49 protein-coding genes and 5 pseudogenes (2 of these 54 running past the window's edge) are annotated in these 57,671 nt (G+C 40.4%); 40 read left to right on the top strand and 14 right to left on the bottom strand.

Annotated features, from left to right (window positions below):
* Positions 1 to 131 (top strand): annotated as a pseudogene (locus tag DYD17_RS03150) (hypothetical protein); its annotated part reaches 433 nt to the left of the window's first position; the annotation flags it as partial.
* Between the two features lie 121 nt (positions 132 to 252).
* Here the strand turns inward: DYD17_RS03150 and DYD17_RS03155 are convergent.
* The 3 genes from DYD17_RS03155 to shp2 all read right to left on the bottom strand — a co-directional run bounded on the left by DYD17_RS03155 (position 253) and on the right by shp2 (position 2,306).
* Positions 253 to 531, bottom strand: a complete 279-nt coding sequence (locus DYD17_RS03155; protein WP_115252703.1) for a StcA family protein — start codon at positions 529 to 531, stop codon at positions 253 to 255.
* 37 nt (positions 532 to 568) lie between these two features.
* Positions 569 to 2,170, bottom strand: a complete 1,602-nt coding sequence (locus DYD17_RS03160) for a transglutaminase domain-containing protein (RefSeq protein ID WP_115276338.1) — start codon at positions 2,168 to 2,170, stop codon at positions 569 to 571.
* A gap of 67 nt (positions 2,171 to 2,237) precedes the next feature.
* The gene (shp2, locus tag DYD17_RS10855) at positions 2,238 to 2,306 is read right to left on the bottom strand and encodes a peptide pheromone SHP2 (RefSeq protein ID WP_134771781.1); all 69 of its coding nucleotides are present in this window, start codon (positions 2,304 to 2,306) and stop codon (positions 2,238 to 2,240) included.
* 88 nt (positions 2,307 to 2,394) lie between these two features.
* Here shp2 and rgg2 point away from each other — a divergent pair, with 88 nt between their 5' ends.
* The 12 genes and pseudogenes from rgg2 (at position 2,395) to DYD17_RS11100 (ending at position 14,476) form a co-directional block, all read left to right on the top strand.
* Positions 2,395 to 3,249, top strand: a complete 855-nt coding sequence (rgg2, locus tag DYD17_RS03165; protein WP_115253248.1) for a quorum-sensing system transcriptional regulator Rgg2 — start codon at positions 2,395 to 2,397, stop codon at positions 3,247 to 3,249.
* Positions 3,250 to 3,430: 181 nt separating this feature from the next.
* Entirely contained in the window at positions 3,431 to 4,258 is an 828-nt protein-coding gene (gene mutM, locus DYD17_RS03170) for a DNA-formamidopyrimidine glycosylase (protein WP_115252704.1), read from the top strand.
* Positions 4,237 to 4,848, top strand: coding sequence for a dephospho-CoA kinase (gene coaE / locus DYD17_RS03175; RefSeq protein ID WP_003049907.1), 612 nt, complete (start codon positions 4,237 to 4,239; stop codon positions 4,846 to 4,848). Before mutM ends, coaE begins: the two co-directional genes overlap by 22 nt.
* Before the next feature lie 458 nt (positions 4,849 to 5,306).
* The gene (locus DYD17_RS03180) at positions 5,307 to 6,008 is read left to right on the top strand and encodes an ABC transporter ATP-binding protein (protein WP_003049910.1); all 702 of its coding nucleotides are present in this window, start codon (positions 5,307 to 5,309) and stop codon (positions 6,006 to 6,008) included.
* 1,102 nt (positions 6,009 to 7,110) lie between these two features.
* Positions 7,111 to 7,635, top strand: a pseudogene (locus tag DYD17_RS11410) (hypothetical protein); the annotation flags it as partial.
* A 110-nt stretch (positions 7,636 to 7,745) separates the two neighbouring features.
* Entirely contained in the window at positions 7,746 to 9,248 is a 1,503-nt protein-coding gene (locus DYD17_RS03190; protein WP_115252705.1) for a helicase HerA-like domain-containing protein, read from the top strand.
* Between the two features lie 259 nt (positions 9,249 to 9,507).
* Positions 9,508 to 10,628 (top strand): annotated as a pseudogene (locus DYD17_RS03195) (multidrug efflux MFS transporter).
* Positions 10,625 to 10,771: a 50S ribosomal protein L33 gene (rpmG, locus tag DYD17_RS03200; RefSeq protein WP_003047126.1), complete on the top strand. Its 147-nt coding sequence runs from the start codon at positions 10,625 to 10,627 to the stop codon at positions 10,769 to 10,771. Before DYD17_RS03195 ends, rpmG begins: the two are co-directional and overlap by 4 nt.
* Before the next feature lie 45 nt (positions 10,772 to 10,816).
* Complete coding sequence (gene secG / locus DYD17_RS03205) at positions 10,817 to 11,053, top strand: preprotein translocase subunit SecG (protein WP_003047129.1); 237 nt, start codon at positions 10,817 to 10,819, stop codon at positions 11,051 to 11,053.
* A 96-nt stretch (positions 11,054 to 11,149) separates the two neighbouring features.
* Positions 11,150 to 13,480 carry a ribonuclease R gene (gene rnr, locus DYD17_RS03210; protein WP_164549210.1) on the top strand — a complete coding sequence of 777 codons (2,331 nt, stop codon included), beginning with the start codon at positions 11,150 to 11,152 and terminating at the stop codon, positions 13,478 to 13,480.
* A gap of 2 nt (positions 13,481 to 13,482) precedes the next feature.
* A complete protein-coding gene (smpB, locus tag DYD17_RS03215) occupies positions 13,483 to 13,950 on the top strand; it encodes an SsrA-binding protein SmpB (RefSeq protein WP_003049918.1) in 468 nt (155 codons plus the stop codon).
* Positions 13,951 to 14,308: 358 nt separating this feature from the next.
* Entirely contained in the window at positions 14,309 to 14,476 is a 168-nt protein-coding gene (locus tag DYD17_RS11100; RefSeq protein ID WP_236593289.1) for a hypothetical protein, read from the top strand.
* On the opposite strand, the gene DYD17_RS03225 is transcribed toward DYD17_RS11100, so the two are convergent.
* The 5 genes from DYD17_RS03225 to DYD17_RS03245 all read right to left on the bottom strand — a co-directional run bounded on the left by DYD17_RS03225 (position 14,460) and on the right by DYD17_RS03245 (position 19,231).
* Positions 14,460 to 15,386, bottom strand: a complete 927-nt coding sequence (locus DYD17_RS03225; protein WP_003049922.1) for a glycosyltransferase family 2 protein — start codon at positions 15,384 to 15,386, stop codon at positions 14,460 to 14,462. The genes DYD17_RS11100 and DYD17_RS03225 overlap by 17 nt on opposite strands.
* A gap of 136 nt (positions 15,387 to 15,522) precedes the next feature.
* On the bottom strand, positions 15,523 to 16,707 hold the full coding sequence (locus DYD17_RS03230; RefSeq protein ID WP_115252708.1) for a DNA/RNA non-specific endonuclease: 1,185 nt from the start codon (positions 16,705 to 16,707) through the stop codon (positions 15,523 to 15,525).
* 342 nt (positions 16,708 to 17,049) lie between these two features.
* Complete coding sequence (gloA, locus tag DYD17_RS03235) at positions 17,050 to 17,427, bottom strand: lactoylglutathione lyase (RefSeq protein WP_003049924.1); 378 nt, start codon at positions 17,425 to 17,427, stop codon at positions 17,050 to 17,052.
* A 9-nt stretch (positions 17,428 to 17,436) separates the two neighbouring features.
* Positions 17,437 to 18,102, bottom strand: coding sequence for an NAD(P)H-dependent oxidoreductase (locus DYD17_RS03240; RefSeq protein WP_003049925.1), 666 nt, complete (start codon positions 18,100 to 18,102; stop codon positions 17,437 to 17,439).
* Between the two features lie 43 nt (positions 18,103 to 18,145).
* Entirely contained in the window at positions 18,146 to 19,231 is a 1,086-nt protein-coding gene (locus DYD17_RS03245; protein WP_115253249.1) for a M24 family metallopeptidase, read from the bottom strand.
* Positions 19,232 to 19,404: 173 nt separating this feature from the next.
* Between DYD17_RS03245 and ccpA the strand changes: the two genes are divergently transcribed.
* The 9 genes and pseudogenes from ccpA (at position 19,405) to DYD17_RS03290 (ending at position 30,812) form a co-directional block, all read left to right on the top strand.
* Positions 19,405 to 20,406, top strand: a complete 1,002-nt coding sequence (ccpA, locus tag DYD17_RS03250; protein ID WP_003049927.1) for a catabolite control protein A — start codon at positions 19,405 to 19,407, stop codon at positions 20,404 to 20,406.
* 153 nt (positions 20,407 to 20,559) lie between these two features.
* Positions 20,560 to 22,023 (top strand): alpha-amylase, encoded by a 1,464-nt coding sequence (locus DYD17_RS03255; RefSeq protein WP_003049928.1) that lies wholly within the window; start codon positions 20,560 to 20,562, stop codon positions 22,021 to 22,023.
* 76 nt (positions 22,024 to 22,099) lie between these two features.
* Positions 22,100 to 23,098: a glycosyltransferase gene (locus tag DYD17_RS03260; RefSeq protein WP_115252709.1), complete on the top strand. Its 999-nt coding sequence runs from the start codon at positions 22,100 to 22,102 to the stop codon at positions 23,096 to 23,098.
* Position 23,099: 1 nt separating this feature from the next.
* Entirely contained in the window at positions 23,100 to 24,434 is a 1,335-nt protein-coding gene (locus tag DYD17_RS03265) for a glycosyltransferase family 4 protein (RefSeq protein ID WP_003049930.1), read from the top strand.
* Between the two features lie 423 nt (positions 24,435 to 24,857).
* On the top strand, positions 24,858 to 26,801 hold the full coding sequence (thrS, locus tag DYD17_RS03270; protein ID WP_003049931.1) for a threonine--tRNA ligase: 1,944 nt from the start codon (positions 24,858 to 24,860) through the stop codon (positions 26,799 to 26,801).
* A gap of 76 nt (positions 26,802 to 26,877) precedes the next feature.
* Positions 26,878 to 28,071: pseudogene (locus DYD17_RS03275) on the top strand (IS3 family transposase).
* A gap of 141 nt (positions 28,072 to 28,212) precedes the next feature.
* Complete coding sequence (locus tag DYD17_RS03280; RefSeq protein WP_115246557.1) at positions 28,213 to 29,205, top strand: ABC transporter ATP-binding protein; 993 nt, start codon at positions 28,213 to 28,215, stop codon at positions 29,203 to 29,205.
* Between the two features lies 1 nt (position 29,206).
* Complete coding sequence (locus DYD17_RS03285) at positions 29,207 to 30,025, top strand: ABC transporter permease (protein WP_003049934.1); 819 nt, start codon at positions 29,207 to 29,209, stop codon at positions 30,023 to 30,025.
* Between the two features lies 1 nt (position 30,026).
* Positions 30,027 to 30,812, top strand: coding sequence for an ABC transporter permease (locus tag DYD17_RS03290; protein ID WP_115246555.1), 786 nt, complete (start codon positions 30,027 to 30,029; stop codon positions 30,810 to 30,812).
* Between the two features lie 103 nt (positions 30,813 to 30,915).
* On the opposite strand, the gene dhaQ is transcribed toward DYD17_RS03290, so the two are convergent.
* Both dhaQ and dhaS read right to left on the bottom strand, forming a co-directional pair.
* Entirely contained in the window at positions 30,916 to 31,905 is a 990-nt protein-coding gene (gene dhaQ, locus DYD17_RS03295; protein ID WP_003049936.1) for a DhaKLM operon coactivator DhaQ, read from the bottom strand.
* Between the two features lie 14 nt (positions 31,906 to 31,919).
* Complete coding sequence (gene dhaS, locus DYD17_RS03300; protein ID WP_003049937.1) at positions 31,920 to 32,456, bottom strand: dihydroxyacetone kinase transcriptional activator DhaS; 537 nt, start codon at positions 32,454 to 32,456, stop codon at positions 31,920 to 31,922.
* A gap of 151 nt (positions 32,457 to 32,607) precedes the next feature.
* Here dhaS and dhaK point away from each other — a divergent pair, with 151 nt between their 5' ends.
* The 9 genes from dhaK (at position 32,608) to DYD17_RS03345 (ending at position 39,936) form a co-directional block, all read left to right on the top strand.
* Complete coding sequence (dhaK, locus tag DYD17_RS03305) at positions 32,608 to 33,597, top strand: dihydroxyacetone kinase subunit DhaK (protein ID WP_003049938.1); 990 nt, start codon at positions 32,608 to 32,610, stop codon at positions 33,595 to 33,597.
* Between the two features lie 10 nt (positions 33,598 to 33,607).
* Positions 33,608 to 34,183, top strand: a complete 576-nt coding sequence (dhaL, locus tag DYD17_RS03310) for a dihydroxyacetone kinase subunit DhaL (protein ID WP_003057236.1) — start codon at positions 33,608 to 33,610, stop codon at positions 34,181 to 34,183.
* Complete coding sequence (gene dhaM, locus DYD17_RS03315; protein WP_003049940.1) at positions 34,183 to 34,557, top strand: dihydroxyacetone kinase phosphoryl donor subunit DhaM; 375 nt, start codon at positions 34,183 to 34,185, stop codon at positions 34,555 to 34,557. Before dhaL ends, dhaM begins: the two co-directional genes overlap by 1 nt.
* A 14-nt stretch (positions 34,558 to 34,571) precedes the next feature.
* On the top strand, positions 34,572 to 35,285 hold the full coding sequence (locus DYD17_RS03320) for an MIP/aquaporin family protein (RefSeq protein ID WP_304364340.1): 714 nt from the start codon (positions 34,572 to 34,574) through the stop codon (positions 35,283 to 35,285).
* Between the two features lie 133 nt (positions 35,286 to 35,418).
* Positions 35,419 to 35,988, top strand: a complete 570-nt coding sequence (locus tag DYD17_RS03325) for a hotdog family protein (RefSeq protein ID WP_115252713.1) — start codon at positions 35,419 to 35,421, stop codon at positions 35,986 to 35,988.
* Entirely contained in the window at positions 35,957 to 37,072 is a 1,116-nt protein-coding gene (locus tag DYD17_RS03330) for an acetyl-CoA C-acyltransferase (protein WP_115246550.1), read from the top strand. Before DYD17_RS03325 ends, DYD17_RS03330 begins: the two co-directional genes overlap by 32 nt.
* Positions 37,062 to 38,306 carry an AMP-binding protein gene (locus DYD17_RS03335; RefSeq protein WP_115276339.1) on the top strand — a complete coding sequence of 415 codons (1,245 nt, stop codon included), beginning with the start codon at positions 37,062 to 37,064 and terminating at the stop codon, positions 38,304 to 38,306. Before DYD17_RS03330 ends, DYD17_RS03335 begins: the two co-directional genes overlap by 11 nt.
* A gap of 94 nt (positions 38,307 to 38,400) precedes the next feature.
* A complete protein-coding gene (locus DYD17_RS03340; protein ID WP_115252715.1) occupies positions 38,401 to 39,396 on the top strand; it encodes a DUF3114 domain-containing protein in 996 nt (331 codons plus the stop codon).
* 174 nt (positions 39,397 to 39,570) lie between these two features.
* Complete coding sequence (locus tag DYD17_RS03345; protein ID WP_003052735.1) at positions 39,571 to 39,936, top strand: IS3 family transposase; 366 nt, start codon at positions 39,571 to 39,573, stop codon at positions 39,934 to 39,936.
* A 233-nt stretch (positions 39,937 to 40,169) separates the two neighbouring features.
* Here the strand turns inward: DYD17_RS03345 and DYD17_RS03350 are convergent, their stop codons facing one another.
* The 4 genes from DYD17_RS03350 to DYD17_RS03365 are packed head-to-tail and all read right to left on the bottom strand — an operon-like array spanning position 40,170 to position 43,141.
* Positions 40,170 to 40,817, bottom strand: coding sequence for an amino acid ABC transporter permease (locus DYD17_RS03350; RefSeq protein ID WP_003049948.1), 648 nt, complete (start codon positions 40,815 to 40,817; stop codon positions 40,170 to 40,172).
* Between the two features lie 14 nt (positions 40,818 to 40,831).
* Positions 40,832 to 41,533, bottom strand: coding sequence for an amino acid ABC transporter permease (locus DYD17_RS03355; RefSeq protein WP_003049949.1), 702 nt, complete (start codon positions 41,531 to 41,533; stop codon positions 40,832 to 40,834).
* Between the two features lie 13 nt (positions 41,534 to 41,546).
* Positions 41,547 to 42,347: a transporter substrate-binding domain-containing protein gene (locus DYD17_RS03360; protein WP_003049950.1), complete on the bottom strand. Its 801-nt coding sequence runs from the start codon at positions 42,345 to 42,347 to the stop codon at positions 41,547 to 41,549.
* Positions 42,347 to 43,141, bottom strand: coding sequence for an amino acid ABC transporter ATP-binding protein (locus DYD17_RS03365; RefSeq protein ID WP_003049951.1), 795 nt, complete (start codon positions 43,139 to 43,141; stop codon positions 42,347 to 42,349). The genes DYD17_RS03360 and DYD17_RS03365 overlap by 1 nt, the downstream gene beginning before the upstream one ends.
* A 257-nt stretch (positions 43,142 to 43,398) precedes the next feature.
* Between DYD17_RS03365 and yycF the strand changes: the two genes are divergently transcribed.
* The 9 genes and pseudogenes from yycF to ftsY all read left to right on the top strand — a co-directional run.
* Positions 43,399 to 44,109, top strand: coding sequence for a response regulator YycF (gene yycF, locus DYD17_RS03370; RefSeq protein ID WP_003049952.1), 711 nt, complete (start codon positions 43,399 to 43,401; stop codon positions 44,107 to 44,109).
* Entirely contained in the window at positions 44,102 to 45,454 is a 1,353-nt protein-coding gene (gene vicK / locus DYD17_RS03375) for a cell wall metabolism sensor histidine kinase VicK (RefSeq protein WP_003049953.1), read from the top strand. The genes yycF and vicK overlap by 8 nt, the downstream gene beginning before the upstream one ends.
* Before the next feature lie 3 nt (positions 45,455 to 45,457).
* Positions 45,458 to 46,267, top strand: coding sequence for an MBL fold metallo-hydrolase (locus tag DYD17_RS03380; RefSeq protein WP_115252716.1), 810 nt, complete (start codon positions 45,458 to 45,460; stop codon positions 46,265 to 46,267).
* Positions 46,268 to 46,365: 98 nt separating this feature from the next.
* Positions 46,366 to 47,058, top strand: a complete 693-nt coding sequence (gene rnc / locus DYD17_RS03385; RefSeq protein WP_003049954.1) for a ribonuclease III — start codon at positions 46,366 to 46,368, stop codon at positions 47,056 to 47,058.
* Positions 47,059 to 50,604, top strand: a complete 3,546-nt coding sequence (gene smc, locus DYD17_RS03390; protein ID WP_115252717.1) for a chromosome segregation protein SMC — start codon at positions 47,059 to 47,061, stop codon at positions 50,602 to 50,604. It begins immediately after the preceding gene.
* 341 nt (positions 50,605 to 50,945) lie between these two features.
* Positions 50,946 to 55,617, top strand: a pseudogene (locus tag DYD17_RS11385) (S8 family serine peptidase).
* 239 nt (positions 55,618 to 55,856) lie between these two features.
* Positions 55,857 to 56,654 (top strand): Cof-type HAD-IIB family hydrolase, encoded by a 798-nt coding sequence (locus DYD17_RS03400; protein WP_115252718.1) that lies wholly within the window; start codon positions 55,857 to 55,859, stop codon positions 56,652 to 56,654.
* Between the two features lie 3 nt (positions 56,655 to 56,657).
* Entirely contained in the window at positions 56,658 to 57,482 is an 825-nt protein-coding gene (locus DYD17_RS03405) for a Cof-type HAD-IIB family hydrolase (RefSeq protein WP_003049959.1), read from the top strand.
* Positions 57,482 to 57,671: the start of a signal recognition particle-docking protein FtsY gene (ftsY, locus tag DYD17_RS03410; RefSeq protein ID WP_115252719.1), read on the top strand. Its footprint extends 1,361 nt past the window's final position; 190 of the gene's 1,551 nt are visible here — the first part of the coding sequence; the start codon lies at positions 57,482 to 57,484; its stop codon lies off the right edge, out of view. The genes DYD17_RS03405 and ftsY overlap by 1 nt, the downstream gene beginning before the upstream one ends.

The raw sequence follows: 57,671 nt of genomic DNA on the forward strand, positions 1-57,671 counted from the left end.
AACGATTGGAAAAAGATAATGCCGAGGAAGGTCTAACAACCTCTCCCAAAATTGTTCATGATGTTAGAGATTCTGAACAAGAAGAAGGGGATCATGACGATGAAGAGCAAACGGGAGAACCCATTTTTTGAGGAGAAAAGAATTAAGCAGGACACTCTTTAAGAATCTCGGTAAATGAAAAAACCATTTTGGTTACATAAAAAGGAACACTGTCATTTTTTTGACAGTGTCCCTTTTTATTTTAGGAGAGAGCTAAGGTTGGTCATCTAATGGGATTTCTACCTGTTCAACTGTCATAGTAATGACAGGTTTGACAACGCCATCCTTATTTGGGAGAGAAGGAGCCTTGTTTAGGGGTTTGTTTTGATCAAGGGCTACTTTTTTTAAGGGATGTTGTTTTTTATGAGTTGTAGTCATCGCAGTAGATGTCCTTTCCATCGTGTGTTTAGGGGTTGGTGGCTTAGGGGTAACAGCAAGAATAAAACACAGTACACTAATCGTTAAGATGAGATAAAATTGTTTCTTAGACACTTACTGTTAGCCTTTCTATAAACACACTCTGATAAGGTTATGCTCTGTAATAGTTAGTAGATGGAATAGAGTGTGTCAAGTGTTCGTACTGACTATCCAAGAAATGATCAGCATCCATCACTTCTTTACCAACAAGGAAGTAGTTGTTGGTTTTAGTTGTGTTATCCCAAGTTGAGTCAACATAGTAATTGACACCGTTAACTTTAACGATATTCCAAGCGTGATTACCGCCACCAGCTTGACCCGTTACGTACCAAGCAGACAAACCAGCAGCTGCTGTCATATCTTTAAACATTACTGCAAAAGCTTGACAAACACCGCGTTTATCTTTGTACAAGGCTTCAGGGGCATGGATACTGATTCCGCTAGCAGTCTCACGAGTAGTTTCTAATTCTTGAGTTGCATATGTGTAGCTGTTAACAAGGTGATTATGGATGACTTTTACTTTTTCGTAATCACTTGTGATATTTTTGTTAGTGATGTTTTCTCTAACAAAATTGTCCACAAATTGTTTGTATTCTTGGTGTAAAGCCACCATGTCATCTTTGAGGGTATAAGTGATAGTAACATCTGTGTTAACAACGATACGTTGGATTTCTCCGCCAAGCGTGTAAGTGCTAATACGGCTTTGTGAAGCAAAGGAAGTTGCAGTCCCAAGTTCATCTCCGATTGCTCGGATGATTCCGCCAAGTTGTTGTTGGTATTCATTAACTTGGTCTTGGGTTTTGAATTCCATTTGCACACTGATGTGAGGGACGTGGTTACTGATATTGCTGCGTAATACCTCTTTTAAGTTATCATAATCAGCAATATTAGTAGACTCTGCTTGAGGGGCAACTGGAACAGGAGTTGCAGAATGCTCTTCGCGCTCAGCAGCTTCCTGGTCAGTTTCTGTAGCTAATGGTTGTGTATGGGTATCTTCCACATGGTCTGTGCTGACACGGACTGGAGAGTTACCATTTACAGTAATAGCGGCAAGTTTAGCTGTTTCTGCTTCGATAGCATCGGTAGAAATAGCATCAACTTCTTGTTGGAGATTAGCAACCTCCGCTTTGTAACCATTCACAGCAGCTACATAAGGTTTCACCTGATTGTTAAGAGAAGTGAACAATTGCTCAGCTTCTGGCATAGAGCGAACGGCGTTATAGTTAACTGCCTCTAAAATAGCACGAATATTAGCAACTGCTTGGTTGCGTTGTCCGACTAATTGAGCGTATTGGTTTTGGCTAGTCTGAAGTTTACTATTTTCTTGGTCAACCAGACGTTGAACAGTTTGGCTAATAGCATTTCGCTGTTGGACAATAGCGTTATAGTCGCTATTGCTAATGCGACCTACTTTAAGTTGAGCGAGTAGCTGATCATCTGTTTGCTTAAATGATGCTATAGCACTATTTAAACGATCAACTGCTGACTTGGCATTTAGCTGATCGAAGGCATTTACATTTTCAACAACATATTGATTAATGAGACGATGTTGTTCATTAATATAATTAATAATTTGTCCATAACGATCTTGTTGAGTAACGTAATAATGATATCCATCAGTAGTATCATCAGCTTTAACCTCATAATTAAGGGCTGATAGTGAGCTTACAAGTAAGGCTGCAGCAAGGCTGCTAACAATTTTCTTAATCTTCATTAGTTCTCCTGTTATAAACTAAGTAAAATAGCGGTTTCTATCATAAACAGTGTTATGATAGAAAAGGTTATCCACCAACGATAATCAGGATGTCCATGATTAATGTCAACAATAATGCTTTATTAATTTTTTTCATGACAGCTTCCTTTCTGATTTTCTATTTTGTACTTGTATTATATAATGGATTTGACGGATTTGAATTTTTTGTTGTGAAAGTGGGAAAAATGGAAAAAGAACTCGGTAAAACCTTAAGGCGACTACGCCAAGGAAAACAAGTTAGTATTTCATCTTTAGCAGATGAACACTTATCTAAGTCACAAATTTCACGTTTTGAACGTGGAGAGTCAGAAATCAGCTGTAGTCGTTTACTTAATCTTCTTGATAAACTCAATATTACCATTGATGAATTTGTTTCAACACATTCGAAGACTCATACCCATTTTTTTACATTGCTAAGTCGGGTAAGGAAATATTATGCTGAGAAAAATGTAGCCAAATTACTCAAGTTGCTTGAAGACTACGCGCACAAAGATTATGAGAGTACCATGATCAAAGCTATATTATCCTCAATTGAGCCGACCGTAGAGCCAACCGAAGAGGAAGTGACTCGCTTGACGGATTATTTGTTTAGTGTCGAACAGTGGGGGTATTACGAAATTATTTTGTTAGGCAATTGCTCACGCTTTATTAATTACAACACCTTATTTTTATTAACAAAAGAAATGGTAACATCGTTTGCTTATTCAGAGCAAAATAAGACCAACAAAACATTAGTAACTCAGTTATCGATTAATTGCCTGATTATCAGTATTGATTATTCTTATTTTGATCATAGTCATTATTTAATTGAAAAAATTGAGTTTTTGTTGCGAGACGAGCTTAACTTTTATGAAAAGACTGTCTTTTTATATGTGCATGGTTACTACAAGCTAAAACAGGGGCAGGCTTCAGGAAAAGATGATATGCGTCAAGCCCTGCAGATTTTCAAATATCTTGGAGAAGACGCTCTTTACTACAGCTATAAGGAACACTACCGTAAGGAAGTCCTTGGAGATGAAGAAAATGAGGAAGAAGGTTAAAGGAGAATCAGTTGATTTCCGCTATTTTTCCTCGTACAATAACAGTGAGAAAGGAAAAGGACATTGTGCTGATGAGCACAATTGATAGGCTAGGCATCAGCGATTTGGACGATTCTCTGTTAGGAGTGATGACCATTGTCAAGCTGGATGAGAAATCTAGTTGTCCTTGAAGGAAACAATTATGCCAGAATTACCAGAAGTTGAAACGGTTCGACGAGGACTCGAGTCTTTAGTGCTAGGTCAGGAAATTGTTGCTGTCAAGGTAGAAGTGCCTAAGATGGTCAAGTCGGATTTGAGGATTTTTCTTCAGACATTACCTGGCCAAACCATTCAAACCATTGGTCGGCGGGGTAAATATTTAATGTTTGATTTCGGTCAGACGGTCCTTGTGTCACATCTACGCATGGAAGGTAAGTATTTGCTTTTTCCAGATGAGGTGCCTGAACAGAAACATTTTCATGTTTTCTTTACCTTAAAAAATGGATCGATCTTAGTGTATCAAGACGTGCGTAAATTTGGGACCTTTGATCTTATTCCTAAATCCCAATTGCCTGATTTTTTTGCCCAACGAAAACTTGGTCCAGAACCAAGGAAAGAGACCTTTAAACTTAAACCATTTGAAGTTGCTCTGCAATCTTCCAAAAAACGAATCAAGCCCTATCTTTTGGATCAGACGCTTGTTGCTGGTTTAGGAAATATTTATGTTGATGAAGTACTCTGGGCAGCTAAAGTTCACCCTGAGCGTCTCTCTTTTAGTTTAAAAAAGGCGGAGATAAAACGGCTACATGATGAAACCATTCGTATCTTGCAGCTAGGGATTGAAAAAGGCGGTTCAACTGTTCGAACCTATCGAAATGCTTTAGGAGCGGATGGGACGATGCAGCATTATTTGCAGGTGTATGGCCAAGCGGGAAAACCTTGCCCACGTTGTGGTCAGGCTATTAGTAAACTAAAAGTTGGAGGAAGGGGGACACACATTTGTCCGAAATGTCAGAAAAAAAGGTCCTAATGATTGGTATCACCGGAGGAATTGCCTCAGGAAAATCAACAGTAGTGGCCATGATTAAAGAAGCTGGCTATCAGGTGATTGATGCGGATCAAGTGGTTCACCAGTTACAAGAAAAAGGCGGCCGCTTATACCAGGCTCTGAAGCTGGCTTTTGGGGATGAGATTTTAAAAGAAGATGGTGAGTTAAATAGGAAAAAGCTGTCAGAAATGGTTTTTTCAAATCCGTCTCACATGGCAACCTCATCTGCTATTCAAAATCAAATCATCAAAGAAGAGCTAGCTGCTGAGCGTGATCAGTTGGCTCAAAGCCAAACGGTCATTTTTATGGATATTCCTTTGTTAATTGAATTGGGCTACCAAGACTGGTTTGATGCGATTTGGTTGGTTTATGTAGACGCCCAAACCCAATTGCGGCGGTTAATGGCTAGAAATCATTTGAGGGAAGTTGACGCCAAAAAACGCTTATCCAGTCAGTTACCAATAGAGGAAAAAAGACCTTATGCCAGTCTAGTGATTGATAATAGTGGAGACATGGAAACGTTAAGAAAGCAAGTTCACAAAGCCTTAGAACAGTTACCTAAGCCATACTGATCAGATTGTTTGAGTTAAGGAATTAAGGAAGCAAAGCCTTCTATTAAAAGGTCTTGCTCAAACTGAAGAAAAAGTCTGCTTTCTTAAAAATTATTATTTTTATGATACTTGACTTAGGTAGCAGGGACGGTAGCAACTCCCTCCGGAATTTCATACCTAGATGTTGAGTCTAGGTCTCAAAATCTCTGAACGCCAGAAACGCCATGTTTCTGGCGTTTTTGTTACGGCGTAAAGTATTGAGTTTGAGCTCGCGTCGCTCGCCTATGACCAATACAATGCAAAAGTGAGACTATTTTTTGATGACATTGTAAACAAATTCTCTTAGAGGTACTTTGTCTACAACCTGGAGTTTCTATTAAAAGGTCTTGCTTTTTATTCTTATCTTTTTTAAGCATTCTTGTTATTTGCGTTGCTTTTGGATAAAATGAAAGAAAAGGTTTTCAGAGAAGGAGAAGGCAATGGAGTTGGTTATTAGAAATATCCGGAAAAATTTTCAGGAAAAAGAGGTATTAAAAGGAGCTTCTTATACCTTTCGTGAAGGGGAGATTACAGGTCTTCTTGGTCGAAATGGTGCAGGTAAAACCACTCTTTTTAACATTTTATATGGAGAACATCAGGCCGATCAAGGAGAGATTTTTCTGGTAGAAAATGGGGTAGAACGCCCATTAGAGTTAAAAGAGATTGGCATGGTTTTCTCGGAAAACTACCTACCTGAGTTTTTAACGGGTTATGAATTTATTAAATTTTATCTCGATCTACATCCTGGCAAGGACCAGTTAGCTATTGATGACTATCTTGATTTCATGGAGATTAATGAGGTTGATCGCCACACAATCATCAAAGGTTACTCAGATGGAATGAAAAGCAAATTATCCCTCATCTGTATCTTAATCAGCAAACCTAAAGTTATTTTGTTAGATGAACCTCTGACTGCAGTTGATCTAGTGTCCAGTATTGCTATCAAACGGTTGCTCCTGACTCTAAGAGATAAGCATATCTTAATTTTATCGACTCATATCTTAGCCTTAGCAGAAGATTTATGTGATCATGTTGCGATTTTACATAATGGCACTTTAGAAACCATGTCTTTATCAACGACAGATGAAACTTTTGAAGCTAAGCTCTTGGAAATCTTACAAGGAGAAAGCCATGACTACTAAGGATTTGTTGCATATTTTCTGGCAGATAGATGGGGTAACTCGTTACAATACCTTGATTTATTGGTTACAGAAATTGCCTCTTATTGGGAGAAGGATACCGCAAGCTTGCTATCGCCTAAAAGAAGGAAAAGTGTTTTTAACCGTGATTCATGGTCTAATATTTCCCTTTTCTATTCTAGCGCAAATGACTCTATATGTGGGTATTTGCTTTACCTTGGCTCATGTTGTGAGAGCTTGGTTTAGTGAGTATACTTGGTATGCTAGTCCAAAGCCGTTTACCTTAAGTTTGCTTTGGTTGGTTATTTTTTCTCTCTTGCTCATGACCACTTTAGATATTAAACTCGTGACACGTGATGATATGGACTTGGCCAAGGCCATTCGTCAATTTCATTTGGTTCCAAGAGATTACTTGAAAGCCAAGCAACTCATGCTGTTAGGTCGTGAACTGCTCTTTCATGTCTTAGTATTAGGGATTTATTTTACACTCAATCACTTTGCTTTTTGGCATGCCATTAGCTTTACCTTACTGGTGTCGGGCGTGAGGCTTTTCCTAAAGGTCATTTTCGTACCCCTTTACGATAGGAAAGGAGACGATAAGGAAAAATACCTTAATAGGCTCCTGTTCAGTCTTTTTGGGATAGCTTTTCTGGTGAGCGGCGGATTATTAGTTTTAGGAAATCACTTCGCACCGCAAATCTTTTTCTCCATTCCTGCGGGGTGCTTGGGCTTTGTCTTGTGGGGTTATGGGTTTTACCGTTTGATAAGTGATGCTGAGTTAGACACCCTTACCCGTAGTGTGGTAACGCATGAGACCATGAAGGAACGAGTGGCTGTGATGGAGAATGTGCATACGGTAGAAGTTACCGTCAAAGAAAAGGATATTGACTTATCTCCTCAAAAGAAGCATCGCTTGCAAGGACTAACGGGGATAGCTTATCTGAACGCTATCTTTTTACAACGGATGGGAAAACGTCTTCGAAAAGGTGTGACCATACGTTTGCTTATTGTAGGTTTAGCCATTGTTGCTGAACTGATTGGTCTCTATTATTTTAGGCATCAGTTGGGACAAGTGAAACACCAGGAATTTGTCCGAATCTTATACGTGTCGTTAGTATCGGGGTATTTGATTTATGTAGGAGAATCATATATTAAGTTTTGTTTTTACCATTTGGACCGGCCCTTATTAAAATTTAACGATTACAGACAACGCGAAGTGATTTTAGCGACCTTGAAGACCCGTTTTTGGTCTATTATTAAGCATAATATTCCTATTTTTGCAGCGGCTAATCTCTTTGTCTTGATCTTATATGTGGCTTTGTTTCCTCTCGTTTGGTCAGAAATAGTTCTTGTTGTCATGGTGCAATTCTTGTCTATGAGTTTCTTTTCACTCTACTTTTTATATTTGTATTTTCTTTTGCAACCTTTCACAGAAGGGTTGAAGTCTAAAAATGTGCTTTATAATATACTGACCTTTATTGTTTATTATTTAGGTTATCAGTTATTTCGATTTACAACCGATATGACCATGCCTATTTTCTTGATTATCCTCGTTGGAATGATCCTTATCTTGGGAGTAGGGTATTTAGCTGTTTATTACCTGGCACCTAAAACCTTTAGACTCAAATAAGGGAAAAGCTTGTGCTATAATATCATTAAGGGTGAGGAAGCTATGCTAGGCATTCAGGTTGCTCACAATCGCGTTTTCATAAGCTGTTTATCAGAAAAAAGAGGAATTTTATGACTACAATGACAATTGCAAAAGGCGACCAACCTGTAGCGTTACAATTAGGAATGTTAAACCGTCATGGTTTAATAGCTGGAGCGACGGGGACAGGAAAAACGGTTACCCTAAAAGTTTTGGCAGAGCAATTAAGTTTGGCAGGTGTACCAGTCTTTTTGGCAGATATCAAAGGTGACCTTTCCAATCTCGCTAAGGCGGGGGAAGTGACAGAAAAACTAGCTACTCGTCTAGCTAAAATGGGAATAACAGATTACCAACCTCAAGCTTTTCCAGTTAGGCTCTGGGATGTTTTTGGACAGAGTGGGCAGCCTTTACGGACAACAATTTCTGAGATGGGTCCTATGATGTTGTCGCGTTTATTAGGACTGAACGATACTCAAACGGGAGTTATGACCATTGTCTTTAAAATCGCTGACGAGAAAGGCTGGCTCTTGATTGATTTGAAAGACTTGCAGGCCATTCTAAAAGAAGTTGGTGACCATGCCTCAGACTATTCCAGTCATTACGGTAATGTGACCAAACAATCTGTCGGAGCTATCCAAAGAAGTCTCTTGACTTTGGAACAAGAAGGAGCCGAACAATTTTTTGGAGAGCCTGCTTTAGAGGTGGCTGATTTAATCCAACGAGATGTGGTTTCGGGTCAGGGAGTCATTAACATTTTGTCAGCGACTAAGCTTTTCCAATCACCCACGCTTTACACGACCTTCTTACTTTGGTTATTATCAGAGTTGTACGAATTATTACCAGAAGTTGGAGACTTGGACAAACCTAAGATGGTTTTCTTCTTTGATGAAGCTCATCTATTGTTCAAGGACGCTCCTAAGGTCTTTTTGGAAAAAGTTGAACAGATTGTGCGGCTTATTCGTTCAAAGGGAGTTGGGATTTTCTTTGTGACTCAAAACCCACTTGATTTGCCAGAAACGGTTTTGGCTCAGCTGGGAAATAGAATTCAGCATGCCTTGCGCGCTTATACACCGAAAGAACAAAAGGCGGTTCGTGTCGCTGCTGATACTTTCCGCCAAAATCCTGACTTAGATGTGGCAAGGGTGATTACAGAACTAGAAGTCGGCGAAGCTTTGATTTCTGTTTTGAATGATAAGGGACAACCATCCATCGTTGAACGTGCCTATATCATGCCGCCTAAGAGTAGCTTTGCTCTTTTGTCAGAGACAGAGATTCAGCAGCTTGTCCAGTCTTCTTCGTTTGCCACTAAATATAGCCAAGCCATAGATCGTGACTCCGCCTATGAAAAATTAGCTGCTAAGGTTTTAGAAGATCAACGACTGGCTGAAGAAGCACTTGCGGCTGCACAACGGGAAAAAGAGGCTAAGGAAGCCATCAAGGCACAAGCCGCTGCTGAAAAGGCTAGCCGCCGTTCGGTTGGATGTCCCCGCAAAACAGTTGTGGAAAAGGCAACAGATGCCTTTATTAGTACGACAGTTCGAACCATTGGTAGGGAACTTGTTAGGGGGCTTCTTGGCAGTCTACGTAAGCGCTAATCACACAGCAAAATGACGTAAAAGCTTTCTGAGGGGTCTTGTCCTGTTGGGCCTGAGGAAAGCTTTTCTCTTTCTGCTCAGTTTAGTTAGTCTGCTTTTTGCTTGCCTGTGAGAGAATTGTGGTATAATAGTCAGAGGTATTTTGGAAAGAAGATGATGACCTATTAGCGAAGAAGCGATAACAACTGTCAATTGGAAACAAAATTTAAAAGTGGCTTGGCTTGGTAACTTCTTTACTGGGGCAAGCTTTTCACTTGTCATGCCATTCATGGCCCTGTATGTTGAAGAACTAGGAGCCCCTAAGGCATTGGTGGAGTGGTATACCGGTTTGGCAGTTGCCATTACGGCACTAGCGTCAGCTATATTTGCGCCACTTTGGGGAAAACTTGCTGATCGTTATGGTCGAAAACCGATGATGCTTCGAGCAAGTTTTGTCATGACCTTTACCATGGGAGGATTAGCGGTTATTCCTAATGTGTTTTGGCTGCTTGTTTTGAGGCTGTTAACGGGGATTTTTTCAGGCTATACCCCCAATTCAACGGCTTTGATTGCCAGCCAAGTTCCTCAAGAAAAATCCGGCTATACCCTAGGGACTTTGGCAACGGGAGTGACAGCTGGTGCCTTAATTGGTCTTCTTATTGGGGGAGTTTTAGCAGAACTATTAGGTATTCGTCAGGTCTTTTTATTGGTAGGGATAATCTTATTGCTCTGCTCCTTAATGACAGTTTTTTATGTCAAAGAAGATTTTGAGCCTATTGAGAAGTCTCAAATGGTACTACCAAAGATATTTTAAAGCAAGTAAAGAGTCGAAAAATCATGCTCGGCCTATTTGTAACCAGTATGATTATTCAGATTTCTGCTCAATCGGTTGCCCCTATTTTGTCCCTATATATTCGACATCTTGGGCAAACGCAAAACCTCATGTTTGTGTCAGGTCTGGTGGTCTCAGCCATGGGTTTTTCCAGTCTTTTGAGCAGCTCTTACCTCGGTAAATTAGGTGACCGTTTTGGTAACCATCGTTTACTTTTAGGAGCTTTACTCTACAGTTTTATCATGTATGTCATGAGTGCTCTAGCACAAACCAGTCTTCAGTTGGGCTTGTTACGCTTTGCCTATGGGTTTGGAGTAGGGGCGTTGATGCCAAGCATTAATTCTCTGCTGACTAAATTGACACCAAAAGCAGACATTTCCAGAGTTTTCTCTTATAATCAAATGTTTGGTAATATTGGACAGGTTTTGGGCCCTTTTATTGGGTCAAATGTTGCGGTTGTCTTAGGTTATCGATCCGTTTTTTATGTGACCAGTATGATTGTCTTTGTCAATTTGGTTTGGAGTTTGATTATATTTAAAAAGTACATCAAGGTTAAGGATATCGTGTGAGAATAAAAATTAATTTAGAATGCAGCCAGTGTGGCAGCAAGAATTATTTGACCAGTAAAAATAAGAGCAGTCACCCGGAAAAGATTAAGGTTCCTAAGTACTGCCCTAAGGAGAGAAAAGTGACCCTACATGTTGAATCTTGATAAGATTTGTGTTAGAATGGTCAAGACAATAGTGGAGGAAATAACATGTACAACTTACTACTTACAATATTGCTCGTGTTATCGGTTTTACTTGTGATTGCTATCTTCATGCAACCTCAAAAAAACCCAAGTAGCAATGTTTTTGATAGCAGCGGTTCAGAAGCCTTGTTTGAACGTACTAAAGCTCGTGGCTTTGAAGCATTCATGCAACGGTTTACAGCAGTTCTAGTATTTTTCTGGCTAGCAATTGCGCTTGCGCTTGCAATTTTATCAAGTAAATAAGGAGTGAGCTTGACAGAGTTAGTCTAGCTCATTTTTTTATCAGTGAGCTAGATTGATGATCTAAAACAATTAAAACAGAAATAGAAATTAGGTATTATGAAAGAAAGAATTATGACTTACCTCAAGGAGCATGGCAAGTCCAACGTGAATGACTTGGCTGCTGCCTTAGAGATGACTGGAGCCAAGCATTTTCCCAGCCTTATTAAAACCATTTCCAAAATGGAAAGTCAGGACCTTTTACGTTTCTCAAATGACGGTAGTTTAGCACTTAGAAAAGAGAGAGAAAAGAAGAAAGAGGCTACTGTTCAGGGGATTTTCCGTGCCAACAAAGCAGGTTTTGGTTTCTTGTCCGTGGATGAGAATGAAGACGATATGTTTATCGGCCGTAATGACGTTGGTTACGCCATTGATGGCGATATCGTAGAAGCAACTATTAAAAAACCAGCAGACCGTCTCAAAGGGACTGCGGCTGAAGCTAAAGTGGTAGCGATTGTAGAACGCTCATTAAAAACGGCTGTGGGAACTGTTATTTTAGACGATGAAAAACCAAAATACGCTGGTTATATCAAGTCAAAAAATCAAAAAATTCAACAAAAAATCTACATTAAGAAAGAACCTGTTGTGCTTAAAGGCACTGAAATCATCAAGGTTGATATTGATAAATATCCCACACGCGGACACGATTATTTTGTGGCCAGTGTCCGTGATATTGTAGGCCATCAAGGAGATGTTGGGATTGATGTCTTGGAAGTCCTTGAATCGATGGATATTGTTTCAGAATTTCCAGCAGAAGTTTTAGCTGAGGCCAATGCAATTCCAGAAGCACCAACTGCTAAAGATTTAATAGGCCGTGTTGATCTGCGCTCAGAAACCACCATTACTATTGATGGTGCGGACGCCAAAGACTTAGATGATGCTATCCATATTAAGCTACTAGATAACGGTAATTATGAACTTGGGGTACATATTGCGGATGTCTCTTATTATGTGACAGAAGGATCTGCCCTTGATAAGGAAGCTGTTAGGCGTGGTACCTCTGTCTATGTCACAGATCGTGTGGTTCCGATGTTACCAGAGCGTTTGTCAAATGGCATCTGCTCTTTGAATCCTAACGTTGATCGTTTGACCCAGTCAGCCTTAATGGAAATTAACCCGCAGGGGCGCGTGGTCAACTATCAAATCTGTCAATCAGTGATTAAGACAACTTACCGAATGACGTATAGTGCGGTCAATGACATGATTGCAGGAGATGAAGAAGCGCTCCGAGAGTTTGCTAGTATTGCTGATGATGTGACCCTCATGGTGGCTTTGCATCGGAGTTTGGAAACGATGCGTTCAAAACGAGGGGCCTTAAACTTTGATACGCAAGAAGCAAAAATTATTGTCAATGATAAAGGGATGCCAGTAGATGTAGTGCTTCGTCAAAGAGGAATTGCGGAGCGGATGATTGAATCCTTTATGCTAGCAGCCAATGAGTGTGTTGCGGAGCATTTTGCAACAGCTAAGTTACCATTTATCTACCGTATTCACGAAGAACCAAAGGCCGAAAAACTTCAAAAATTTATTGATTATGCTAGCATATTTGGTATCCAAATTCAAGGAACAGCCAACAAGATTTCTCAGGAAGCCTTGCAAGCCTTTATGGCAAAAGTCGAAGGTCAACCAGGAGCAGAAGTGCTTAACATGATGCTCTTACGCTCTATGCAACAGGCAAGATATTCTGAACATAATCATGGCCATTACGGTTTGGCCGCAGAATATTACACCCACTTCACCAGTCCGATCCGTCGCTACCCTGACTTATTGGTTCATCGCATGATTCGTGAGTACACTCAGCCTAGTCAAGAAAAGCGTGACCATTTTGCCCAAGTCATTCCAGAGCTGGCAACATCTTCTTCCCAGTTAGAGCGTCGTGCTATCGATGCGGAGCGCGTGGTGGAAGCCATGAAGAAAGCAGAGTACATGGCTGAATATGTCGGCGAAGAATTTGATGGTATTGTGGCAAGCGTAGTTAAATTTGGTCTCTTTGTAGAGCTACCAAATACGATTGAAGGTTTGGTTCACATCACTGGCTTACCGGAATACTATCACTTTAACGAGAGAACGCTAAGTCTTCAAGGTGAAAAATCAGGTAAAATCTTTAAAGTTGGTCAACCTATTCGTGTGAAATTGGTTAAGGCTGACAAGGAAACTGGTGACATTGACTTTGAGTATTTACCGAGCGACTTTGATGTGGTTGAAAAAATCAAGATGTCGGATAAAGCTAGTCGACGAGATCGCCGTAAATCCTCAAAATCATCTAAAGGAACAAAGAAAAAAGAATCTAAAGAAGTAGCCAAGGCAAAAACCAAAGGTAAAACTAAAAAAGGGTTTAAAAAACCATTTTACAAAGAACAAGCAAAAAAGAAGAGTCGTAAAAGGAGTTAACTATGGCAAAAGGGGAAGGACAATTACTGGCGCAAAATAAAAAGGCTAGACATGATTATCACATTGTTGAAACCGTTGAAGCAGGCATTGTCTTAACGGGAACTGAGATTAAAAGTGTTCGTGCAGCCCGTATTCAACTGAAAGATGGCTTTGCCCAAATTAAGAATGGGGAAGCGTGGTTGGTCAACGTTCATATTGCTCCTTTTGAACAAGGTAATATTTGGAACGCTGATCCTGAACGGACCCGCAAACTGTTGCTCAAAAAACGTGAGATTACACATCTGGCAAATGAACTCAAAGGAACTGGAATGACCTTAGTTCCTTTAAAGGTTTACTTGAAAGATGGTTTTGCTAAAGTTCTCATTGGTTTGGCTAAAGGGAAACACGATTATGACAAACGCGAAACCATTAAACGCCGTGAGCAGGATCGTGATATCAAACGCGTGATGAAAAGTGTGAATCATTGCTAATCATGTTAAGCCTACTGAATGATGACAAACAGGAGTTGACGATGAGAAGCCCGAGGTTTAGAAGCTGGCTCAGGTCTTATCGTTAGTGGGTTTAGCGTAGACGATTTTGATTGATTTTGAAATAGTTGCGACCACTGGTCATAAAGAGTGTCTATGAATGAGCAAAGGAAATTGATTGATGGCAAAATCTTTGGTTATCTTAAGAGAGGCAATAGCTAGACTTTTGGTAGTATTCTTAGCGCTTTTGATAACATGCTTAATCAAGGGAGAGCCGATTAGGTTACATTACATGGGACTGAGGATGATATTTATTCCCATGTTTATCTTCTCATTGTCAATGACTAGGAAGAAAAAGTGTTTGAACCTTGGACTAGCCTTTGTTGCTGTTTATGGGTTAGGGAAGGTGGTGGAGGCACTAGCAGGACAGTTTGATTGGTCTGCGGTTACCCCTTTGCCGGTTTTGGTGGGAATAGTGGTGGTTTTGTTTCTGATTTGGCTCTTTTTGACTATTAATGCTTTTCTTTGATGATATAGACAGGTCTTTTTTTGGTTTCAAGGAATATTTTTGAGATGTATTTCCCGATAATGCCCATGCAAAAGAGTTGAATACCTCCCATAAATAAAATGATTGAGACAGTGCTGGCCCAGCCGGAAACAGGGTCACCAAAGAGTAATTTTCGAATCACAATAAATAAGATAGCAAGAATGGAAATTAAGAAACTAAAGGTTCCTGCCCAAGTTGCAATGGTCAGAGGCATTTCTGAAAAATTAACAAAGCCATCTAGGGAATAGCGAAACAGGCCCCAAAAACTCCAATGGCTTTTCCCATGCTGACGCTTGCGGTTGTCGAAGCTGATGTAGGTCGTCCGGTAACCGACCCATGAAAATATACCTTTTGAAAATCGATTAACTTCACCCAGCTCAAGAATGCTATCCACAACTTGCCTGGTCATTAATCGATAATCCCGCACCCCACTGATGATTTCGGTGTCTGACAAACGATTGACAAGCTTATAAAATAAATTGGAACAGACAGAACGAGCGAGAGGTTCGCCATGTCTATTTTGACGTCTGGTACCCACCACATCATAACCTTCTTTTAGCTTCGCATACATGAGTGGGAGAAGTTCAGGTGGGTCTTGTAAATCCACATCCATTACAGTAATGTAGTTGCCTTTGGCTTCTTCTAATCCAGCTAATAGCCCTGCTTCTTTTCCGAAATGGCGCGAAAAGGACAGGTAATGAACGTTTGGAAAGCGAGTAGCTAAATCACGTAAGATGTTCAGAGTCTGGTCTTTAGAACCATCATCAATAAAAATATATTCAAAGGCGAGTTGACTAGTCATTGACAGTTCCAACTGACGCATCTCTTCAAGATAAGGAAGAATAGCTTTTTCTTCATTAAAACAGGGAATAATTACAGATAAAAGCGTCATAGGGGTGTCCCTTTCTAATCTTTTGACAAATTGTATCACAAAAGCTAAGATATTTCAAAAAACTGTCAAATGACAGAGATTTCCCAAAAATAAAAAAACTGCTGAGGTAACGTCGCCGCACCTCAAGCAGTTTTCATTAATGAGTTGGTTCTGTACTAGAATGCTTTTTGTCTCTGCTTAAAGCATCTTGTTCTGTCATTTCAACGAGCCTATCTAAGTTGACGCCAGCTGGAAGGTTTTCTTTATGGTACCAATAGACAGGAGAGCTTCCGTTACTTGCAACATACACAATCCTTTGATTGTCTAAGTCAGTAGTGGTATCCTTTGTAGCTGCATCTGGACTGATCTGATCAGTGCCTTCTTCATCTGTATTAGGTTCTTTGGTATCTTCTGTGAGAGTGTCGTCACTATCAGTCATTGTTTCTTCTTCAAACATTATATCAGATAGAAGACCTCCATTTTGGTAATCGATGGTAAAGCCATTGGCGGTGTTGAAAACACGCACCTTTTCATCGATGACACCGTCAGAAGATAAAGCTGAAACAACCACGTAACGAGGGACTAGCTCTGTTCCCACATAGACGGGTTCTGCTTTGTAGTAAACATGTACACTAGGATTTTGATTGATGTAGGTTAAGACTTTATTTTCAATGTATTGCATACCGCCTTTACGGTCATTATTGCCTACGTTTTGAGTGCGGGTTCCAGTAATCAAATTATTACGATATGGGCGTCCTCCTAAGCTGTCTGCAATGAGATGACTACGGTCAAAGAGGTAGCCGTGACGAACTTTACCATTACTTAAAATAATACTGACTTCCTGATTATTTGGGATGCGTTTTACTTGTCTTGGGCTATGCTTATAATCATTCTCAGTAGCAGCACGACCATCTGCTTTAAATTGATAAGAGAACCAGCCACTTGGGTTGTAGTCGTTTTCCCATTTTTCACGAGAGCCTGCTGACATGTCAATCATATCTTTAGTGATAATGCCATAAGCTACTCCAGAACGATTGTAACCATCTAGATCAGCATATTGAAGGTCCGAAACAGTGACACGTTTTGTGCTACGACCACTTTTTTTATAGACCTTCTCAGTCGTTGTTTTCAATTGAGGAAAGGCCTCTTTTTGAATAGCCGATTTTCCTTCAATGACATAATAGTCTGGGTACTGAGCCAACGTCCAGTCTTGCGTGACAGCTGTTTCTTGAGCATAGGTAACACTATCGTGAAGTTGAGCATTAGGAGCAAATCCTAATGATAAGGTCATTGCTAAGGCTACAAGAGAATGGGAAAGCCATTTCCTTCTGAGTTTAGACATGGGAAGTCCTCCTTTTTTATTTACTAGTTAAGTATATCATTATTAATGTTAAAAATTATGAATCTAATAAAAATAATTTTATAGCAATGTAATGTTATGAAAATGAATGAAAGATAATATAAAAAATAAAAAATGAGTGTTTCCATATGAATGAAACAAGAAAATAAGTTATTAATTTGATTTTTCAAAGGACATTGAGTTATTTTAAGATAATCTTTAGATATCCTTTTCTCTTTCATACAGAAAAGGATAGTGACAGGTGGTCTTTTATTTGATTTAAAAAATCTAAAAAAGTGATAATATCATAAAAAAACAGAGGAATTTTCCTCTGTTTTTAACCTATTAACGATTTAAGTCAATGACTTCAATTTTATAGCCATCGGGATCTTGAATAAAGTAGTAGCGGGCTGATTTGTCAGTTAACCCTTTAATATCTGTGACAGGGAATCCTGCTTGACGATGTTTTTCGTGGTCTTCTTCGAAATTGTCAGAGCCAAGGGCGATATGGCCATAACCATCTCCTAAATCATAGTCACCGTGATCATAATTATAGGTCAACTCTAGCTCATAACTTTCTCCCTCAAGCGCTAAATACACGAGAGTGAATTGGCTGTCTGGAAAATCTCTTCGACGGGTTTCCTTAAAAGGAAAGGCCTTGGTGTAAAAGTCAACTGATTTGTCGAGATCTTTGACGCGGATACAGGTGTGTAATGCTTTCATATATTCTCCTTATTTCACTACTGAAATCACTTCTTCACGAGGTTTGCGAACTTGAGGATGTTTGGGATCTCTGAGACGGTAGCCCAAGGACAACATGCTGGCAATACCTTCTTTGTCTTTATTAATAATACCATGAGTTGCTAAAATAGTGTCAACTTTTGCATAGTTGAACCCTTCAATAGGACAAGAATCTATTCCTAACAGGGCAGCTGTCATCATCATATTACCAAGAGCGATATAGGTCTGTTTTGCAGTCCAATCAAAGAGCGCTCTAGGGTTATCTGCCATGTCCATGTCCTCTTTTTGAAAGGCCTCGTAAAGTTTTAAACGACTCTCAAGTCCCTCTCCCTCTTCTATTCCTCTTCTTAGGAGACTATTTTTAATAGCAGGGCTATCGTACCTAGCATTTCTTTCAGCAATTAACAGCACAAAATGGCTAGCTGTTTCTAATTGATATTGGGCGCCCCAGGCAAAGGGTTTGATTTCTTCTTTTATTTGCTTATTATCTAGGACTACAAAGCGCCAGCCTTCTAAGCCAACAGAAGAAGGGCTTAGCCAGGCAGCATCCAAAATAAGGTTCAAGTCTTTCTCGGAAATCGTTTCATCTTTATAAACACGAACGGCTGTTCTAAAGTGTAGTGCTTGTTGTAATTGGTGATGAATGGACTGGTTCATAAGAATAACCTTCCTTTCGTTAGGAGTGATGTCTGGGTAGGGATTAACCTTCAAAGTAAAGCAATTCTTTTGGGGTATGGGTAAAGACTTCAAAGCCGTCTTTAGTGACATAACCGCAATCTTCAATGCGGACACCAACTTTACCTGGAATGTAAATGCCTGGTTCCACAGAGAAGCACATGCCTTCTTCGATCACAAGCTCGTTCCCAGCCATAATGGATGGGAATTCATGCACATCCATACCGATACCATGCCCCAGACGGTGGTTAAAGTACTCTCCATAGCCAGCTTTTTCGATGACTTGGCGGGCAGCGGCATCAACTTGAGCTGCTGTAACACCTGGTTTAATAAAGTCAATAGCTGCTTGGTGGGCTTCAAGGCAAAGGTTATACATGTCGATTTGGAATTGATCGGGCTTACCGACCGCAACTGTTCGTGTCATATCACTAGTGTAGCCTAAGGTTTCAACTCCTAAGTCAAAGAGAAGAAGAGCATTGTTTTCAATCTTGTTGGTACTCGGAATCCCATGAGGATTGGCAGCGTTGTTACCCGTTAAGACCATAGTGTCAAAGCTCATTTTGTTGATGCCTTGTTTTTTCATTTCAAATTCAATTTGAGCGATGATGTCTGTTTCGGTAACATCCAAGGAGATGTTATCAAAACCAACTTGAACGGCCTTATCAGCGAACTGACCAGCAATCATCATTTTCTCAATTTCATCAGCTGATTTGATGAGGCGCATGCCTTGAACAAATGAGGTTAGATTAGCAAATTGCCCTGAAAAGACTGTCTGCAACCCATGGAATTTACTGACGTTAAGGTGGTCAAATTCGGCATAAATGGTTTTGGCCGCTGTATTTGGTAAAACGGCTTTGATTTTTTCCCAAGGATTTTCAGAATCCACATAGCCAAAGACTGGGAAGTCAACTTCTTGGCTAGCTCTGGCCACTTCAAGGGTAGGTACAAAAAGCACAGGAGCTAAATCATGGTAGACAAACAAGAATAGTTGTCTCTCATGCGGCTCACAGAAGAATCCAGTCAAATAATTAATGGTAACAGGATCTGAAAGAATAGCTAGTTCAGATCCTTTTTGCTCAAGATGCAAACGTATTTGGTCTAATTTTGTCATAGGAAAACCTTCTTTCTGCCTACTATTTTTCCAAAAAAAGATTAAAAAATCAAGCTTGAGGTCAATCTTTGAAAACTTTTTCAAAAATTAACCTTTAATACTTGAAAGTGGTTACAAAACATGCTAAAATATTTTTTGAAAGCGTAATTTTCAAATAGAAAGGAAGACAAAAAATGAATACAGATGATACCATCACGATTTATGATGTTGCCCGTGAAGCTGGTGTTTCTATGGCAACTGTTAGTCGTGTTGTTAATGGCAACAAAAACGTTAAGGAAAACACGCGTAAGAAAGTTTTAGAAGTCATTGACCGCCTAGATTATCGTCCAAATGCTGTCGCACGTGGTCTCGCCAGCAAAAAAACAACAACCGTCGGGGTTGTGATTCCAAATATTGCAAACAGTTATTTTTCTATTTTAGCCAAAGGTATTGATGATATCGCCGCTATGTATAAATATAATATTGTACTTGCCTCTAGTGATGAGGATGATGACAAGGAGGTTAACGTTGTTAATACCCTCTTTGCTAAGCAAGTTGACGGTATTATCTTTATGGGGCACCATTTGACTGAAAAAATCCGTGCGGAATTTTCACGCTCACGCACCCCGATTGTTTTAGCAGGGACAGTTGACCTTGATCATCAATTACCAAGTGTTAATATTGACTATAAGGCAGCTGTGTCTAATGTGGTTGATATCTTGGCAGAAAACCATCAGAGCATTGCCTTTGTGTCAGGACCACTTATTGATGACATCAATGGTAAAGTACGTTTGGCGGGGTACAAAGAAGGCTTGAAGCACAACAAACTTGACTTCAAAGAAGGACTTGTTTTTGAAGCTAACTATTCTTATAAAGAAGGCTTTGAATTGGCACAACGTGTGATTAACTCAGGAGCAACAGCAGCTTATGTGGCTGAAGATGAGTTAGCAGCGGGTCTTTTAAATGGTTTGTTTGAAGCAGGCAAACGCGTTCCAGAAGATTTTGAAATCATCACAAGTAATGATTCACCAGTTGTTCAATATACCCGTCCAAACTTGAGTTCTATCAGCCAACCCGTTTACGACTTGGGAGCTGTCAGCATGCGGATGTTGACTAAAATCATGAACAAAGAAGAATTGGAAGAAAAAGAAATTCTTTTGAATCATGGTATTAAAAAACGCGGAACCACTAAATAGGTTACCGTAGGGTATTATTTGTTAAAAAACGAAATACTAAAAGATAGTACTTTATGTTGTCCCTAAAAAGAGGCTCAATTTCTTTTATTGGTATAAGTAAGACAGATAGAGGCTGGGGAAATTGATATCACAGCCTTTTTTAGGAGAGAAGTAATGACAAATCAACTAATCATGCAGGCTTTCGAGTGGTATCTTCCTGCAGATGGTAACCACTGGAAAACAGTGAAAGCAAGTATTCCACAATTACAGCATTTAGGGGTGACTGAGCTCTGGCTTCCTCCTGCTTTTAAAGGGACTGGTATTAATGATGTGGGATATGGTGTTTATGATTTATTTGACCTAGGGGAATTTAATCAAAATGGCACAGTCATTACCAAATACGGTAGTAAGCAAGAATATCTCGAACTTATTGCAGCTTTGAAAGAAGCTGCCATCAAACCAATCGCAGATATTGTTCTTAATCATAAGGCCAATGGAGATCATAAGGAACGTTTTTTTGTCATCAAAATGGATCCTGAAAATCGCCAGGAAGCTCTGACAGAAGCTTATGAGATTGAAGGCTGGACTGGTTTTGACTTTCCTGGTCGAAATGGTTGCTATAATGATTTTAAATGGCATTGGTATCATTTCACGGGGCTTGATTATGATGCCAAGAACAATGAAACTGGCATTTACATGATTACAGGTGACAATAAGGGCTGGGCTAACAATGACTTGATTGATGACGAACATGGTAATTTTGATTATCTCATGTACAATGATTTGGACTTCAAACACCCAGAAGTTATTCAAAACTTGCAGGATTGGGCTAAGTGGTTTATTGAGACAACAGGAATCGAAGGTTTTCGTCTAGATGCCGTCAAACACATTGATTCTTATTTTATCCAAACCTTTGTCAATGACATTCGCACTCAAATCAAACCAGATTTAGAAGTTTTTGGTGAGTATTGGAAGTCAGACCAAGACTCCATGGAAGACTACTTGGAAGCCACCAATGAACAGTTTGCTTTAGTAGATGTCGGTCTTCACATGTCTTTTTTTAACGCCAGTCATCAAGGAAAGGATTTTGATTTAACACATATCTTTGAAGGAAGTTTAGTGGCTAGCAGGCCTGACTTGGCTATTACTTTTGTTGAAAATCATGATACGCAACGTGGTCAAGCTTTGGAGTCCACAGTGGAAGATTGGTTTAAACCTCTGGCCTACGGCTTAATTCTCTTACGCCAAGAAGGCAAACCTTGTCTGTTCTATGGCGATTACTATGGTATTTCCGGAGACTTTGCTCAAGCTAGTTTTAAAGAAGTGCTTGACAAGTTGACGCTGTTGCGTAAAGAGGCTGTTTACGGGCAACAAGTCGATTATTTTGATCACGCTAATTGCATTGCCTGGACTTGTTTAGGCGATGAAGAACATCCCCATCCGCTGGCAGTTATCCTATCAAATGGTGATGAAGGCTGGAAGCATGTGGAAATCGGTCAAGACTTTGTCGGGCAGACCTTTGTCGATTACTTAGGTCATTGTTCTGAAAAGGTAGTGGTGGCTGAAGATGGTTGGCTTGATATTAAGGTGGAGGCAGGCTCTATTTCAGCCTGGATACCTGAAGAAAGACGTTTTTAAAATCGGAAATCAGTCTTTGGGCTGATTTTTCGTTATCCTAGTGAAAATTCCTATAAAATGAGCTATAATAGAGGTTATGAAAGTTCTATTATATTTAGAAGCAGAAAATTATTTAAAAAAATCAGGGATTGGACGTGCTATCAAGCATCAGGCAAAAGCCTTGTCTTTGGTGGGTCAGGATTTCACCACTGATCCCAATGACGATTATGACTTGGTTCACCTCAATACCTATGGTTTAAAAAGTTGGCTCTTGATGGCTAAAGCGCAAAAAGCAGGCAAAAAGGTCATCATGCATGGGCACTCTACAGAGGAAGACTTTAGAAATTCCTTTATTTTTTCAAACCTCTTGTCACCTTTGTTTAAGAAATACCTCTGTCAATTTTACAATAAGGCTGATGCTATTATTACCCCTACCTTGTATTCCAAGTCTTTAATTGAGCAGTATGGTGTGAAAACACCTATTTTTGCGGTGTCCAACGGTATTGATTTGGAACAGTACGGAGCAGATTCTGAAAAAGAAGCTGCTTTTCGTCAGTATTTTGACATTAAAGAGGGCGAAAAAGTAGTGATGGGAGCAGGATTGTTTTTCCTTAGAAAAGGGATTGATGACTTTGCCGAAGTTGCTCAAGCTATGCCAGATGTAAGGTTTATCTGGTTTGGAGAGACTAATAAATGGGTAATTCCCGCTCAAGTTCGTCGCCTCGTAAATGGTAAGCATCCTAAAAATCTCATTTTTCCAGGCTACATTAAGGGTGAGGTTTATGAGGGTGCTATGACTGGTGCCGATGCCTTTTTCTTCCCAAGTCGCGAAGAAACAGAAGGCATTGTGGTTTTAGAAGCCTTAGCGAGTCGTCAGCACCTTGTTTTACGTGATATCCCAGTTTACGATGGTTGGGTTGATCAAAATAGTGCTGAATTAGCAACTGATATCCCAGGTTTTATCCAAGCTTTGACCAAAATTTTAGCTGGTGACAGCAACAAAATTGACGCTGGTTACAAGGTTGCCCAAAGTCGGCGCCTAGAAACAGTTGGTCAAGCATTAGTAGATGTCTATAAAAAAGTAATGGAGTTATAAGATGCGTGTAGGTTTATTTACAGATACCTATTTTCCACAAGTTTCTGGAGTTGCCACGAGCATTCGTACCTTAAAAGAAGAGCTTGAAAAAGAAGGCCACGAGGTCTACATTTTCACCACCACTGATAGAGATGTCAAACGCTTTGAAGATCCAACGATTATTCGGCTGCCAAGCGTTCCTTTTGTGTCTTTTACGGATAGGCGCGTGGTTTATCGTGGCTTGATTTCTTCTTATAAAATTGCCAAGCAGTACGACCTTGATATTATCCATACCCAGACAGAATTTAGCCTTGGATTATTAGGGAAGATGGTGGGCAAAGCTTTACGAATTCCTGTTGTCCATACTTACCATACTCAGTATGAAGACTATGTTAGCTATATTGCTAACGGTAAAATTATTCGCCCAAGCATGGTTAAACCTCTTCTCAGAGGCTATTTGAAAGACTTGGACGGTGTGATTTGTCCAAGTAGAATTGTCCTCAATCTACTGGAAGGTTACGAAGTCACTATCCCTAAGCGTGTGATCCCAACAGGCATTCCTTTAGAAAAATACATTCGTGATGATATTAAAGCAGAAGATGTTGCCAGTTTAAAAGAGGAATTAGGCATTGCTGCTGATGAGATCATGTTGCTAAGCTTGTCACGGATTTCTTATGAAAAAAATATTCAGGCTATTATTAATCAGATGCCAACGGTCTTAGCCAAACATTCAAAAATTAAACTGATTGTTGTTGGAGATGGTCCTTACTTAGAAACCTTAAAAGACTTGGCGATGCAATTAAATGTCGAGCAGCATGTGACCTTTACAGGCATGGTTCCTCATGACAGAGTGGCTTTGTACTATAAAGCTTGTGATTTCTTCGTCTCAGCATCAACTAGTGAAACGCAGGGCTTGACCTATATTGAAAGTCTGGCCAGTGGTAAGCCTATTATCGCGCAGAGTAACCCGTACTTGGATGATGTGATTACAGACAAGATGTTTGGGACGCTTTACCATGCTGAAGAAGACCTAAGTGATGCCATCATTGATGCCATCGTAGAGACACCGGTTATGGATCAGCAATTACTAGAAGAAAAACGCTACGAGATTTCAGCTGAGCATTTTGGGAAATCTATTTACACTTTTTATTTAGATACTCTGATTGCAAGAAATAATAAGGAACCACAAAAATTAAGCCTTTATCTCAACCATTCTGGTAAGAATAGTTCTCTTAAACTGGTGCAAGGGGCTATTCATTTGCCTAAGCGAGCTGTTAAGGCGACAGCTCTGACTTCTGTCAAAGTGGTCAAGGCTCCTATCAAGTTGGTCAATGCGATCAAAGATTTTCTGGATTAAGGCTTGTAAATTTTTGAAAACTTGCTATAATAATCTTGAAGACAAGTTAGATTGCACAAAATCTTTTAAGCGAGTGCTGGTTGGTGGAAAGAGCACAAAGGTGGATAATCTAATACTCCTTCCTGGTTTTTATGTAAACATAAAAGGGTGGCTCCCTTATCGCCAATAGAGGTGCACGGCATGCTTTTTTGTCTTGCATAAATTAAGGTGGAACCACGCTGATTGCGTCCTTTGGGATGCAGTCAGCTTTTTTGTTTTTGACGTCTCACCATACCTTTATTGAAAGAGAAGGAAGAATGATTATCTCAATGCTCTAAAGCCGAGTGTCAATAGACTTAGGATGACTTGCCGACCTCTTGTTTCTGACTTGTTTTACTATCCATGTTTAAGTGGAAATCTTAACTGACTTAAAGGAGAAAGCAAATGATTAAGATTACTTTTCCAGATGGCGCCGTTCGTGAATTTGAATCTGGCGTAACAACGTTTGAGATTGCTGAGTCCATCAGTAAATCGTTAGCTAAAAAAGCTTTGGCTGGTAAATTCAATGGCCAACTGATTGACACAACCCGTGCCATTGAAGAAGATGGTAGTATTGAAATTGTGACACCTGATCACGAGGATGCTTATGATGTGCTTCGTCACTCTGCAGCCCACTTATTTGCCCAAGCTGCAAAACGTTTGTTCCCAAATCTTCATTTGGGTGTTGGCCCTGCCATTGCAGAAGGTTTTTACTACGATACCGATAACGCTGACGGCCAAATTTCAAACGAAGATTTGCCACGTATCGAAGCTGAAATGCAAAAAATCGTGAAAGAAAACTACCCATGTATTCGCGAAGAAGTGACCAAAGAAGAAGCTTTGGAATTGTTCAAAGACGATCCTTACAAGGTAGAGTTGATTAATGAGCATGCCGGTGCTGGTTTGACTGTTTACCGTCAAGGTGAATTTGTGGACCTTTGCCGTGGCCCTCACGTGCCATCAACAGGTCGCATCCAAGTCTTTCGCTTGCTCAACGTAGCGGGTGCTTACTGGCGTGGTAACAGTGACAACAACATGATGCAACGTGTCTATGGAACCGCGTGGTTTGATAAAAAAGACCTTAAAGCTTACTTGACTCGTCTTGAAGAAGCCAAAGAGCGAGATCACCGTAAACTTGGTAAAGAACTTGACTTGTTCATGATTAGCCAAGAAGTTGGTCAAGGTTTGCCATTCTGGTTACCAGATGGAGCAACTATTCGTCGTACTCTTGAACGCTATATCACAGACAAGGAATTAGCTTCAGGCTACCAACACGTTTATACACCACCTCTTGCTTCTGTGGAATTGTACAAGACATCAGGTCACTGGGAGCACTACCAAGAAGACATGTTCCCTGTGATGGACATGGGAGACGGGGAAGAATTTGTCCTTCGTCCAATGAACTGCCCACACCACATTCAAGTGTATAAAAACCATGTGCATTCTTACCGTGAATTGCCTATCCGTATTGCCGAACTAGGGATGATGCACCGTTATGAAAAATCAGGTGCCCTATCTGGCTTGCAACGGGTACGTGAGATGACCTTGAATGATGGCCATATCTTCGTGACACCAGAACAAATTCGTGATGAATTTAAACGTACCCTTCAATTGATTATTGACGTTTACGAAGATTTCAACTTGACCGATTACCGTTTCCGTTTGTCCTACCGTGACCCAGAAGATACTCATAAATATTATGATAATGACGAAATGTGGGAAAATGCGCAAGCCATGCTAAAAGGTGCCATGGATGACATGGGTGTAGACTACTTTGAAGCAGAAGGTGAAGCAGCCTTCTATGGTCCAAAATTAGATATTCAAGTGAAAACAGCTCTTGGTAATGAAGAAACCCTATCAACCATTCAGTTGGATTTCTTGTTGCCAGAACGCTTTGACCTCAAATACATTGGTGCTGATGGCGAGGAACATCGTCCAGTCATGATTCACCGTGGGGTTATTTCAACGATGGAACGCTTCACTGCGATTTTAATCGAGACTTACAAGGGTGCTTTCCCAACTTGGTTGGCACCTCACCAAGTAACGGTGATTCCAATTTCAAATGAAGCCCACATTGACTATGCTTGGGAAATAGCCAAAACACTTCGTGACCGTGGTGTTCGTGCAGATGTGGATGACCGCAATGAAAAAATGCAATACAAGATTCGTGCGTCACAAACCAGCAAAATCCCTTACCAATTGATTGTTGGGGATAAAGAAATGGAAGAGAAATCAGTTAACGTGCGCCGCTATGGTAGCAAGGCGACTCACACCGAATCTGTGGAAGACTTTGTGGAAAATATCTTGGCAGATATTGCTCGCAAATCACGCCCAGATGGACAAGCTTAATCAATGGTGAAAGGAAGTCCAAATGAACTGCACCCCAAAAGTTAGACAACAAATCTAACTTTTGGGGTGTTTTTCTATGAAATTAAGTTATGAAGATAAAATTGAAATCTATCGCTTACGACAACCTGGTTGGACATGGCCTAAAATCAGTCAAACATTTAATATGAGTAAGTATAACCTTCAATACATGGTCCGCCTTATTGATATACACGGATTGGAAAGTGTTTGTAAAAGGAAAAATAGGTATTATTCTCCTGAACTAAAGCAGGAAATCATAAACGAAGTTCTGATGAAAGGTAGGTCTCAGCTAGAGGTTTCTCTAGATTATGGATTACCAAACAAGGGAATGCTTCCTAATTGGATAGCGCAATACAAGAAAAACGGGTATACTATTCTTGAGAAATCAAGAGGGAGACCTGTAAAGATGGGACGCAAACCAAAGAGAAAACTTGAAGAAATGACTGAATTAGAGCGTCTTCAATATGAAAATGAGTACCTTAGAGCGGAGAATGCCGTACTAAAAAAGTTGAGAGAACTCCGATTGAGGGACGAAGCAAGGCTCAAAGAGCATGAGAACAAAGGGAGATATGGTTACCGTAGAATTCACCTCGAACTTAAAAATCGAGGCTATAAAGTTAATCATAAGAAAGTTCAACGTTTGATGACAGAACTTGGTTTGAAAGCTAGAATCCGTGCGAAACGTCGCTATAACTCTTATAAAGGTGAGGTTGGCAAGAAAGCTGATAATCTCATTAAGCGTCAATTTAAAGCTATCCAACCACTTAAGAAGTGTTATACCGATGTCACAGAGTTTTCAATTCCTGCTAGTGATCAAAAATTGTATCTATCACCAGTTCTTGATGGTTTTAACAGTGAGATTATTGCATATCATTTATCTACCTCGCCAAACTTACAACAACTTAAAACGATGCTTTCCGAGGCTTTTCCTGAACAAACTTACCAGGGCACTATTTTACATAGTGACCAAGGATGGCAATATCAACACACTTACTACCATCATTTTCTTGAGGTGCATGGAATGAGACCGTCCATGTCGCGTAAAGGAAATAGCTTAGATAACGGCATGATGGAATCTTTTTTTGGAACATTGAAGACAGAAATGTTTTATGGGTTTGAGAAGGAATTTACTTCCCTCGAAACATTAAAAACAGCTATTTCAGAATATATCAACTACTACAACACTAAACGAATCAAACTTACATTAAAAGGACTAAGTCCTGTGCAATACAGAACTCAATCCTTAACTTAAAATATAATGTCCAACTTTTGGGGGTCACTTCACAAAGGGCTTCTTTTTCTTTTTAAAACCTCGGGCAAGCGGTTGCACTTGCTTTCTCATAGTGCTATAATGAGTCAGTTACTAACTGATAAAAGAAATGAGGATTAGCAGATGGCAATGATAGAAGTATCTCATCTTCACAAACAGTTTACTAAAACCATTAAAGAGCCTGGGTTAAAAGGGGTGATGAAATCGTTTGTGAACCCGCAAAAAGAGGTATTTGAGGCTGTTAAAGACTTGTCTTTTGAAGTGCCTAAGGGGCAAATTTTAGGATTTATTGGCGCCAATGGTGCAGGAAAATCAACAACAATTAAGATGTTAACAGGAATTTTAAAGCCAACATCTGGTTATTGTCGCATTAACGGGAAGATTCCGCAAGATAATCGTCAAGGTTATGTCAAAGATATTGGCGTTGTTTTTGGGCAACGGACCCAACTGTGGTGGGATCTGGCTTTGCAGGAAACTTATGCTGTGTTAAAAGAAATTTACGATGTGCCTGAAAAAGACTTTCGCAAGCGTATGGATTTTTTAAATGAGGTCTTAGAACTTAATGAGTTTATTAAGGATCCTGTTCGAACGTTGTCCCTAGGACAACGCATGCGAGCTGACATTGCAGCCTCTTTATTGCATAATCCGAAAGTGCTTTTTTTAGACGAACCAACGATTGGCTTGGATGTTTCTGTCAAAGACAATATTCGACGTGCCATCACTCAGATTAATCAAGAAGAAGAGACAACCATTCTGTTGACAACTCATGATTTGAGTGATATTGAACAGCTGTGTGATCGGATTATAATGATTGATAAGGGCCAAGAAATCTTTGATGGCACGGTGACCCAACTCAAACAAACATTTGGGAAGATGAAAAGCTTATCTTTTGAATTGGAAGCGGGACAGGAAGAAGTTGTTTCTCAGTTTCTTGGCTTGCCTGATATAACTGTGGAACGACACGAATTAACTTTGGAGATTCAATATGACAGTTCCCGTTACCAAACAGCAGATGTTATTCAACGAACTATGGCTGATTTTGTGGTGAGAGACTTGAAAATGACAGATGCTGATATTGAAGATATCATCCGTCGTTTTTACCGAAAGGAGCTGTGACATGCAATCATTCTGGAAACGCTATAAGCCCTTTATCAGTGCAGGGATTCAAGAATTAATGACTTATCGGGTCAATTTCTTTCTCTATCGACTAGGGGATGTTATGGGAGCTTTTGTGGCTTTTTACCTTTGGAAGGCTGTGTTTGATTCTTCCAAACAGTCCTTGATTAATGGTTTTACTCTGTCAGATATGACCTTTTATATTATCATGAGTTTTGTGACGGCTTTGTTAACGAAATCGGATAGCTCCTTTATGATTGGTGAGGAAGTGAAAGATGGGTCTATTATCATGCGGTTGCTTCGGCCAGTTCACTTTGCGGCTTCTTACCTTTTTATGGAGATAGGCTTTCGGTGGATTGTTCTCATCAGTGTTGGCTTTCCGTTTTTGGTTGTGATTTTCGGGATCAAACTAATGGCGGGAATGTCGTTCTGGCAACTTCTAGCTACTGTGTTTCTCTACCTGCTTAGTCTTTTATTGGCCTTCTTGATTAATTTTTATTTCAATATCTGTTTTGGCTTTTCTGCCTTTGTTTTCAAAAACCTTTGGGGTTCTAACTTATTAAAGAATGCCTTGGTTGCTTTTATGTCAGGCAGTCTGATTCCATTGGCCTTTTTTCCTAAGATGGTTGCTACCGTCCTTGGACTTCTCCCGTTCTCCTCTCTCGTTTACACCCCTGTCATGATTGTGATTGGGAAATATCGATTTGAGCAGATAGGGGTAGCCATAGGCTTGCAATTCTTTTGGTTGATGGTCATGATCCTCTTGTCCCACGTTATTTGGAAACAGGTTCAGGATCATTTAACGATTCAAGGAGGATAAGATGGCAAAATTGAGACGTATGCACGCTATTTTTATCAAACAATACCTCAAACAAATCATGGAATACAAGGTTGACTTTGTGGTTGGGGTGTTGGGTGTTTTTCTCACACAAGGCTTGAATTTACTCTTTTTGAAGGTGCTTTTTCAGCACATTCCCTCTTTAGACGGCTGGACCTTTCAGCAAATTGCGTTTATTTATGGCTTTTCTTTGATTCCTAAAGGGATTGATCATCTCTTTTTTGATAATCTTTGGGCTTTGGGACAACGTCTTGTACGTAAGGGGGAATTTGATAAATACCTAACGCGCCCAATTAGTCCTTTGTTTCATGTTTTAGTAGAGACCTTTCAAGTGGATGCCTTGGGAGAATTATTGGTTGGGATTATCTTATTAGTCACAACGATGGGAACCTTGACATGGAGCATTCCTAAAGTCCTTCTTTTCATACTAGTGATCCCATTTGCTACCTTGATTTACACTTCTTTAAAAATTGCGACCGCTAGTATTTCTTTTTGGACCAAGCAATCAGGAGCAGTCATTTATATTTTTTACATGTTCAATGACTTTTCCAAATACCCCATGTCCATTTACCATTCACTGTTGAGGTGGGTTATTAGTTTTGTGATTCCATTTGCTTTTACGGCCTATTACCCAGCCTCTTACTTTTTGACAGGTCAGCATCTGGCTTTTAATATTGGAGGCTTGGTAATTGTATCCTTGCTGGTCTTGGCCTTATCGCTTAAGCTTTGGAATTGGGGACTAGGTGTTTATGAAAGTGCTGGTTCCTAGAGAGACTCTTAAACAAATTGAAAATCGTTTAGGTCAGAATATGAAAACCTAGTTAATGAAGAAAGGCAGCTGTTGTAAAAACGACTGCCTTTTTTGTGATGGTTTACCAAGCGTAGGCATTGGTTGGAGCTTGTAAGTAGTCTAGCCACTGTCTATCTTTAAGACGGCAAAGGGTAACAGAGATGCCAGTCATGTCAAGGCTAGTCATGAATTTTCCATTTTTGATAAAAGGAAGATGAAGCCCTTCAAGATCTAAAAGTTGATGGATATCGTTCAGAAAAATGCCTTGTTCCAAGTCGGTTGCTGTTCCTAAATTATTGACTAGAAGAATAAAATGTTCGTCCTCTTGCCAATGGAATTTAATTTGAAGCTTATTAACAATTTCTACAGCCAGATGCTCTGATGACATAAATGGGACCGTACGATAGCCTTCTTCACCATGAATGCCAATCCCATATGAAATCTGATGATCAGGCAAGTCAAAAAGAGGTAGTGCCGCATTGGGTAGGCTAGCAGATTTGGTTGCAAATCCGATGGTAGCAATCTCTGTGGCAAGGTCAAAAGCTAGGTGTTCAAGGTCATCCAAACTTGCCCCTCTTTGTGCAGCTGCTCCTAAGATTTTGTGAAGCAATATGGTTCCAGCGAGTCCCCGGTGACGCATTTGGAATTGCTTTTTAGGTTCAACCGAGATATCGTCGTGGGAAATAATATATTTGATGTTACGACCTTCTTGTCGTGCTAGATGAATGGCTTGGCTAAATTCACGAATGTCGGCTTCAAAGTTTTTGATAATCACAAAGACCCCCTTACCTTTATCTAGAAATCGCAGGGCTTCTAAGATATCTGTGGCAGTTGGGGGAGTAAAAATATCGCCATAGATAGCAGCTGACAGCATACCATCACCAACGAAGCCGGAATGAGCAGGTTCGTGTCCGGATCCTCCTCCGGATAAAATTGGAATGAGTTGATCATCGAGATGCCTATTATAAATAATAGGCAAATCCTGTAATTGGGCTAGGTGGGGATGGGCTGCTAATACACTTGCTATATATTGGGAAATAAGCGTTTGTGTTTGATTTAATATGGTTACCATAACGTTTTCCTCGTTTAATGAATGCTGGTTAAGATAAGCTGCTTGAGATAGGTAAGACAAGGTTTAGGCTCACTCTGACTAACATAACCTTTAATCATATCTGCTAATGCCCTAGCGTGATAATGGATTAAAAAAGCAAGGTAATCAGAATCATCAGATTGGCTCATTTCTTGACTTTGGTATTCAGAAATGATTTTAGCCATTAAGACCTGACAGTAGTCTACAAAGTAGCTGTAAAAATCATTTTGCCCTTTGATATCAAATAGTTGGGCATAAAATGTCTTGTTGCGTTCAAAATAAAAGAGCAACTCTTCTAACAGTTGAAAGCCACTGATGTAATTGAGATTGTGTGTGACCTGTTCCTGAAGTTCAGTCTCAAAAATCCAGTCTAACAGTTCATACTTATCTAGAAAATGATTGTAGAAGGTTTGGCGCCTGATTTGGGCCTGATCCATAATATCAACGACAGAAATTTTATCAAAGCTTTTCACTGCTAGTTGCTTTTTGAAAGCCTTGGCAATTTTTTTCTTAGTGATGAGAGAAGTTGCCATAAGTAATCCTTTAATATGAAATATCTTCTGCCATTATACCTTATCAAAGGCATTTTAGAAAGAAAAGGGACAAATCCTTAGATTTGTCCCTTACGTTTTGGGAGGAGCTATTTTATAATGAAAGCGTAAACAAAAAATTGGAGGAAGATCCATGAAAAAAATTATGAATGATGCCACTCAGATTGTGGACGATATGTTGCAAGGTTTAGCTTATATGCATGATGACTTAGTGGAACGCCTAGATGGTTATGATGTGATTGTTCGTAAAGCAGAGAAGACGGGAAAAGTAGCCCTTATTTCAGGTGGTGGTTCTGGACATGAGCCATCTCATGCTGGTTTTGTTGGTGAAGGCATGTTGTCAGCAGCAATCTGTGGTGCAGTCTTTACTTCCCCAACTCCAGATCAAATTTTAGAAGCTATCAAAGCAGCTGATGAAGGGGCTGGTGTCTTTATGGTCATCAAAAATTATTCAGGTGACATTATGAACTTTGAAATGGCCCAAGAATTAGCAGAAATGGAAGGCATTGATGTTGCCAGTGTTGTTGTTGATGATGATATTGCGGTTGAGAATAGCCTCTACACTCAAGGTCGTCGTGGCGTTGCGGGAACCATTCTTGTTCACAAGATTTTGGGACATGCTGCGCGTGAGGGCAAATCATTAGCGGATATTAAAGCTCTTGCTGATGAATTGGTCCCAAATATTAAAACTATTGGTCTAGCTCTTTCTGGAGCAACTGTTCCCGAAGTTGGCAAACCTGGTTTTGTGCTTGAAGATGATGAGTTTGAATACGGTGTTGGTATTCATGGTGAACCAGGCTACAAAAAAGAAAAATTACAATCATCATCAGTATTAGCTCAAGAGTTGGTAACTAAATTGGCAGATAGCTTTGACATGAGCGCAGGACAACATTATGGCATCTTGGTCAATGGTTTGGGAGCTACGCCATTAATGGAACAATACGTTTTTGCGAATGATGTGGCAAAACTCTTGGCAGAAAAAGATGTCACAGTCAGCTTCAAGAAAATTGGTGACTACATGACGTCTATTGATATGGCTGGTTTGTCTTTGAGCTTGATCAAACTTGACAAGGATGAATGGACAGAAGCTCTTCAATCAGATGTTATCACACCAGCTTGGTAAGGAGGAAATCATGCAAGCACAAGATGCAATCAAATGGATGACCTTATTTAATGATAAAATTCAAGTGAATAAGGATTATTTAAGTCAATTGGATACGCCTATCGGAGATGGTGACCACGGTGGCAATATGGCGCGCGGGATGTCTGCTGTCATGGAAAATCTTGACGGTAAAGAATTTGCGAGCGCAGCGGATGTCTTTAAGGTCGTTGCTATGCAGTTGCTAGGCAAAGTTGGTGGAGCTTCAGGCCCGTTGTATGGTTCTGCCTTTATGGGGCTTTCAAAAGCTAGTGAAGATAGCAGTTTGGCAGATGCTTTGCAGGCTGGATTGGACATGATTCAAAAACGTGGTAAGGCAGAAAAAGGTGAGAAAACCATGGTGGATGTTTGGATTCCTGTGATTGAAGCCTTGAAAAATGACGGGTTAACCAAGGATGTGGTTGAAGAGGCTGTTTTAGCTACCAAAGACATCCAGGCAACTAAAGGACGCGCTTCTTATGTAGGAGAACGCTCAGTCGGTCATATTGATCCAGGTTCCTTCTCATCAGGACTCTTATTTGAAGCGATGTTGGAAGCAGAGGTGGTTTAATGTCAGATTTGGGAATTATTATTGTATCGCATTCTAAAAATATTGCTCAAGGAGTTGTCGACCTGATTTCAGAGGTGGCGACAGATGTTGCCATCACCTATGTCGGTGGTACAGAAGATGGTGGTATTGGCACCAGTTTTGACCAAGTACAGGCTATCGTTGACGCCAATCCTAAGGATGACTTATTGGCTTTCTTTGATCTTGGATCTGCCCGCATGAATATCGAAATGGTTTCAGATTTTTCTGACAAGACCATTACCTTGAATGTGGTTCCCATTGTCGAAGGGGCTTACACAGCAGCAGCTCTTATTCAGGCTGGCGCGGACAAGGATGCTATTTTAAGTCAGTTAGAAGAATTAACTATCAATAAATAAATAGCAAGGAGATTATCATGAATTTTATCGGTGAACTGTTAGGAACGTTTATTTTGGTTTTATTAGGAGACGGTGTGGTTTCTGCTTGTATCTTGAATAAAACCAAAGCTCAAAATAGTGGCTGGATTGCTATTGTTTTGGGCTGGGGAATTGCTGTAACCGTTGCGGTTTATATTAGTGGTTTCATGAGTGGTGCCCACTTAAACCCAGCCGTGACACTCGCTATGGCAGCCATTGGCTCATTGCCATGGTCTCAGGTAGTGACTTATCTTGTGGCTCAATTTCTTGGAGCAATGCTTGGAGCCTTAGTTCTCTACTTGCATTACTACCCACATTGGAAGGAAACCAAAGATGCTGGTACGATTTTAGCTTGTTTCTCAACTGGGCCAGCTATCCGCCACACTTGGTCAAACCTTTTTGGCGAAGCTTTAGGAACAGCTGTTTTAGTGATTACGGTAATGGCCATTGATCCTAATAAAGTAGCTGCTGGTTTTGGTCCGATTATTGTTGGTTTTGTGGTTATGGCAGTTGGTTTTTCACTTGGAGCAACGACAGGTTATGCCATCAACCCAGCGCGTGACCTTGGGCCACGTATCATGCATGCCTTACTTCCAATCCCAAATAAAGGAGATTCTGACTGGTCATACGCTTGGATTCCAGTTTTAGGTCCAATCCTTGGTGGGGTCGCAGGTGCCTTGATTTATCAAGTGATTTTAAATATGATGTAATGAACTGAAAAAGTTGGGTCTAGGACTCAACTTTTTTTGGTGGCTAAGAAGTGTTCTTTTACAGGTTTTCCCTTTTCTTGGACCGGAGCTTTCAGTATAATAAAGTTAACGTGATTTAAAAATGAGGGTGACAATGAGAAGATTACTAACCACCATGATTAAGTGCAACCAAGATTTACCAAAGAACAGCCTGGTGGTTGACATGACCTTAGAAAAAGCTGCGCAATTATATGAAAATCAAGTGCTCACGGATACCCAACGTTTCCGGAAAATAAGGTTTAGTGAATCAGGGCTGACGCTTGAGGTCCGATTCTTGAAGAAGCAGCCAGTTCAGTGGCTATCAGAATCCACCAATAGTAATCAATTAGAAGAAAAGGCTAGTAAGTTTTTAGCAAAAGATGATCAGGCAATAAAAATCAGTCAAGCCGCTCTTGCTCAATTTCTAGAGGATACCGGGGATCAAAATCCTATTCACCGAAAAGCGCCTTATATTTTACCTGGAGCATTCTTACTCGAGCAGGTGAGTGATAGGCTAGCTATCGATTATCGTCGATTACATTTGCGCTTTTATGCGCCAGCGGTTTTAGATAGCCCTATCCAATTGATGGTGAAAGGAAGAGCCATTGGCCTGTTTCAGGCTGGTAAATTAGTAGCTAAAGGAGATTATGACCATGACGGATATTTATATTGCTGCAGGCCTTAGAACCCCTATCGGTTTAGTAGGGAAACAATTTGCTAAAGAACAACCAGAAATCCTTGGAGCAAAGCTCATCAATGCTTTACAAAATAAGTATCCAGCTTCTATTGACCAAGTGATTTGTGGCAATGCCGTCGGAACGGGTGGTAATATTGGGCGCTTGATGACCCTGTATTCTCATTTAGGAGAATCTGTCCCTGCTTTGACGGTTGATATGCAATGTGCTTCGGCTGGTGCAGCTCTTTCCGTGGGTTATGCTAAAATCAAGGCAGGTATGGCAAGTAACCTTTTAGTGGGAGGGATTGAAAGCAGCTCCTTACAACCTGAATCGGTATATGCTTCAGATGATTGGCGCCAGGGAGCCTACAAAGTTGCACAGTTTTCTCCAGATAGCAACAGTCCATTTGCGATGATTGAGGGGGCAGAACGAGTAGCAGCTGATTATGGCTTTACTAAGAAGTATTTGAATCACTGGACATTGAGGAGTCATCAAAAGGCTAGTCGTTGCCAGGAGCAAGCCCTGTTAGTTGACCTTATATTAGACCTGCCAGGGGCCAGTGATCAAGGCATTCGACCGCACTTGTCAAGTAAGGTGTTGTCAAAGGTGCCCCCTATCTTAGGAGAGGGTCACGTGATTAGTGCAGCGAACGCCTGCCTCACCCATGATGCTGCTGCCTTTTTACAGCTAAGTAGTCAGCCTTCAGCTTTTAAACTTATCGATGTGGTAGAAGTAGCAGGAGACCCACAGCGTAGCCCTTTAATGGTGGTTACAGCTAGTCAAGTCCTTTTGGCAAAGCATGGTCTAGGGATGGCAGATATGACATCTATTGAATGGAATGAAGCCTTTGCCGTTATTGATGGTTTATTTGAAACCCATTATCCAGATTTATTGGACCGCTATAATATATTTGGAGGAGCTCTGGCCTACGGGCATCCTTTTGGAGCTTCGGCAGCTATTATTCTCTTACATTTAATGAAGGCTTTAGAAATTAAGCAAGGGCGGTATGGTTTGGCAGCTATTCCAGCAGCGGGAGGGCAGGGAGTTGCCTTCTTGGTAGAATACAATCAGGAGTGGTGCAATGCTAACTAGACTGAATCAGTGGGCGAAGGAATGTCCTGATAAGAGAGCTGTTGTGACGGATCAACAAACCTTGACCTATTATGAATTATGGCAAGCTATTGTAACTGATAAAAAGGTGCCGCCAGAAGAGTGTCCACAGGTTATTCACGAGCAACATTACCTCAAGCAGTTGATTGCCTTTTTACAAGGGTTACGGCAAAATAGTCACCCTCTTATTACCCATCCCAATATGCCTGATGGCTACCAACAGCAGATTAGGCAGGATAATCAAAAGCCACCGACACAGGCTGACTTTGCAGTCTTGAGTTCGGGTTCTACAGGTCAAGCTAAATTATTTTGGCGGTCATTGTCTTCGTGGACTGAGATGTTTGACTATCAAAATCAGGTTTTTGGCCTGAATGCAGATACAAGTCTTTTTTTACATGGGAGTTTTAGTTTTACTGGTAATTTAAATTTGGCCTTGGCACAACTTTGGGCAGGTGGTTGTATTGTTTGGACACAAAAACTATCTTTTAAGACCTGGCTTATGTTATGGCAAGAAGAGCAAGTTAGTCATCTTTATCTGTTGCCGACTTATCTCAATCGTATATTGCCCTATCTCACTAAGGTCAATATGACAGCTACCCACCTCTTAACCTCTTCGCAACTGATGTCACCTGACTTACTCCAGCGTTATTATCAGACATTTCCTCAGCTCGAAGTTGTTATCTTCTATGGAGCTAGTGAATTGTCGTTCATCACTTGGTGTAATGGCAAAGACGCTTTAGAGACAGCAGGTTTGGTGGGGGATCCTTTTCCAGGTGTCAACATCAGTCTTGTGGATAAACAAATTTTTGTGGAAACCCCTTATGCCATTGAAGGCATTAAACAGCCCTATAGTGTGTCAGATTTTGGTGACATGTGCTCCGCTGGTTTAATATTGAAAGGACGACGAGATGACTGGGTCAACCAACAAGGTGTCAAATGCCATCTTCCTAGCCTTGTGGAATTGGTTGCACAAGCTTCAGGTGTAAAGGAAGCCACCGCGCTCAAAGTGGGGAGCGGTTTAAACCAAGCTGTCCTTCTGGTCTTAGTCTTGACTGAGAATCAGAAGTTGGCAGCGATCAAAGACTTTTTAGTCTCTCACCTTAGCCCTTGGGAATTGCCTAAATATTATCTTCTTGTAGACCAGCTTCCGCTTAACGATAGCGGTAAAATTGATCGAGCAGCTCTGCTGGCTTTATTACCATCTAAAGGGACATAGGTTTGGCAGTTGCAGTTTACTTTTAGAGGTTATCAACTGACCCGAAATGTTGAATATGGTATAATAAGGTCCAACAATGAAGGGGGAAAAGGCAATGACACAGGCTATTCTAGGTCGTTACCAAGCTTTGAAAGAGTATCAAAGAGCTGGTTTATCGAACCAATCCTTTCGAGCGTTAGCGGAAGAAGCAGTCATTGATAGTCGTCTTGGGTCCCCTAGTTTCTGGATGATTTGGCCAATTGAAAAAAAGGCGAAAACAATCAAAGCATTACTGACATTTTTACTTGATTTGGTAGAAATGCCTGTCGAGTTAAGCGGTCAGCTAGAGGATACCAAGGCCTTGCTCGCTCACTTTTCTCCTGACTTATCACCAGACCATCCTTTTTGGAAAGAGATTGCTAGCTTAGTTGACCAAGCTTTTCCGGCTAGAACTTTAGGAGAAATGGGTGACTTGGAAAGACGTTTGCATCAATTTCGCTATGTGATTTCCAGCCAGCAGGCTCAATATATTCGGAACCATTACAAACAAGAAGAAATGACCGACGGCCAGGCTTTGGCTATGTTTCTGAGAGCTAAAAAAGGACCTGCTTTATGGCGGCGTTCCCCTGATTATACTTTGCTGGATTCAGCTAGACTACATAACAAACTAAAAATTGAGGGAGAAAAAGTCATTTTTCCCGACCACGAGCTTTCTTATAACATTAAAGTTTTGCTTTGGTTTCATACCGAATTCATCCTTGACAATAAGGGATTTTTCCTGAATGAAATCGATGGAGAGGTGGTGACCGAAAAAGGAATTGTGAATGGTGCTTCCTTTAACTATGGTACAGATGGTCCTAGGCATTGGGATTTGGATGTTGATCCCATACGGCGTCATGATCCCAATTTTAGACGTGAGGTGACTAGAGGTTTCCAATCCCCGTCGCGAGTTTTTCGCAAATGGTTTAAGCAAAATAGAAATGATTTTGCCTTTTCTTACTTTAATGCTAAGGGACTTTATAGTTCAGACCATAAGAGTAGCTTTTCTATGGTCAAACAAGAGGCCAAAAAGTTTAAACGACTTATCAAGCATGGAATCTCCAAGAAATAATGGCGATAAAAAAGAAGAATTTTATGGCACTGAATCCCTAAAATGAGACAAAAGAAAAACACTCCTGTTGAAATCTAGTAAACTAGAAACAGGAGTGTTTTATTATGGTTAAAAAAGCATATTCATGGGAAACTAAGCTGGCTTTGTCGGACACGCACCAAGAAAGTTCCCAATTTGGGTAAAGCTTATGATTTAACAGATAACAAATTGAGTCGGGATTTCCATTCCGATAAGCCTATGGAAAAGCTTGTAACAGATATTACCTACCTATATTATTTCGGTAACTGTAAATTGTATCTCTCATCAATTATGGATCTCTATAACCGAGAAATGATAGCTTACACTATCTCAGAGTGTCAGGACACGGATTTTTTACTAGACACCCTTAATCAGTTAAAATTGCCTAAAGGAGCACTCTTACACAGTGACCAAGGCTCAGTGTATACTTCTATGGCTTACTACCAGGCTTGCACGGAAAAAGGCATTATCTGCTCAATGTCTCGAAAAGGAACACCTGCAGATAATGCCTGTATTGAATGATTTCACTCCGTCCTAAAGACTGAAACCTTTTATCTCCATAATAGGAGAAAATACAACAAAGATAGTATAACAAATATTGTTAAAAATGACATTACATTTTATAATGAAACTAGACTTCAACAGAGATTAAACGACCAGTTTTCTGTACAGTACAGAAAACTGGTCGCCTAAAAGTGTTTTTCTTACGTCCCACTATTAGGGTGCAGTGTCGTAGCCCTCTTCTTTTTTTGTATTTAGTTAGCTTGAGCCCATTTTTTAGCCAGCGTTCTAGAGAACTGGGAAATGGACATATTAATTAGAAAATAAAGCCCGGCTACTATGCCGTAGAGAAGAAAAACGTCCCTTGGTTCAAAATAGCGGCCCATTAAAATTTGACTATTTCCAAAGAGCTCTTGAATAGCAAGAACAGAGTAGAGTAAGGAAGTGTCTTTAATAACAGTGACAAACTGAGAAATAATCGCTGGGAGCATTTTCCGGAAAGCTTGGGGAAAAATAATTAAGCGGAACACCTGAAAATGGGTAAATCCTTGAGATAAACCAGCTTCCGTCTGCCCATGATTAACGGCATTTAACCCACCTCGAATGATTTCTGCTAGGGCAGCAGACGTAAAGACTGTAAAGGCAGTGATTCCCGCAGTGATGGATTCCATTTTAAACACTAAAAAAATGATAAAAATCCACAACAAATTGGGCACATTTCTGACAAATTCAATATAAATGCTAGCAATCATACCAAGTGGCTTGGAGTGGCTATTACGCATCACCGCTAGAAGTGTTCCAAACAAGGTTGATAAGATAATAACGGCTAGAGAAATAAAGAGAGTTAGGCCCAACCCTTCTAGTAAAAAAAGGAGATTGGAGTAAGTTAATAAGGGTGACATACATGGTCTCCTTTCTAAAGAGAATAGGTTTCTTTGTTACGCTCTTCTTGTCGACGTCCAAAGATGGCGATAGGAAAGCAGAGAATAAAGTATAAAAAAGCAGCTCCTGCAAAAGCGGGCACATAATAAGTAGTGTCATAAGCCCATACTTTAGCAGTAAACATAAGGTCTGCTCCTGAGATAATAGCAACGATAGAAGTGTTTTTGATGAGGTTAACCACTTGATTTGTTAAAGGTGGTAAAATGGTTCTCACCGCCTGAGGGATGATAATCAGAGACATGGTTTGCAAACGCGTAAATCCTTGAGATAAGGCCGCTTCGGTTTGTCCTTTAGGAACAGCTTCGATACCAGAGCGGATGACTTCTGCAATGTAAGCTGCGTGATAAAGGCCTACACAACAGACGGTAGTCATAAAAGCAGATGGCATGATAAAGCCTTTAGACATGATAGCAAGACCATAATACATAAAGACGACTTGAACCAATAAGGGTGTGTTTTGATAAAACTCGACATACATTCTTGAGACGATACGGCTTCCTTTTTGCTTAGCAGTGGAAAGACCACCTATTATCACACCGAGCACCATGGCTAACAAAAGCGCTGCTAAAGAAACGCCTAGTGTATAAAGGAATGCCTTGAGAAATAGTGGAAAGTGGTTAAAAAAAGCCGTCCACTGAGGTAAGGCAACTAAATTCGTAGTTGTTAATAAAGTCATAGCTTCTCCTTTCTTATGGTTTTCTTGTGGCAGGTATCAACCCATACTTACGATAAATCTTAGCAAGGCTTCCATCTTTTTGCCATTGCTCAAGCAATTTATTGATATGGGTAATCAAGGCTTTGTTTGATTTTGTCGTAGCAACTCCGTAGGCTTGTTGATTAAACCCTTCGGTTAAGATAGTTGTTTTTTGATTGGTGTAACCTGATAAAATGGATTTATCAACACTAAAACTAGCAATGCGATTGGCGTACAGTGAGATGGCGAGTTCAGGGTAAGAGCCCAGCTGGACAAATGAAAAGGATAGGTCGTGAGCTTTACCATATTCTTCAATAGCATTTTTGGTGGTTGATCCTTGGGCCACTCCAATTGTTTTTTGATTGAGCTCCTTAATGGATGTGATTGCATCGGATTTTTTGACTAAAAAACCAATTTCATCTAAATAATAGGGATTAGAGAAGGCATATTGCTTTTGGCGTTCAGGTGTAATAGTATAAGTGGCAATAATCATATCTAACTGTTGATTATCTAGTAAGGCTTCTCGAGTTTGAGCAGTTACAGCAGTAAACTGAGGTTTAACGTCCAAAGCTTTAGCAATTTTTTTGGCGATATCAATCTCCATTCCTTCAAACTGACGGTGCTTAGGATGATAATACCCAAAATTAGGGACGTCTTGTTTGACACCGATACGGAGTTGACCTTTCTTAGTAATTTGTTTTAAGACGTTAGGGGTTGTCAACTCGCTTGCTTGGCTTAAATTAGGGCAAGTCAGTGTCAGCAAAAAACAGAGAACTAACAGAGAATACTTTTTCATTAGCAAGCTCCTTTACCGTGTTTTTTCTGTTTTGTGGTGACTACGGAATCACTTGTATGGTTAATCATTTTGCTCAAAAATTGTTGGGCACGAGGTTCCTTAGGATGATTGAAAAAGCCTTCGACATCGGTAGTATCTTCTAATATTTCGCCGTCTGCCATGAAGATGATGCGATCGGCGACTTCTTTTGCAAATCCCATTTCGTGGGTTACTACAATCATGTTCATTCCTTCGGCAGCAAGGTTTTGCATGACTGCTAACACATCACCAATGGTTTCAGGGTCAAGAGCAGAAGTAGGTTCATCGAAAAGGAGTAAATCAGGATTCATGGCCAATCCTCTGGCGATAGCAATCCGCTGTTTTTGCCCTCCTGAGAGCATGGACGGATATGCGTCTTTGCGATCCCACATGTTTACAAAGGTGAGGTATTTTTCTGCTGTTTTTTCCGCTTCCTCACGAGATACCTTTAATACTTTCATTGGCGCCAATGTTATATTTTCTAACACCGTTTTGTGAGGATAGAGATTAAAATGTTGGAAAACCATCCCGACTTTTTGTCGAAGCGCTACCAATTCTTTCGAACCGGCATTGGCAACTTCAATGTTATTGACAACAAGGCTACCAGTCTCAATGCTTTCAAGAGCATTTATGGTTCTAATTAAGGTCGATTTTCCAGATCCAGAAGGACCTAGCAGAACAACAACTTGTCCTCGTTCGATGGTGAGGTTAATATTTTTCAACGCATGGTATTCCCCATAGTATTTTTCCACAGACGTAAATGTAACAAGTGTCATGGTAATCTCCTTTTTGTTAAGTTTTCTTACATAAAAGTAAAAATAGTTTATCACAGCTTTCTTTAACTGTCAACATAATTAGAAAATGGAAAGGTCAGTAGGGAGTTTTGAGAGAAAAGGGGTTGCCGTTGTCAATTAGATAGGATTTTTGATATAATCAGATAGAAATAAAGAGAGGAAGATAAGCTTGGAGGCCTCTGCTAAGGTTTAGAAGCCCCGACTGTAATGACGATTACAAAACTTTCTGAGGTATAAACATGAAAAAAATACTGATTGTGGATGATGAGAAACCGATTTCTGACATTATTAAGTTTAACTTGACAAAAGAAGGTTATGACATTGTGACCGCTTTTGATGGCCGTGAAGCTGTTACCGTGTTTGAAGACGAAAAACCGGATTTAATTATTCTTGATTTGATGTTACCGGAATTGGACGGTCTTGAAGTGGCCAAAGAAATCCGTAAAACCAGTCATGTGCCGATTATTATGCTGTCGGCTAAGGATAGTGAGTTTGACAAGGTCATTGGCCTTGAAATTGGAGCAGATGATTATGTTACCAAACCCTTTTCAAATCGTGAACTATTAGCGCGTGTCAAAGCTCATTTACGTCGAACAGAAACGATCGAAACAGCCGTAGCAGAGGAAAATGCTTCTTCAGGTTCACAAGAGTTAACTATTGGTAATTTACAAATTTTACCAGATGCTTTTGTGGCTAAAAAACATGGCAAAGAAGTGGAATTAACCCATCGTGAATTTGAATTATTACACCACCTGGCCAATCATATGGGTCAAGTGATGACACGAGAGCACTTGCTTGAGACGGTTTGGGGCTATGATTACTTTGGCGATGTCCGTACTGTGGACGTGACAGTTCGCCGCCTGCGTGAAAAAATTGAAGACACACCAAGCCGTCCCGAATATATTTTAACGAGACGCGGTGTTGGGTATTACATGAAATCTTATGACTAGAGATATCATCGGGAACTTATCCGCTTTTGAATTAGCGATTCTCTTATTACTTGTTTTTGTTGCCTTTTATTTTATTCACTTAGCGGTGCGTGATTACCGAAATGCCCGTATTATTCGAATGATGAGCCATAAAATCAGAGACCTGATTAATGGCCGTTATACCGACATGATTAATGAGAAGGCGGACATTGAATTGATGGAACTGGCAGATCAGTTAAATGATCTCTCAGACGTGTTTCGCTTAACCCATGAGAATCTTGCCCAGGAAAAAAATCGCTTGGCCAGCATTCTGGCCTATATGTCAGATGGCGTACTTGCCACAGACCGTTCTGGGAAAATCATCATGATTAACGAGACTGCCCGCAAGCAGCTTAATCTGACCAAGGAGCAGGCTCTTGAAAAGAACATTACCGATTTGCTGGAGGGAGATACCCCCTATACCTATCGTGAATTGGTTTCCAAAACGCCTGTTGTGACGGTCAATAGTCGCAATGACATGGGTGAGTTTGTGACATTACGTTTACGTTTCGCCTTAAACAGACGAGAAAGTGGTTTTATTTCTGGTTTGGTTGTGGTGCTCCATGACACTACAGAACAGGAAAAGGAAGAACGTGAACGCCGGTTGTTTGTTTCTAATGTGAGTCATGAGTTGAGAACACCTTTGACATCGGTGAAATCCTACTTGGAGGCTCTTGACGAAGGTGCCCTCAAGGAAGATATTGCCCCAAGTTTTATCAAAGTTTCTCTTGATGAAACCAATCGGATGATGCGAATGATTTCTGATCTTTTAAACTTGTCTCGCATTGATAACCAAGTAACTCAGTTATCTGTTGAGATGACCAATTTCACAGCTTTTATGACGTCTATCCTGAACCGATTTGACCTAGTTAAAAACCAGCACACCGGTACTGGCAAGGTTTATGAAATTGTGAGAGATTATCCGATTACCTCTGTTTGGCTGGAAATTGATAATGATAAGATGACGCAGGTTATTGAAAATATCCTAAACAACGCAATTAAATACTCTCCTGATGGTGGAAAGATTACTGTTCGCATGAAAACAACAGACACGCAATTGATTATTTCCATCTCAGACCAAGGTTTAGGCATTCCGAAGAAGGACCTGCCCCTTATTTTTGACCGTTTTTACCGAGTGGACAAGGCAAGAAGTCGTGCTCAAGGTGGAACTGGTCTAGGGCTTGCCATTGCCAAAGAAATTATTAAGCAGCATCACGGGTTTATTTGGGCGAAGAGTGATTATGGCAAAGGATCAACCTTTACCATCGTCTTGCCATATGAAAAAGATGCTGCCATTTACGAAGAGTGGGAGGATGACATAGATTAATTAATGATTGAAAGTGGTTTTAAATACAGTATTTTAGCATCCGGATCCACAGGCAATTGTTTTTATTTAGAAACACCTAAAAAGCGATTATTAATTGACGCGGGGTTGACTGGTAAGAAAATCGCCAGTCTCCTTGCTGAAATTGACCGCAAGCCTGAAGATTTAGATGCTATTTTGATTACACATGAACATTCAGATCATATCAAGGGAGTGGGAGTGATGGCTCGCAAGTATCATTTGGATGTTTATGCCAACGAAAAAACATGGCAGTTGATGGATGAGCGTAATATGCTCGGGAAGCTTGATGCCTCCCAAAAACATGTTTTCCAAAGAGATAAAATGTTGACCTTCGGAGATGTTGACATTGAAAGTTTTGGGGTTAGTCATGACGCGGTTGATCCTCAGTTTTACCGCATCATGAAGGACAACAAATCGTTTGTGATGCTGACTGATACAGGCTATGTTAGTGACCGAATGACAGGTATTATTGAAAATGCGGATGGCTACCTGATTGAATCCAATCATGACATTGAAATTTTACGCTCGGGTTCTTACCCTTGGAGTTTAAAACAACGCATTTTATCTGACATGGGACATTTGTCAAATGAAGATGGCGCTGGAGCTATGATTAGAAGTTTAGGGCATAAGACCAAAAAAATCTATTTGGGTCATTTGAGTAAAGAAAATAACATCAAAGAGTTGGCTCACATGACCATGGTGAACCAATTAGCCATGGCAGATTTAGCAGTAGGTACAGACTTTACTGTTCATGATACTTCCCCGGATATGGCCTGCCCCTTGACGGATATTTAAGATTGTTAATAAATCACAAAAAATCCATTTAGAACCAGTTTTCTAGGTGGATTTTTGATATACTAATAAGGTCTATGACAAAATGAAAGGGGTTTTTTATGAAAAAGCTTGAAGAGTTACTGGCAGCGTCTTTTGACATTTGTTTTGAAGACCAAACATTATTAGAAACGGCCTTTACCCATACATCTTATGCCAATGAGCATCGCCTCCTAAACATTTCACATAATGAACGTTTGGAATTTTTAGGAGACGCTGTTCTGCAATTAATCATCTCAGAATATTTATTTGCCAAATACCCTAAAAAAACAGAAGGTGACATGTCCAAACTACGTTCCATGATTGTTCGTGAGGAGAGTTTGGCTGGTTTTTCACGTTTTTGTTCCTTTGATACCTATATCAAACTTGGGAAAGGCGAGGAAAAATCTGGTGGCCGTAACCGTGATACTATCTTAGGAGATTTATTTGAAGCCTTTTTAGGCGCTCTTCTCCTAGATAAAGGGGTTGATGAAGTTCGTCGTTTCTTGAAGCTGGTCATGATTCCTCAAGTTGAGAAAGGGAATTTTGAAAAGGTCAAAGATTATAAGACCTGCCTTCAAGAACTTTTGCAGTCAAAGGGAGATATTGCCATTGATTACCAAGTAATCAGTGAGAAAGGTCCTGCCCATGCTAAACAGTTTGAAGTGGCTGTCTTTGTCAATGAAGAGGTTCTTAGTAAGGGGTTGGGTAAGTCTAAAAAAATGGCGGAGCAAGATGCTGCTAAAAATGCCCTAGTCCAACTGAGTGAGGTCTAAATGTTTTTAAAAGAAATTGAAATGCAAGGCTTTAAGTCCTTTGCAGACAAGACTAAAATTGAGTTTGATAAGGGAGTGACCGCGGTGGTTGGTCCAAATGGATCAGGCAAAAGCAATATCACAGAAAGCCTACGTTGGGCCTTAGGTGAATCAAGCGCTAAAAGTCTCCGTGGTGGCAAAATGCCTGATGTTATCTTTGCAGGGACTGAAAATCGGAGCCCCTTGAACTATGCTCAGGTAGCGGTGGTTCTTGATAATTCTGACCACTTCATTAAAGAGGCCAAAGAAGTGATTCGGATTGAAAGGCATATCTACCGTAATGGGGATAGTGATTACTTGATTGATGGTCGTAAAGTACGACTTCGTGATATCCATGATTTGTTTATGGATACAGGGCTTGGTCGTGATTCTTTTTCTATTATTTCCCAAGGGCGTGTTGAGGAAATTTTTAACAGTAAGCCAGAAGAAAGACGAGCTATTTTCGAAGAGGCAGCGGGCGTTCTAAAATACAAGACCCGCAAAAAAGAAACGCAAAGCAAACTGAACCAAACACAGGATAATCTGGACCGTCTTGATGATATTATTTACGAGTTAGAGAACCAACTCGTTCCTCTGGAAAAGCAAGCCAAGGTGGCTCAGAAGTTCCTTGATTTAGATGCTAGCCGAAAACAATTGCAACTTGATATCTTAGTAACAGATATTGCGCTTGATCAAGCGAAGCAAAGTGACGACAGAGCTGCTTTAGAAAGCGTGAAGCAAGATTTAGCTACTTATTATGCCAATCGTCAGAGCATGGAAGCAGATTATCAACAGCTCAAACAAAAGCGTCAATCGCTTAGTCATGAGTCTGATCAAACTCAAACGAATTTGTTAGAATTGACCAAGTTGATTTCTGATTTGGAAAAACAAATTGAATTGGTCAAGCTAGAAAGTAGCCAAAAAGCAGAAAAAAAGGCAGAAGCCAAGCAGCGGCTGGACCAGTTACAAGATCAGCTAAAAGGTTTTAAAGCGGAAGAAAGCCAACGTGCTGAGCATTTGAAAGCTCTCGATCAGCAACTGGAAGATGTGGCTGACCATTTAGCGAGATTGACTCAAGAATTGGACCGCTTTTCAAGTGATCCAGATCAATTGATTGAACAATTGCGTGAAGAATTTGTAGGCTTGATGCAACAAGAAGCAGAACTTTCCAATCAACTAACAGCCTTAAAAGCACAACTGGAAAAAGAAAATCAAGATCGCCAAAATCAGGCTCAAGAATATCAAGACCTTATCGCCAAGACTGATAGTCTCACTCAGGCTTGTCAAGAAGCAGAAGAAGGTTACAAGGCCCAAAGTGAGCAGGTCAAAACGCTACTTCAAAGTTATCAAACTAGTGAGCAAGGCGTTAACCATTTGGAAGACCGATATCGAGCAGAACAGAGCCGGTTATTTGATTTACTAGATCAGAAAAAAGCTAAGGAAGCCAGACAGGCCAGTCTGGAAGCTATTCAGAGGAGTCATAGCCAATTTTATGCCGGTGTTAGAGCTGTGCTTCAAGCTGCCAAGCAACTTGGTGGGATTTTAGGAGCAGTTAGTGAGCACCTTTCTTTTGATACAGATTATCAAACGGCTCTTGAGGTTGCTCTTGGAGCTAGCAGCCAACATATTATTGTGGCAGATGAAGCTGCTGCTAAAAGAGCTATTGCCTACTTGAAAAATAATCGACAGGGGCGAGCGACCTTCTTGCCATTGACCACTATTAAGGCACGTTCCGTATCAGAAAATCACCAATGCCAATTGGCCACTTGTGACGGTTATTTAGGCACTGCTGAGTCCCTTGTACGCTACGATGTCAAGCTGTCAGCAATTGTTCAAAACTTATTAGCTAGTACCGCTATTTTTGAAACCATCGATCAGGCCAATCATGCTGCACGTCTACTTGGTTATAAGGTGAGAATTGTTACCCTAGACGGCACAGAGTTGCGTCCGGGTGGGTCTTATTCTGGCGGTGCTAATCGACAGAATAACACCACCTTTATCAAGCCAGAGTTAAAACAAGTTAGCAGGGATTTAGCACAACTGAACGAACAACTCAGAGCGGCTGAGAAAGATGTCGCTGCTCTACAGAGTGATGTAGCAGTCAAAAAAGAAGAATTAGCCCAATTAAAACTGTCTGGAGAGCAGGCACGCTTAGCTGAACAAAAAGCTCAAATGGCTTACCAGCAGCTAAAAGAAAAACAAGATGATTCGCAGACTTTGTTGCAGGCGCTTAGTGAACGTCAGGAAAACACTTCGGATCATGCTTTGATAGCAGAGCAAAGCCGTATCGAAGATGCTCTAACTAGGGTTACTAAGAAGAAGGCTGATTTGACCCATGATATTGGTGATATCAAGGAAAACAAGGACTTAATTAAGCAAAAGACGGATCAACTTAGCCAAGCCCTATCTCAGCGCCGTTTGGAGGAAAGAGATTTGCTCAATGAGAAGAAATTTGAGCAGGCCAATCAATCTCGTCTAAAAGCACAATTACAGCAATGTCAGCAAGACATTGCCGATCTTGAGAGTGCCTTGACCAGTCATATTAGCCAAGATAGCATCCAACAATTGCCGCAGTGGGAAGAACAATTACAGGATGCTTTGCAGCATAAGATGGCATCCCAAGAGCGCTTAGTCCAATTACGATTTGAAATAGAGGACTATGAGGCCCGATTAGAAGAATTGGCAGAGCAGATGACCAAAGAAGGTGAGAAGAATGAGGCCTTTATTCGTCGTCAAACTCAATTAGAAGCTAGCCTAGAACAGGTTGCAAATCGATTACGTACCTACGCTAAAAGTCTGTCAGAAGACTTTCAAATGGCTTTGGAAGAAGCAAAGCTGGCTGCCAATAGTATCGAACAACTGCCAGCTGCTAGAGAAGAACTTCAAGGCTTGCAAAAAGCTATACGTGCATTAGGACCCATTAATAGTGAAGCCATTGCCCAGTATGAGGAAGTGTATGAGCGCTTGACTTTCCTAAATGGTCAAAAAGCTGACCTTATGAAGGCTAAAAATCTCTTGTTGGAAACAATTGGCAGCATGGATAGTGAAGTAAAAGCACGCTTCAAAGTCACCTTTGAAGCTATTCGAGATAGTTTTAAGGAAACCTTTACCCAGATGTTTGGTGGGGGTTCTGCAGATTTGGTATTAACGGAAACAGACCTCTTATCTGCTGGTGTGGAGATTTCTGTCCAACCCCCTGGTAAGAAAATTCAATCTCTTAATCTAATGTCGGGTGGGGAAAAAGCCTTGTCTGCACTTGCCCTGTTATTTGCCATTATCCGTGTTAAAACCATTCCTTTTGTCATTCTGGACGAGGTAGAAGCTGCACTAGATGAAGCCAATGTTAAACGCTTTGGTGATTACTTGAACCGCTTTGATAAGGACAGTCAGTTTATTGTCGTGACCCATCGTAAAGGAACAATGGCTGCAGCAGATAGCATTTATGGGATTACGATGCAGGAGTCGGGGGTATCTAAGGTCGTTTCTGTGAAACTTAAAGATTCTCAAAACCTTACTTACTTGTCATAACAATGGTTACCTTAAGTTAACAGTACCTAGCCAAGAGGGCTAGGCACCGTCGTTTTAAAAGAAAGATACCTTTGAGCGAATTAGGTAATCGCTCAAAGGTATCTTTTTTCTTAGTTTAAGAGTGAAGGATAGAGTAGGTTATGAGCGAGGATGGTTTTCTTATTGTGATGTTGAGAAAGTTTCTCTTTAGGGATTTTATGGACGTCATATCTTATTAGTTAAGGTTAATAATGCTATCCTTTTTTAGAAAACAATGATTTTTAGGAATTAATTTTCAGAAAATTGTATAAAATTTTTATTTTTTATGTTTTAATAAATTTATTACAACTAAAGGAGTTTTTATGAACACAAAACAACGTTTTTCTCTGCGTAAATATAAAGTAGGCGCTGTGTCTGTTTTGTTGGGAACCCTGCTTTTCATGTGTGGCGTTACAACTGCCTCAGCAGATGCCGTTACAAACGACAGTTCAGTCGCAAGTCTTGTTCAGTCAGCTTCTGCCCAAGAAGCCCCCTCCTCTTCCATTGCAGCAATTGTTAAAGAAAAAGCCCCCGTTGCAACCGTTCAAGCTATGCCTTCTAGCACAGATACAAACGCTCAGGGAGGGGCGATGTCTACCGCTAGTTAACATGGCAGAAACTCCTCACCCCAGTACGCCTTTGGCAGAAGAAGTAAATCGTCTAGCTGTTGGTGAAAAAGAAGCTACCCCACAAAATAATGACAGTAATAAAATAATCGCAATTCCTCAGGTTTGGGATAGTGGTTATAAAGGCCAAGGAACTGTTGTGGCTGTTATTGATTCAGGACTTGATAGTCAGCATGATGTACTTCAGCTATCAGATGTCAGTCAAGCCAAATACCAGTCTCAAGGAGAATTTGAAGCCGCTAAGCAAAAAGCAGGGATTACTCATGGTCAATGGTACAATAATAAAGTTATTTTTGGGTATAACTACGTGGATGTCAATACAGACTTAAAAGAAGCTGATAGTGAGTCTCACGGGATGCATGTGACAGGAATTGCAGCAGGTAATCCAACGAAAAAAGACACAGGAGAATTGATTTATGGTGTTGCTCCAGAAGCACAAGTAATGTTTATGCGAGTTTTTTCCGACTTTAAAAAAGGGACAGGGCCAGCTCTTTATGTAAAAGCTATTGAGGATGCCGTTAAGCTAGGAGCAGATAGTATTAATCTTAGTTTAGGGAGTGCCAACGGCTCACTTATCAATGCTGATAATCGTTTGACGGCAGCCATCGAAAAAGCATGTCACGCAGGAGTTGTTGTGGTTATTGCGGCAGGGAACGATGGTACTTTTGGTAGTGGTGCTTCTCAACCGTTAGCTCTTTATCCTGATTATGGTTTGGTGGGAAGCCCGTCAACTGCCAGAGAAGCTATTTCAGTAGCTTCTTACAATAATAGTAGTTTGGTTAATCGTGTATTTACTATTAAAGGATTAGAAAGTGATACCATACTAAATAAAGGATTAGTTTCTTACGCCGATCCTAAACTGAGTGAGAAATCATTTGACTTAAACAAAGAATACAGTTATGTTTTTGTCAATAAGGGAGAAGCTAAGGACTATGCTGGTAAAACCTTAACGGACAAGATTGCGTTGATTGAACGTGGGGATTTAACCTTTTCTGAAAAAGTAGCCAATGCCATTAAGCATGGTGCTGCTGGAGTGATTATTTTTAATAATAAGGCCGGTGAAGCTAATATCAGTATGGGACTTGATGAAACCGCACGCGCTATTCCAGCCATTTTTATCCAGAAAGAATTTGGAGATGCCTTGGTTAAGCAAGACTATAAGCTTGTCTTTAACAATATGAAAGAGAAGCAAGCCAATCCTAAGGCTGGCCTCCTGTCAGACTTTTCAAGTTGGGGCTTAACTGCAGATGGGGAATTAAAACCAGATTTAGCAGCTCCTGGAGGTTCTATTTACGCCTCTATTAATGATAACGAGTATGATATGATGAGCGGAACTAGCATGGCTTCGCCCCATGTGGCAGGTGCTGCGGCCTTGGTTAAACAGTACCTATTGAAAACGCATCCTAACATGCCAAAAGCCGAGATAGAAACCACTATTAAATACTTACTGATGAGCACAGCAAGAGCCCATCTTAACCCAGAGACAAAAGCTTTCACCTTACCTCGTCAGCAAGGAGCTGGTATCATAGATGTTGCAGCAGCAATTCAAACGGGACTTTACCTGAAAGGTGGTGAGGATGATTATGGTAGTGTGACTTTGGGAAATGTTGGCAATCGCATCCAGTTTGATGTGACTGTCCATAATATTGGACCCGTTGCTAAAGAATTGACTTATCAAACTTACTTGAATACAGATCAGGTTAAGGATGGCTTTGTCACCCTAGCACCCGAGCAACTAGCTGTTATCAAAGGAGGAACTATCCGTGTAGAAGCAGGTCAGACTAAAACTATTACCATTGATATGGATGTTTCCGAATTTCATCATAGATTACATGAGATCATGCCAAATGGCTATTTCTTAGAAGGTTTTGTTCAATTTACAGACCCTGTTGATGGTGGCGAGGTGGTCAGTCTACCATATGTTGGCTTTAAAGGAACCTTCCAAAATCTAGCAGTATTGGAAAAACCAATTTATGAGATCGTAGCTAATCAGGAAACAGGTTTCTATTTTGCTCCGGATGCGACGAAAGAAATTCCAGCAGAGGAAAACTACACTGCCTTGATGACCACTACTGCAAATAAGATTTATTCAACAGGTGCTACCAGTTCAGTGAGTTTGAAGGTTTTAGGAACTTATCAATCATCTAACGGCAAATTTATCTTGAAGTTGAACAAAGAAGGCAAGCCACAGCTAGCGATTTTTCCAAATAATGATCAAGAGCAAGATTCGTTAGCGTTAAAAGGTGTCTTTTTACGAAACTTTAACAATTTGAGGGCTAAGGTTTATCGCGCAGATGACAGAGCGTTTAATACTCCATTATGGATAAGTGATGCACAATTTGGAGATAAAAATTATTACAGCGGCAAACCAGACAACCCTAAATCCACTCTTTTAGTAGGGATAGAGTGGCAAGGTACCACAACCAATGGACTACCATTAGAAGACGGTCGCTACAAATATGTATTAAGCTATTATTAGGATGTGCCAGGTGCTACTAAACAAGAAATTGTTTTCGATGTCATTCTAGACAGACAAGCTCCAACTCTGACGACAGCCACTTATGATCAGGAAATGCGGCTCTTTAAAGCGCGGCCTGCCGTTGAACATGGAGAATCTGGCATTTTTAGAGAACAGGTTTTTTATTTAATCAAAAATCAAGACGGGCATTACAATGAGGTTTTGTGTCCAGATGGAGAAGATCGTGTCCTTGTTCAAGACAATAAGGTCTTTATTCCTCAAGAAGCCGATGGTAGCTTCCTGTTGCCGGCAGATGCAACGGATTTAAGCCATGTTTATTATGTGGTAGAGGATTACGCTGGTAATCGTGTGTCTGCGACTTTAGAAGACCTTGTTAGTATCGGAAATGATAAGGGGCTTGTTAGCGTGAAAATCTTTAGCCCAGAACTCAATAGCAATATTAATTTGGAGTTTTCATATGCCGTTAAAGATGACAAGGGAAATGTTATTGCCAAAGAACATCACGGTCAAGACCTCAATACCCTTAAATTACCATTTGGTACCTACACCATTGATTTGTTCTTGTACGATGAAGAGCGAGCAAAATTAATCAGCTCTCCAAGTGCAACGGTGGTCCTTTCTGAAGATGATAGTGTTAAAGAAGTTGTCTTTATCGTTGATATTTTAACAAAGGCTTCTTACCTTGTTGACATAGATAAAGAGTTGCCAAAAGGATCGTCTGTACATCTCCTTAGTCAAAATGGGGCTGATATTAATTTACCAAGAGCGAAATACTCACGCACAGATTATGGTAAATTTGTGCCGACTGGCGATTACAAATTATCCTTAATATTACCAACTGGTTACGATGTATTCGAAAACCTTGATGAGTTAGTGGTTTCCGTTCTAGATGATGAGGTAAATGTTACCAAATTAACGCTAATTAATAAGACAGCCTTGTTAGCAACTCTAGCAGATCAAAGCGATCTTATCTTAGATCCTGTCTTTTACAATGCTAGCATTGATGTGAAAACAGCCTACCTCACTAGTTTAGAGAAAGCCCAAGTCTTACTCAAAGACAAAGCTAAACAAGAGGTCATTGATCAAGCTGTTGCGACTTTAGTAAAAGCTCGTCAAGCCCTAAATGGTAAAGTAACAGATTTAACTGCCTTGAGTAATGAAATTCTTGAAGAAGCTAATGTGATAGCCAGCCAATCCTTTACAAATGCTAGTCCATTGAACAGGGAAACCTACCAAAACCAACTGGTAGTTGCTAAAGCATTGCTTCAAAAAGCCAAGGTGAGCCAGGAAGAAGTGGAACAGGCTCTGGCAGCTCTGCTCACTGCCAAAGAGCATGTGTTAGGGCATCAGACAGATTACACTGCCCTCCGTCAAATGGTGACCAAAGCATCGGTTCTCAAACAAACCGCAGCCAAGTATCAAATGGCAAGCCAGTCTAGCAAAGAAGCTTACGACAACTTGTTGACAGCTGCTAAAAACCTCTTGGAAACTCAAGGAGCTACTCAAGCAGAAGTGGATGCTCTTCTGGCTCAAATTAAGGCAGCAGAGAAAGCTTTAGATGGGCAAGGAAATCTGTCTTCTCAAGAAAACACTCATTATCCACAAGAACAGCTGTTACCAGAAGAATCACAAGAAGCCCCACCTCATTCCATGTTGCTGGGCCAAAAAGACTTACGAGAAAGCGAGGTTGCTCAGAAGCGTGCCCAAAGGGTCTTTGTCTTGCTCAACGAGCCTCAAATGCCACTCGCTCGAGCTGTGGCAAATAGCAACAAGAAGCTAGAACACTTACCACAAACAGGTGATAAATCTCCTCAATTATTACTGATTAGTTTAGGATTTGCCAGCCTACTAATGGTTATCCCACTAGCTTACAAACGCTCTAGGAACTAATACAAACACTTGGATTATCTCAGTTAAGTCACTTAAAAAGCATGGCTTCGTTTTCCGTTGAGGAAAGCGAACTCATGCTTTTTTGAGTTAGTTTTGGTTACTTTTTTTGACAAGATGGTAGCCCAGGCAATATCAAAAAAGAAGTGGTTTAAGGCCTGCCTTAGCCCCTAGTTGCCCTATTTTTAGTCTTCTATGTTATAATAAAGGGACATGACTCAAAAGAAATAGTAGGAAATAACATGATTAAACTAATAGCAACAGATATGGATGGCACCTTCTTAGCTGAAGATGGGGCATACGATCAAGCGAGATTAGCTGCGCTATTACCAAAACTAACAGAAAAAGGAATAGTCTTTACTGTTTCGAGTGGCCGCTCGCTCTTGGCCATTGATCAGCTGTTTGAACCTTTTTTGGATCAGATTGCTGTGATAGCTGAAAATGGCTCTGTTGTTCAGTACCAAGGCGAGGTGCTCTTTGCAGATGTGATGACACAAGCGCAATATGTAGAAGTTGCAGAAAAGATTTTGGCTAATCCACATTATGTTGAAACAGGTATGGTCTTTTCTGGGCAAAAGGCAGCCTATGTTTTAAAGGGAGCAAGCCAAGAGTACATTCAAAAAACCAAACACTACTATGCTAATGTTAAAGTTGTTGATGGCTTTGAAGATATGGAAAATGATACCATTTTTAAAGTTTCTACCAACTTTACAGGCGATACGGTCTTGGAAGGTAGTGATTGGTTAAATCAGGCTTTGCCTTATGCTACTGCAGTGACAACAGGCTTTGATTCTATTGATATTATCTTAAAAGAGGTTAATAAAGGTTTCGGAATGGATCACCTTTGCCAAGCTTTAGGGATTGAGCCTTCAGAAACCATTGCTTTTGGAGATAATTTTAACGATTATCAAATGTTGGAATTTGCCGGTAAGGCTATTGCTACGGAGAATGCAAGACCCGAAATCAAAGCGATTTCAGATCAAGTCATTGGGCACTGCAATGACGGAGCAGTATTAACGTATTTAGAAGGATTAGTGTAAAGCATGGATATTAAGATTTTGGCGCTTGATTTAGATGGCACTCTGTATAACACGGAAAAAATTGTGACAGATGCTAATAAAGAAGCACTTGCCGCTGCTAGAGAAAAAGGGGTTAAGGTAGTTATTACAACAGGTCGTCCCCTTAGGGCCATTGGTAATCTTTTAGAAGAATTAAATCTCCTAGATGAAGAGGATTACAGTATCACCTTTAATGGTGGACTGATTCAGCGTAACACAGGAGAAATTTTGGATAAACGTTCTCTTAATTTTGATCAGATTTACCAGATTCAAAAGGCTCTGGAGGCGGTTGGATTACCAACCGATGTTATCAGTGATGGGGATGTGTACAGCATTCCTAGTAAAGATGGTCGGCATTCTCAATACCGCTTAGCTAATCCTATGTTAAATTTTATTGAGGTAAGTTCTGTTGACGACTTGCCAACAGATATTTCTTATAATAAGATTGTAACAGTAACAGATCCAGACTTTTTGGATCAGCAGATTGCCAAATTGTCACCACGTTTATTTGAAGATTTTGAAGCTTTTAAATCACGAGATATTATTTTTGAAATCATGCCAAACGGTATTGACAAGGCATTTGGATTAAAGTTGCTTTGTGAACATCTTGGACTTGACGCTAAACACGTTATGGCCATGGGAGATGAAGCGAATGATTTTAGCATGTTGGAATGGGCAGGCCTTGGAGTGGCTATGGCCAACGGTGTTTCAGGAGCTAAAGTAGCTGCTGATGCGGTGACGACCTTGACCAATGATGAGTCTGGTGTCGCAGAAGCTGTCAAAAGATTTATTTTAGATGAGGAGAATTAATGGGATTATTTGATCGTTTATTTGGGAAAAAAGAAACCCAACAAGTGACCGAAACCAAACCAGAAGAAGAACTTTTGGAAACATCAGCTAAAGAAGAGGCTGTTTCGACAACCAGTGAGCAAGATCAGCCAGACCTCACGCTGTCACAAGACGACGCTCCAGCAGTTGTTACTCTAGAAGAACAAGCTT

Origin of the sequence: Streptococcus dysgalactiae subsp. dysgalactiae, assembly GCF_900459225.1 — a bacterium.
In the GTDB taxonomy this organism is placed as follows: domain Bacteria; phylum Bacillota; class Bacilli; order Lactobacillales; family Streptococcaceae; genus Streptococcus; species Streptococcus dysgalactiae.

Excerpts from the sequence above, each read along its gene's own strand:
- DYD17_RS03360 (WP_003049950.1), bottom strand. The coding sequence starts at position 42,347 with ATGAAAAAGTATTCTCTGTTAGTTCTCTGTTTTTTGCTGACACTGACT.
- DYD17_RS03365 (WP_003049951.1), bottom strand. The coding sequence starts at position 43,141 with ATGACACTTGTTACATTTACGTCTGTGGAAAAATACTATGGGGAATAC.
- DYD17_RS03225 (WP_003049922.1), bottom strand. The coding sequence starts at position 15,386 with ATGACGCTTTTATCTGTAATTATTCCCTGTTTTAATGAAGAAAAAGCT.
- DYD17_RS03245 (WP_115253249.1), bottom strand. The coding sequence starts at position 19,231 with ATGACAAAATTAGACCAAATACGTTTGCATCTTGAGCAAAAAGGATCT.
- DYD17_RS03335 (WP_115276339.1), top strand. The coding sequence starts at position 37,062 with ATGCTAACTAGACTGAATCAGTGGGCGAAGGAATGTCCTGATAAGAGA.
- dhaS (WP_003049937.1), bottom strand. The coding sequence starts at position 32,456 with ATGGCAACTTCTCTCATCACTAAGAAAAAAATTGCCAAGGCTTTCAAA.
- smpB (WP_003049918.1), top strand. The coding sequence starts at position 13,483 with ATGGCAAAAGGGGAAGGACAATTACTGGCGCAAAATAAAAAGGCTAGA.
- coaE (WP_003049907.1), top strand. The coding sequence starts at position 4,237 with ATGTCAGAAAAAAAGGTCCTAATGATTGGTATCACCGGAGGAATTGCC.
- DYD17_RS03255 (WP_003049928.1), top strand. The coding sequence starts at position 20,560 with ATGACAAATCAACTAATCATGCAGGCTTTCGAGTGGTATCTTCCTGCA.
- rgg2 (WP_115253248.1), top strand. The coding sequence starts at position 2,395 with ATGGAAAAAGAACTCGGTAAAACCTTAAGGCGACTACGCCAAGGAAAA.
- DYD17_RS03400 (WP_115252718.1), top strand. The coding sequence starts at position 55,857 with ATGATTAAACTAATAGCAACAGATATGGATGGCACCTTCTTAGCTGAA.
- DYD17_RS03180 (WP_003049910.1), top strand. The coding sequence starts at position 5,307 with ATGGAGTTGGTTATTAGAAATATCCGGAAAAATTTTCAGGAAAAAGAG.
- DYD17_RS03230 (WP_115252708.1), bottom strand. The coding sequence starts at position 16,707 with ATGTCTAAACTCAGAAGGAAATGGCTTTCCCATTCTCTTGTAGCCTTA.
- mutM (WP_115252704.1), top strand. The coding sequence starts at position 3,431 with ATGCCAGAATTACCAGAAGTTGAAACGGTTCGACGAGGACTCGAGTCT.
- DYD17_RS03325 (WP_115252713.1), top strand. The coding sequence starts at position 35,419 with ATGAGAAGATTACTAACCACCATGATTAAGTGCAACCAAGATTTACCA.
- dhaL (WP_003057236.1), top strand. The coding sequence starts at position 33,608 with ATGCAAGCACAAGATGCAATCAAATGGATGACCTTATTTAATGATAAA.
- DYD17_RS03355 (WP_003049949.1), bottom strand. The coding sequence starts at position 41,533 with ATGACTTTATTAACAACTACGAATTTAGTTGCCTTACCTCAGTGGACG.
- secG (WP_003047129.1), top strand. The coding sequence starts at position 10,817 with ATGTACAACTTACTACTTACAATATTGCTCGTGTTATCGGTTTTACTT.
- DYD17_RS03190 (WP_115252705.1), top strand. The coding sequence starts at position 7,746 with ATGACTACAATGACAATTGCAAAAGGCGACCAACCTGTAGCGTTACAA.
- dhaM (WP_003049940.1), top strand. The coding sequence starts at position 34,183 with ATGTCAGATTTGGGAATTATTATTGTATCGCATTCTAAAAATATTGCT.
- DYD17_RS03280 (WP_115246557.1), top strand. The coding sequence starts at position 28,213 with ATGGCAATGATAGAAGTATCTCATCTTCACAAACAGTTTACTAAAACC.
- gloA (WP_003049924.1), bottom strand. The coding sequence starts at position 17,427 with ATGAAAGCATTACACACCTGTATCCGCGTCAAAGATCTCGACAAATCA.
- DYD17_RS03350 (WP_003049948.1), bottom strand. The coding sequence starts at position 40,817 with ATGTCACCCTTATTAACTTACTCCAATCTCCTTTTTTTACTAGAAGGG.
- DYD17_RS03240 (WP_003049925.1), bottom strand. The coding sequence starts at position 18,102 with ATGAACCAGTCCATTCATCACCAATTACAACAAGCACTACACTTTAGA.
- DYD17_RS03160 (WP_115276338.1), bottom strand. The coding sequence starts at position 2,170 with ATGAAGATTAAGAAAATTGTTAGCAGCCTTGCTGCAGCCTTACTTGTA.
- dhaQ (WP_003049936.1), bottom strand. The coding sequence starts at position 31,905 with ATGGTAACCATATTAAATCAAACACAAACGCTTATTTCCCAATATATA.
- ccpA (WP_003049927.1), top strand. The coding sequence starts at position 19,405 with ATGAATACAGATGATACCATCACGATTTATGATGTTGCCCGTGAAGCT.
- rnr (WP_164549210.1), top strand. The coding sequence starts at position 11,150 with ATGAAAGAAAGAATTATGACTTACCTCAAGGAGCATGGCAAGTCCAAC.
- DYD17_RS03405 (WP_003049959.1), top strand. The coding sequence starts at position 56,658 with ATGGATATTAAGATTTTGGCGCTTGATTTAGATGGCACTCTGTATAAC.
- thrS (WP_003049931.1), top strand. The coding sequence starts at position 24,858 with ATGATTAAGATTACTTTTCCAGATGGCGCCGTTCGTGAATTTGAATCT.
- DYD17_RS03265 (WP_003049930.1), top strand. The coding sequence starts at position 23,100 with ATGCGTGTAGGTTTATTTACAGATACCTATTTTCCACAAGTTTCTGGA.
- DYD17_RS03285 (WP_003049934.1), top strand. The coding sequence starts at position 29,207 with ATGCAATCATTCTGGAAACGCTATAAGCCCTTTATCAGTGCAGGGATT.
- DYD17_RS03380 (WP_115252716.1), top strand. The coding sequence starts at position 45,458 with ATGATTGAAAGTGGTTTTAAATACAGTATTTTAGCATCCGGATCCACA.
- DYD17_RS03290 (WP_115246555.1), top strand. The coding sequence starts at position 30,027 with ATGGCAAAATTGAGACGTATGCACGCTATTTTTATCAAACAATACCTC.
- DYD17_RS03330 (WP_115246550.1), top strand. The coding sequence starts at position 35,957 with ATGACGGATATTTATATTGCTGCAGGCCTTAGAACCCCTATCGGTTTA.
- dhaK (WP_003049938.1), top strand. The coding sequence starts at position 32,608 with ATGAAAAAAATTATGAATGATGCCACTCAGATTGTGGACGATATGTTG.
- rnc (WP_003049954.1), top strand. The coding sequence starts at position 46,366 with ATGAAAAAGCTTGAAGAGTTACTGGCAGCGTCTTTTGACATTTGTTTT.
- DYD17_RS03340 (WP_115252715.1), top strand. The coding sequence starts at position 38,401 with ATGACACAGGCTATTCTAGGTCGTTACCAAGCTTTGAAAGAGTATCAA.
- smc (WP_115252717.1), top strand. The coding sequence starts at position 47,059 with ATGTTTTTAAAAGAAATTGAAATGCAAGGCTTTAAGTCCTTTGCAGAC.
- yycF (WP_003049952.1), top strand. The coding sequence starts at position 43,399 with ATGAAAAAAATACTGATTGTGGATGATGAGAAACCGATTTCTGACATT.
- vicK (WP_003049953.1), top strand. The coding sequence starts at position 44,102 with ATGACTAGAGATATCATCGGGAACTTATCCGCTTTTGAATTAGCGATT.
- DYD17_RS03260 (WP_115252709.1), top strand. The coding sequence starts at position 22,100 with ATGAAAGTTCTATTATATTTAGAAGCAGAAAATTATTTAAAAAAATCA.